This window comes from Salmonella sp. 2020_1459, assembly GCF_043847915.1.
In the GTDB taxonomy this organism is placed as follows: domain Bacteria; phylum Pseudomonadota; class Gammaproteobacteria; order Enterobacterales; family Enterobacteriaceae; genus Salmonella; species Salmonella enterica.
The window spans coordinates 288,358-346,028 of sequence record NZ_JBCMFA010000003.1 but is presented as its reverse complement, the minus strand read 5'-3'; the positions used below and the strand labels follow the sequence as shown (position 1 = coordinate 346,028).

Annotated in this window: 49 protein-coding genes, 1 tRNA gene and 1 pseudogene (2 of these 51 only partly in view); 38 read left to right on the top strand and 13 right to left on the bottom strand. The window is 52.9% G+C overall.

What is annotated here, in order from left to right; genetic code table 11:
- From recJ to lysS, 3 genes are all read left to right on the top strand, one after another.
- Window positions 1-226: the 3' portion of a single-stranded-DNA-specific exonuclease RecJ gene (gene recJ / locus ACH0VJ_RS10110; RefSeq protein ID WP_000813387.1), read on the top strand. It extends 1,508 nt beyond the left edge of the window; 226 of the gene's 1,734 nt are visible here — the last part of the coding sequence; its start codon lies off the left edge, out of view; its stop codon occupies window positions 224-226.
- 104 nt (window positions 227-330) lie between these two features.
- Window positions 331-1,429 (top strand): peptide chain release factor 2 gene (gene prfB / locus ACH0VJ_RS10105; protein WP_010989230.1). Its coding sequence is split into 2 segments (ribosomal slippage): window positions 331-405 and window positions 407-1,429, totalling 1,098 coding nucleotides; the frame shifts between segments, so codons are not numbered across the junction.
- A gap of 9 nt (window positions 1,430-1,438) precedes the next feature.
- Window positions 1,439-2,956: a lysine--tRNA ligase gene (gene lysS, locus ACH0VJ_RS10100; RefSeq protein WP_000003339.1), complete on the top strand. Its 1,518-nt coding sequence runs from the start codon at window positions 1,439-1,441 to the stop codon at window positions 2,954-2,956.
- Between the two features lie 75 nt (window positions 2,957-3,031).
- Here lysS and idi read toward each other — a convergent pair whose 3' ends face one another.
- Window positions 3,032-3,577 (bottom strand): isopentenyl-diphosphate Delta-isomerase, encoded by a 546-nt coding sequence (gene idi / locus ACH0VJ_RS10095; protein ID WP_000133995.1) that lies wholly within the window; start codon window positions 3,575-3,577, stop codon window positions 3,032-3,034.
- 264 nt (window positions 3,578-3,841) lie between these two features.
- Here idi and actS point away from each other — a divergent pair, with 264 nt between their 5' ends.
- Together actS and ACH0VJ_RS10085 are read left to right on the top strand one after the other, a co-directional pair.
- Window positions 3,842-4,600: an amidase activator ActS gene (actS, locus tag ACH0VJ_RS10090; protein ID WP_000244328.1), complete on the top strand. Its 759-nt coding sequence runs from the start codon at window positions 3,842-3,844 to the stop codon at window positions 4,598-4,600.
- Window positions 4,601-4,679: 79 nt separating this feature from the next.
- A tRNA-Gly gene (locus tag ACH0VJ_RS10085) sits at window positions 4,680-4,753 on the top strand.
- 92 nt (window positions 4,754-4,845) lie between these two features.
- On the opposite strand, the gene ACH0VJ_RS10080 is transcribed toward ACH0VJ_RS10085, so the two are convergent.
- Window positions 4,846-5,058, bottom strand: coding sequence for a hypothetical protein (locus tag ACH0VJ_RS10080; protein WP_024133381.1), 213 nt, complete (start codon window positions 5,056-5,058; stop codon window positions 4,846-4,848).
- Window positions 5,059-5,234: 176 nt separating this feature from the next.
- Here ACH0VJ_RS10080 and vapB point away from each other — a divergent pair, with 176 nt between their 5' ends.
- From vapB to ACH0VJ_RS10030, 10 genes are all read left to right on the top strand, one after another.
- Window positions 5,235-5,462: a toxin-antitoxin system antitoxin VapB gene (gene vapB, locus ACH0VJ_RS10075; protein WP_000557545.1), complete on the top strand. Its 228-nt coding sequence runs from the start codon at window positions 5,235-5,237 to the stop codon at window positions 5,460-5,462.
- Window positions 5,462-5,860, top strand: coding sequence for a tRNA(fMet)-specific endonuclease VapC (gene vapC / locus ACH0VJ_RS10070; protein ID WP_000911337.1), 399 nt, complete (start codon window positions 5,462-5,464; stop codon window positions 5,858-5,860). The genes vapB and vapC overlap by 1 nt, the downstream gene beginning before the upstream one ends.
- A gap of 809 nt (window positions 5,861-6,669) precedes the next feature.
- Window positions 6,670-7,206: an STM3031 family outer membrane protein gene (locus tag ACH0VJ_RS10065; RefSeq protein WP_001038507.1), complete on the top strand. Its 537-nt coding sequence runs from the start codon at window positions 6,670-6,672 to the stop codon at window positions 7,204-7,206.
- A 46-nt stretch (window positions 7,207-7,252) separates the two neighbouring features.
- Complete coding sequence (locus ACH0VJ_RS10060; RefSeq protein WP_000835265.1) at window positions 7,253-7,885, top strand: YfdX family protein; 633 nt, start codon at window positions 7,253-7,255, stop codon at window positions 7,883-7,885.
- Between the two features lie 717 nt (window positions 7,886-8,602).
- Window positions 8,603-9,184, top strand: coding sequence for a fimbrial protein (locus ACH0VJ_RS10055; RefSeq protein ID WP_001244644.1), 582 nt, complete (start codon window positions 8,603-8,605; stop codon window positions 9,182-9,184).
- A gap of 119 nt (window positions 9,185-9,303) precedes the next feature.
- Window positions 9,304-11,793, top strand: a complete 2,490-nt coding sequence (gene stdB, locus ACH0VJ_RS10050) for a fimbrial outer membrane usher protein StdB (protein ID WP_000705485.1) — start codon at window positions 9,304-9,306, stop codon at window positions 11,791-11,793.
- A 40-nt stretch (window positions 11,794-11,833) separates the two neighbouring features.
- Window positions 11,834-12,577, top strand: a complete 744-nt coding sequence (gene stdC / locus ACH0VJ_RS10045) for a fimbrial biogenesis chaperone StdC (protein WP_000798502.1) — start codon at window positions 11,834-11,836, stop codon at window positions 12,575-12,577.
- Entirely contained in the window at window positions 12,574-13,656 is a 1,083-nt protein-coding gene (locus ACH0VJ_RS10040; RefSeq protein ID WP_000147769.1) for a fimbrial protein, read from the top strand. Before stdC ends, ACH0VJ_RS10040 begins: the two co-directional genes overlap by 4 nt.
- A 108-nt stretch (window positions 13,657-13,764) precedes the next feature.
- The gene (locus ACH0VJ_RS10035) at window positions 13,765-14,271 is read left to right on the top strand and encodes a CaiF/GrlA family transcriptional regulator (protein WP_000093326.1); all 507 of its coding nucleotides are present in this window, start codon (window positions 13,765-13,767) and stop codon (window positions 14,269-14,271) included.
- Complete coding sequence (locus ACH0VJ_RS10030; RefSeq protein ID WP_000134800.1) at window positions 14,258-15,016, top strand: transcriptional regulator; 759 nt, start codon at window positions 14,258-14,260, stop codon at window positions 15,014-15,016. Before ACH0VJ_RS10035 ends, ACH0VJ_RS10030 begins: the two co-directional genes overlap by 14 nt.
- 209 nt (window positions 15,017-15,225) lie before the next feature.
- On the opposite strand, the gene ACH0VJ_RS10025 is transcribed toward ACH0VJ_RS10030, so the two are convergent.
- Window positions 15,226-16,068: a nickel/cobalt efflux protein RcnA gene (locus tag ACH0VJ_RS10025; protein ID WP_000503690.1), complete on the bottom strand. Its 843-nt coding sequence runs from the start codon at window positions 16,066-16,068 to the stop codon at window positions 15,226-15,228.
- A gap of 122 nt (window positions 16,069-16,190) precedes the next feature.
- Here ACH0VJ_RS10025 and rcnR point away from each other — a divergent pair, with 122 nt between their 5' ends.
- A complete protein-coding gene (rcnR, locus tag ACH0VJ_RS10020) occupies window positions 16,191-16,463 on the top strand; it encodes a Ni(II)/Co(II)-binding transcriptional repressor RcnR (RefSeq protein WP_000019953.1) in 273 nt (90 codons plus the stop codon).
- Window positions 16,464-16,493: 30 nt separating this feature from the next.
- Here the strand turns inward: rcnR and ACH0VJ_RS10015 are convergent, their stop codons facing one another.
- Together ACH0VJ_RS10015 and ACH0VJ_RS10010 are read right to left on the bottom strand one after the other, a co-directional pair.
- Window positions 16,494-17,723 (bottom strand): amino acid permease, encoded by a 1,230-nt coding sequence (locus ACH0VJ_RS10015; RefSeq protein WP_000036837.1) that lies wholly within the window; start codon window positions 17,721-17,723, stop codon window positions 16,494-16,496.
- 141 nt (window positions 17,724-17,864) lie between these two features.
- Window positions 17,865-18,320 (bottom strand): multidrug/biocide efflux PACE transporter, encoded by a 456-nt coding sequence (locus ACH0VJ_RS10010; RefSeq protein WP_001519547.1) that lies wholly within the window; start codon window positions 18,318-18,320, stop codon window positions 17,865-17,867.
- 103 nt (window positions 18,321-18,423) lie between these two features.
- Here ACH0VJ_RS10010 and ACH0VJ_RS10005 point away from each other — a divergent pair, with 103 nt between their 5' ends.
- From ACH0VJ_RS10005 to ACH0VJ_RS09980, 6 genes are all read left to right on the top strand, one after another.
- The gene (locus ACH0VJ_RS10005; RefSeq protein ID WP_001270769.1) at window positions 18,424-19,287 is read left to right on the top strand and encodes a LysR family transcriptional regulator; all 864 of its coding nucleotides are present in this window, start codon (window positions 18,424-18,426) and stop codon (window positions 19,285-19,287) included.
- Between the two features lie 122 nt (window positions 19,288-19,409).
- Window positions 19,410-20,588, top strand: a complete 1,179-nt coding sequence (locus tag ACH0VJ_RS10000; RefSeq protein WP_000665980.1) for an acetyl-CoA C-acetyltransferase — start codon at window positions 19,410-19,412, stop codon at window positions 20,586-20,588.
- A 430-nt stretch (window positions 20,589-21,018) separates the two neighbouring features.
- Window positions 21,019-21,855 carry a 5-dehydro-4-deoxy-D-glucuronate isomerase gene (kduI, locus tag ACH0VJ_RS09995; RefSeq protein ID WP_000383274.1) on the top strand — a complete coding sequence of 279 codons (837 nt, stop codon included), beginning with the start codon at window positions 21,019-21,021 and terminating at the stop codon, window positions 21,853-21,855.
- A gap of 56 nt (window positions 21,856-21,911) precedes the next feature.
- Window positions 21,912-22,673, top strand: a complete 762-nt coding sequence (gene kduD, locus ACH0VJ_RS09990; protein ID WP_000602479.1) for a 2-dehydro-3-deoxy-D-gluconate 5-dehydrogenase KduD — start codon at window positions 21,912-21,914, stop codon at window positions 22,671-22,673.
- A 352-nt stretch (window positions 22,674-23,025) separates the two neighbouring features.
- Window positions 23,026-24,444, top strand: a complete 1,419-nt coding sequence (gene araE, locus ACH0VJ_RS09985) for an arabinose-proton symporter AraE (protein WP_000253650.1) — start codon at window positions 23,026-23,028, stop codon at window positions 24,442-24,444.
- Between the two features lie 112 nt (window positions 24,445-24,556).
- Window positions 24,557-25,264: an aspartate/glutamate racemase gene (locus ACH0VJ_RS09980; RefSeq protein WP_000848631.1), complete on the top strand. Its 708-nt coding sequence runs from the start codon at window positions 24,557-24,559 to the stop codon at window positions 25,262-25,264.
- On the opposite strand, the gene ACH0VJ_RS09975 is transcribed toward ACH0VJ_RS09980, so the two are convergent.
- Window positions 25,236-26,171, bottom strand: coding sequence for a LysR family transcriptional regulator (locus ACH0VJ_RS09975; RefSeq protein ID WP_000741798.1), 936 nt, complete (start codon window positions 26,169-26,171; stop codon window positions 25,236-25,238). The genes ACH0VJ_RS09980 and ACH0VJ_RS09975 overlap by 29 nt on opposite strands.
- Window positions 26,172-26,288: 117 nt before the next feature.
- Between ACH0VJ_RS09975 and lysA the strand changes: the two genes are divergently transcribed.
- Window positions 26,289-27,551 (top strand): diaminopimelate decarboxylase, encoded by a 1,263-nt coding sequence (gene lysA, locus ACH0VJ_RS09970; RefSeq protein WP_000056599.1) that lies wholly within the window; start codon window positions 26,289-26,291, stop codon window positions 27,549-27,551.
- A 9-nt stretch (window positions 27,552-27,560) separates the two neighbouring features.
- On the opposite strand, the gene ACH0VJ_RS09965 is transcribed toward lysA, so the two are convergent.
- Window positions 27,561-28,583: a LacI family DNA-binding transcriptional regulator gene (locus ACH0VJ_RS09965; protein ID WP_000968353.1), complete on the bottom strand. Its 1,023-nt coding sequence runs from the start codon at window positions 28,581-28,583 to the stop codon at window positions 27,561-27,563.
- A 10-nt stretch (window positions 28,584-28,593) separates the two neighbouring features.
- Window positions 28,594-29,622 (bottom strand): HTH-type transcriptional regulator GalR, encoded by a 1,029-nt coding sequence (galR, locus tag ACH0VJ_RS09960; RefSeq protein WP_000201028.1) that lies wholly within the window; start codon window positions 29,620-29,622, stop codon window positions 28,594-28,596.
- A 592-nt stretch (window positions 29,623-30,214) separates the two neighbouring features.
- Between galR and aas the strand changes: the two genes are divergently transcribed.
- Window positions 30,215-32,374, top strand: a complete 2,160-nt coding sequence (gene aas, locus ACH0VJ_RS09955) for a bifunctional acyl-ACP--phospholipid O-acyltransferase/long-chain-fatty-acid--ACP ligase (RefSeq protein ID WP_000896096.1) — start codon at window positions 30,215-30,217, stop codon at window positions 32,372-32,374.
- Entirely contained in the window at window positions 32,367-33,569 is a 1,203-nt protein-coding gene (gene lplT, locus ACH0VJ_RS09950) for a lysophospholipid transporter LplT (protein WP_000004686.1), read from the top strand. The genes aas and lplT overlap by 8 nt, the downstream gene beginning before the upstream one ends.
- 86 nt (window positions 33,570-33,655) lie before the next feature.
- Here the strand turns inward: lplT and ACH0VJ_RS09945 are convergent, their stop codons facing one another.
- The 4 genes from ACH0VJ_RS09945 to mutH form a co-directional block, all read right to left on the bottom strand.
- Window positions 33,656-34,696 carry an NADP(H)-dependent aldo-keto reductase gene (locus tag ACH0VJ_RS09945; protein ID WP_000558960.1) on the bottom strand — a complete coding sequence of 347 codons (1,041 nt, stop codon included), beginning with the start codon at window positions 34,694-34,696 and terminating at the stop codon, window positions 33,656-33,658.
- A gap of 190 nt (window positions 34,697-34,886) precedes the next feature.
- Window positions 34,887-35,105 carry a YgdI/YgdR family lipoprotein gene (locus ACH0VJ_RS09940; RefSeq protein ID WP_000758662.1) on the bottom strand — a complete coding sequence of 73 codons (219 nt, stop codon included), beginning with the start codon at window positions 35,103-35,105 and terminating at the stop codon, window positions 34,887-34,889.
- Window positions 35,106-35,274: 169 nt separating this feature from the next.
- The gene (locus tag ACH0VJ_RS09935) at window positions 35,275-35,988 is read right to left on the bottom strand and encodes a TerC family protein (RefSeq protein ID WP_000895635.1); all 714 of its coding nucleotides are present in this window, start codon (window positions 35,986-35,988) and stop codon (window positions 35,275-35,277) included.
- Window positions 35,989-36,169: 181 nt separating this feature from the next.
- A complete protein-coding gene (gene mutH / locus ACH0VJ_RS09930; RefSeq protein ID WP_001274930.1) occupies window positions 36,170-36,865 on the bottom strand; it encodes a DNA mismatch repair endonuclease MutH in 696 nt (231 codons plus the stop codon).
- 682 nt (window positions 36,866-37,547) lie between these two features.
- On the opposite strand from mutH, the gene rppH reads away from it, so the two are divergent.
- The 12 genes and pseudogenes from rppH to recD all read left to right on the top strand — a co-directional run bounded on the left by rppH (window position 37,548) and on the right by recD (window position 55,971).
- Window positions 37,548-38,078: an RNA pyrophosphohydrolase gene (rppH, locus tag ACH0VJ_RS09925; protein WP_000564481.1), complete on the top strand. Its 531-nt coding sequence runs from the start codon at window positions 37,548-37,550 to the stop codon at window positions 38,076-38,078.
- Window positions 38,079-38,090: 12 nt separating this feature from the next.
- On the top strand, window positions 38,091-40,337 hold the full coding sequence (gene ptsP, locus ACH0VJ_RS09920) for a phosphoenolpyruvate--protein phosphotransferase (protein WP_000957887.1): 2,247 nt from the start codon (window positions 38,091-38,093) through the stop codon (window positions 40,335-40,337).
- Window positions 40,338-40,552: 215 nt separating this feature from the next.
- Complete coding sequence (gene lgt, locus ACH0VJ_RS09915; RefSeq protein WP_000204645.1) at window positions 40,553-41,428, top strand: prolipoprotein diacylglyceryl transferase; 876 nt, start codon at window positions 40,553-40,555, stop codon at window positions 41,426-41,428.
- 6 nt (window positions 41,429-41,434) lie between these two features.
- Window positions 41,435-42,229 carry a thymidylate synthase gene (thyA, locus tag ACH0VJ_RS09910; RefSeq protein WP_000816251.1) on the top strand — a complete coding sequence of 265 codons (795 nt, stop codon included), beginning with the start codon at window positions 41,435-41,437 and terminating at the stop codon, window positions 42,227-42,229.
- 185 nt (window positions 42,230-42,414) lie between these two features.
- Entirely contained in the window at window positions 42,415-42,885 is a 471-nt protein-coding gene (locus ACH0VJ_RS09905) for a prepilin peptidase-dependent protein (protein ID WP_000744668.1), read from the top strand.
- Entirely contained in the window at window positions 42,876-43,439 is a 564-nt protein-coding gene (locus tag ACH0VJ_RS09900; RefSeq protein ID WP_000029152.1) for a prepilin peptidase-dependent protein, read from the top strand. The genes ACH0VJ_RS09905 and ACH0VJ_RS09900 overlap by 10 nt, the downstream gene beginning before the upstream one ends.
- Window positions 43,436-43,843 carry a DUF2509 family protein gene (locus ACH0VJ_RS09895; RefSeq protein ID WP_001078536.1) on the top strand — a complete coding sequence of 136 codons (408 nt, stop codon included), beginning with the start codon at window positions 43,436-43,438 and terminating at the stop codon, window positions 43,841-43,843. Before ACH0VJ_RS09900 ends, ACH0VJ_RS09895 begins: the two co-directional genes overlap by 4 nt.
- Window positions 43,828-44,148 (top strand): prepilin-type N-terminal cleavage/methylation domain-containing protein, encoded by a 321-nt coding sequence (locus ACH0VJ_RS09890; RefSeq protein ID WP_000019286.1) that lies wholly within the window; start codon window positions 43,828-43,830, stop codon window positions 44,146-44,148. The genes ACH0VJ_RS09895 and ACH0VJ_RS09890 overlap by 16 nt, the downstream gene beginning before the upstream one ends.
- Window positions 44,149-44,163: 15 nt before the next feature.
- The gene (gene recC, locus ACH0VJ_RS09885; RefSeq protein WP_000946837.1) at window positions 44,164-47,535 is read left to right on the top strand and encodes an exodeoxyribonuclease V subunit gamma; all 3,372 of its coding nucleotides are present in this window, start codon (window positions 44,164-44,166) and stop codon (window positions 47,533-47,535) included.
- Between the two features lie 177 nt (window positions 47,536-47,712).
- Window positions 47,713-50,601, top strand: a pseudogene (ptrA, locus tag ACH0VJ_RS09880) (pitrilysin).
- Window positions 50,594-54,139: an exodeoxyribonuclease V subunit beta gene (recB, locus tag ACH0VJ_RS09875; protein WP_001000530.1), complete on the top strand. Its 3,546-nt coding sequence runs from the start codon at window positions 50,594-50,596 to the stop codon at window positions 54,137-54,139. Before ptrA ends, recB begins: the two are co-directional and overlap by 8 nt.
- The gene (gene recD / locus ACH0VJ_RS09870; protein ID WP_000155147.1) at window positions 54,136-55,971 is read left to right on the top strand and encodes an exodeoxyribonuclease V subunit alpha; all 1,836 of its coding nucleotides are present in this window, start codon (window positions 54,136-54,138) and stop codon (window positions 55,969-55,971) included. Before recB ends, recD begins: the two co-directional genes overlap by 4 nt.
- A 102-nt stretch (window positions 55,972-56,073) precedes the next feature.
- Here the strand turns inward: recD and argA are convergent, their stop codons facing one another.
- Complete coding sequence (gene argA / locus ACH0VJ_RS09865; protein WP_000588964.1) at window positions 56,074-57,405, bottom strand: amino-acid N-acetyltransferase; 1,332 nt, start codon at window positions 57,403-57,405, stop codon at window positions 56,074-56,076.
- Window positions 57,406-57,637: 232 nt separating this feature from the next.
- On the opposite strand from argA, the gene amiC reads away from it, so the two are divergent.
- Window positions 57,638-57,671, top strand: partial view of an N-acetylmuramoyl-L-alanine amidase AmiC gene (amiC, locus tag ACH0VJ_RS09860; RefSeq protein ID WP_000011919.1) — the 5' end (the start) only. The gene runs 1,220 nt beyond the window's last position; the window shows 34 of its 1,254 coding nt (coding positions 1-34); the start codon lies at window positions 57,638-57,640; its stop codon lies beyond the right edge, outside the window.

Genomic DNA, 57,671 nt, shown 5'->3' with positions numbered 1-57,671 from the left:
TTTCCGTCTGCTACAGCAGCGTCTGGTGGGCGAGCGTCACCTCAAGGTGATGGTGGAGCCTGTCGGCGGCGGCCCGCTGTTGGATGGCATCGCATTTAATATTGATACGACCTGTTGGCCGGATAACGGCGTGCGGGAGGTAGAACTGGCTTATAAACTGGACATTAACGAGTTTCGCGGCAACCGTAGTTTACAGATTATTATCGATGATATTTGGCCGCTATGATCGGGGCGATTTAACAACACTTTCGCTGTAATTAAGGGGCGAAATCCGCTAATATTTCGCCCTTATAACCGCATTTTGACAAGTCAAATAAAAGAAATCAGACCATGTTTGAAATTAACCCGGTGAATAACCGCATTCAGGACCTCACGGAACGCACCAACGTTCTTAGGGGGTATCTTTGACTACGATGCTAAGAAAGAGCGTCTGGAAGAAGTAAACGCCGAGCTGGAACAGCCGGATGTCTGGAACGAACCTGAGCGCGCGCAGGCGCTGGGAAAAGAGCGTTCATCGCTCGAAGCGATCGTCGATACGCTTGATCAAATGACTCAGGGGCTGGACGACGTTTCCGGGCTGCTGGAACTGGCGGTAGAAGCTGACGACGAAGAGACGTTTAACGAAGCCGTCGCGGAACTGAATACGCTGGAAGAGAAGCTGGCGCAGTTGGAATTCCGCCGGATGTTCTCCGGCGAGTACGATAGCGCCGATTGCTATCTCGATATTCAGGCCGGTTCCGGTGGTACTGAAGCACAGGACTGGGCCAGCATGTTGCTGCGTATGTATCTGCGTTGGGCGGAAGCGCGCGGCTTCAAGACGGAAGTCATTGAAGAGTCGGAAGGGGAAGTCGCCGGCATTAAGTCCGCGACTATCAAAATCTCCGGCGAATATGCCTATGGCTGGCTGCGCACTGAAACCGGCGTACATCGTCTGGTGCGTAAAAGCCCGTTCGACTCCGGCGGTCGCCGTCATACCTCGTTTAGCTCCGCGTTTGTGTATCCGGAAGTGGACGACGATATCGATATCGACATTAACCCGGCGGATCTGCGTATCGACGTCTATCGCGCGTCTGGCGCAGGCGGTCAGCACGTTAACCGTACGGAATCCGCCGTGCGTATCACCCATATTCCAACCGGAATCGTGACGCAGTGCCAGAACGACCGTTCGCAGCACAAAAACAAAGACCAGGCCATGAAGCAGATGAAAGCGAAGCTTTATGAACTGGAGATGCAGAAAAAGAACGCTGAAAAACAGGCGATGGAAGACACTAAGTCCGATATCGGCTGGGGAAGCCAGATTCGTTCCTATGTCCTGGACGATTCCCGCATTAAAGACCTGCGTACTGGGGTGGAAACCCGCAATACACAGGCGGTACTGGACGGTAGTCTGGATCAATTTATCGAAGCAAGTTTGAAAGCAGGGCTATGAGGAATCAACATGTCTGAACAAAACGCACAGGGCGCTGACGAGGTAGTCGATCTTAACAATGAAATGAAGGCACGTCGCGAGAAGCTGGCTGCACTGCGTGAGCAGGGTATCCCGTTCCCGAACGATTTCCGTCGTGACCGTACCTCAGACCAACTGCACGCAGAGTTTGACGCGAAAGAAGCTGAAGAACTGGAAGCGCTGAATATTGAAGTGTCCGTCGCGGGCCGTATGATGACTCGCCGTATTATGGGTAAAGCCTCTTTTGTTACCCTGCAAGACGTAGGCGGCCGCATTCAGCTGTATGTGGCGCGCGATGATCTGCCGGAAGGCGTTTACAACGAGCAGTTCAAGAAGTGGGATCTTGGCGATATCCTCGGCGCGAAAGGTAAGCTGTTCAAAACCAAAACCGGCGAGCTGTCTATCCACTGCACCGAACTGCGCCTGCTGACGAAAGCGCTGCGTCCGTTGCCGGATAAATTCCACGGCCTGCAGGACCAGGAAGCGCGCTATCGCCAGCGTTATCTGGATCTCATCTCTAACGATGAATCCCGTAACACCTTCAAAACCCGTTCGAAGATCCTGGCCGGTATTCGCCAGTTTATGGTTGCTCGCGGCTTTATGGAAGTCGAAACGCCGATGATGCAGGTGATCCCAGGCGGCGCGTCTGCCCGTCCGTTTATCACCCATCACAACGCGCTGGATCTGGACATGTACCTGCGTATCGCGCCGGAACTGTACCTCAAGCGTCTGGTGGTTGGCGGCTTCGAACGCGTATTCGAAATTAACCGTAACTTCCGTAACGAAGGCATCTCCGTGCGCCATAATCCTGAGTTCACCATGATGGAACTCTATATGGCGTATGCGGACTACAAAGACCTGATCGAGCTGACGGAGTCTCTGTTCCGTACGCTGGCGCAGGATGTTCTGGGCACCACCCAGGTTCCGTACGGTGATGAAGTGTTTGACTTCGGTAAGCCGTTCGAAAAACTGACCATGCGTGAAGCGATCAAGAAATATCGCCCGGAAACGGATATGGCTGATCTGGACAACTTCGATTCCGCGAAGGCGATTGCTGAAAGCATCGGCATTCACGTCGAGAAAAGCTGGGGTCTGGGCCGTATCGTCACCGAGATCTTTGACGAAGTCGCTGAAGCGCATCTGATTCAGCCGACCTTCATCACCGAATATCCGGCTGAAGTGTCTCCGCTGGCGCGTCGTAATGATGTGAACCCGGAAATCACTGACCGCTTCGAGTTCTTTATCGGCGGTCGTGAAATCGGTAATGGCTTTAGCGAGTTGAACGATGCGGAAGACCAGGCGCAGCGTTTCCTGGATCAGGTTAATGCAAAAGCGGCGGGCGACGACGAAGCCATGTTCTACGACGAAGACTACGTGACGGCGCTGGAACACGGTTTACCGCCGACAGCGGGTCTGGGAATTGGTATCGACCGTATGGTGATGCTGTTTACTAACAGCCACACGATTCGCGACGTTATTCTGTTCCCGGCGATGCGTCCGGTGAAATAAGATGTAAATTGCCGGATGGGGCATTAGCCGCCATCCGGCATCTCTTCGTTCTGACGTAGCGCCATCAGGCAATCTTTAACGCTGGCAGTAATTGAGCAGTCGTTCACGCGCTTGTTCGTCTGACGCTTGCATGACCATCCACGGGCTAAATGCCCACGGCGTAGAGAGAAGGCTTTTCCATACGCTTTTAAATTCGCTCCACTGATAGTCCATCACCTCTTCGCTGTTAACCTGTAACACACTGGTTGCCCGCGCGGCAAATACCGGACAGACTTCATTTTCCACAATACCGTTTGGATCTGTCGCCCGATAGCTGAAGTGCGGATAGACGGGGGTGAGATCGGTAATTTCCACGCCGAGTTCGAACCGACAACGGCGGATGATCGCCTCTTCGGTGGTTTCGCCTTGTTGCGGATGACCGCAAACCGAATTCGTCCACACGCCTGGCCAGGCTTTCTTGCTCAGCGACCGTCGTGTTACCAGCAACTGGCCATCTTCGTTAAATAGCCAGCAGGAGAAAGCCAGATGCAAAGGCGTATTAAGCGTATGAGCCGCATACTTTTCCAGTGTGCCGGAAGGCTTATCCTGCTCATCCAATAAAACGACATGTTCCTCAGTCATGAAAGCTCCTGAAAATTAAAATGACCCGGCAGCATGGCCAGGCCATATACTCAGACGATCAGCGTAGCGCATAACAGAAAGAAAGGCATTACCAAAACAGGCCCTGACAGAACGCAGACGAGCGCCATTGTGCCGTGATTCGATATTATGCTGGCATATCGGATATTCGCGGCATCATCATCCACACGGACCCTTTCCGGCGTCAATGGATTGGGCATACGGCATTTGGCTGCTATCATAAGGCGTCTGTCAATAGAGTGAGGAATGGTTTTGAGCGCAGGACGCCTGAACAAAAATAGCCTGGGTATTGCGGTGCTGTTATGCACAGGGCTGCTGCTGGCGGGGTGTTCCAGTAATTCCGGCTCAGGAACGTATTCCGGCTCCGTCTATACCGTTAAGCGCGGCGATACGTTGTATCGTATATCGCGCGCTACGGGAACCAGCGTGAAAGAACTGGCCCGACTGAATGGCATTTCTCCGCCTTATACTATTGAGGTGGGGCAGCGAATTAAAGTGCGCGGCAGCGCAAAGAGTAGCAGTTCAACACGCAAAACCAGCAATAAAACAGCAACAAAAACTGCTGCGGTCAGACCGTCATCTTCGGTGCCAAAATCCTCCTGGCCGCCGGTGGGGCAGCGTTGTTGGGTATGGCCTGCTAACGGTAAAGTGATTTTACCTTATTCCACCGCGGAGGGCGGAAATAAGGGGATCGATATTGCGGGCGCGCGCGGAACGCCTGTTTATGCGGCGGGAGCGGGTAAAGTTGTCTATGTCGGGAACCAGCTGCGCGGTTACGGCAATCTCATCATGATTAAGCACAATGAAGATTACATTACGGCTTACGCTCATAATGACACCATGCTGGTTAATAATGGACAAAGCGTTAAAGCGGGGCAAAAAATCGCTACGATGGGCAGCACGGATGCCGCATCCGTAAGACTACACTTCCAGATTCGCTACCGGGCGACGGCCATCGATCCGCTGCGTTATCTGCCGCCGCAGGGGAGTAAACCGAAGTGCTGACGGCGAATTAATCGCCAGTCAGCCAGTAAGTCTCTTGCCAACCAGAGCGTAAGGTTTATAATGCCTTACGTATCTCAAAGCGGGCGTAGTTCAATGGTAGAACGAGAGCTTCCCAAGCTCTATACGAGGGTTCGATTCCCTTCGCCCGCTCCAGACAAATACCTTCTAATGTCTACTAAATCCACGAATTTACAGCAATTTTGCCTGTCTGAACGTCTGCCGTTGCTTATGTAACCCCATTCTGGTTAACGATCCACCTCCCAAGAGGTGAAGGAATAGTCCATCAGACGGATTTCCTGTCGCGCGGTCTCAATTATCTTAAGAACAAGCTGGAGATCTGTACCTTCCGGATAAAATCCTGCCTCAATGATGGCTGCGTAAGTATGCGGTACTGGCGCACACCGAGCCAGACCGAGCAAACCGGGCAGAAGCCATGGGCACATATGTTTTTTATGCATTGTTTGCATGGTATTTCCTTCATTGGATGTATTCAGAAATGCCGGAGTCGGACAAGGATGCCCTGCGGAGTGCGCGTCATGTGACTGGATTATTTTTTCCTGTATATCTCTTTGACATATACATCGCCTCTACTCATAATGGATATACGCGTTGTATATCCAGAAAGGAGGCAGTTATGCACACAACACTTTTTTTTAGTAACCGGACCCAGGCAGTCAGATTGCCTAAATCGATATCCTTTCCGGATGATGTGAAACATGTCGAAATCATTGCGGTTGGTAGAAGCAGAATCATTACTCCAGTCGGAGAATCCTGGGACAGCTGGTTCGATGGCGAAGGCGCCAGTACTGATTTTATGAGTACCAGAGAACAACCCGCAGTACAGGAACGGGAAGGATTCTGATGCTGAAATTCATGCTTGATACCAATACCTGTATTTTCACCATCAAAAATAAGCCCGAACACATCAGAGAACGCTTCAACCTCAATACATCCCGAATGTGTATCAGCTCCATCACCTTAATGGAGCTGATTTACGGTGCTGAAAAAAGCCTGGCGCCGGAGCGTAATCTTGCCGTCGTGGAGGGATTTATCTCCCGCCTGGAGGTTCTGGATTACGATACACAGGCAGCGATACATACCGGTCAAATCCGTGCCGAACTGGCCCGCAAGGGAACACCTGTCGGGCCTTATGACCAGATGATTGCTGGCCATGCCCGTAGCCGCGGACTGGTCGTCGTCACAAACAATCTCCGCGAGTTTGAACGCATTCCGGGTATCCGAATCGAAGACTGGTGCTAATTTCTGCATCAGATGTTATCCCCGGATTCAAACTCTTTTCCGGATTGTAGTGGCACAGTCAATTTGGTTAGCTGCTTAATGGTGGTTTGCATCACATTTTTAGCTGGTGGTATTTTTTTATGTTGACTGGAGATATCTGCCAACAGCATAACTTTTACGGCCAGATAATAAATAAAAGAGTACCAAAATGTCGTATTCTGACATGTTTACGAAGGGAGTACCGCTCCCTTCTTTTTTTGTTTCCTGGATACTCACTGAACAATGCCGTTACTGCCCGATAACTGCCGCCCCCCCCCCCTCTCCATAGCCGTTTCCTGCAACTTAAATCACAGACGTTGATTTACCAGGCCGATATGCCTTCTTTCCCGTTATATACCCTTCATACTTCAAGTGGCTTATGTGTTAGCTACGGATTACTCGGTCCATCCATGGGCCTCGCCCTGACGGGCCGTCGCATGCGACGTTCAAGTCTGCTCCCGGCAGATTTGTTGCTCTCCCCGGTCACAGCGTTATCTATGCTCCCGGGGACTCACTCCCTTGCCGCCTTTCAGCAACTCAAATTATTTTTGGTATATATCAGTGAACTTCTATTTTTGTCAGTTTTTATTTTCCAGTTTATTTATTATTAAATACTGTTTCTGGCCTGGATATATTTTCGTGAATAGCCTCCCGACAGCCGGAGATAAAGTTATTTGCTGGCGTAACAGTGCTCATAATTTAAAAGATTTATTTATAGTTTGTTATCACGGAAAGATTTTAACTTAATACATGCCAGTAAGGCATCAGGTAAAATAACCGGAGAGAAGAAGATGAACAAAATGCTATTAGCCGGAAGTACCGGTATTGTTCTGCTGTCTGCTGCAGCCAGTCCGGTATGGGCAGACGATAATGCCAGTACATTTTCACTTGGATACGCCCAGTCCCATACTAATCACGCCGGGACGTTGCGTGGGGTTCGGCTGGCAAACAGCTATGAAATGTCACCGGACTGGGGGCTGACAACCTCATTTGCCTGGCTAAATGGAAGCCAGTGCTATTCCGATGAAAGCAGTAATGGTCGTGTAACAACCCGTTATTACTCCCTGCTTGCAGGCCCCTCATGGAAAATAAATAACCAGTTAAGTCTGTATAGTCAAGTGGGCCCCGTATTATTGCATCAGCGTGATCACGGGATAAATGAGTCTGACAGTAAGGTCGGATATGGTTATTCTGCTGGCGTGGCTTATACGCCGGTCAGTAATGTCGCTATAACTCTGGGTTATGAGGGCGCGGATTTTGATGCTACCCATAACAGCGGAAGCCTTAATAGCAATGGTTTTAATCTTGGCGTGGGTTACCGGTTCTGAATAGGATAATCCGATAAAAAATGTTACTTTGTGGAGATGATGGATTATGAAAAGCCATATTATGCCAGGCGTTGCGCTGATGGTTATCCTGTTTTCAGGAAATATTATGGCCGCAACAAACATGACTGATAACGTTACTCTGAATAATGACAAGATATCCGGACAGGCCTGGCAGGCCATGCGTGATATCGGAATGTCGCGATTCGAGTTGTTTAATGGTCGGACCCAAAAGGCGGAACAACTGGCTGCGCAAGCAGAAAAACTCCTGAACGATGACAGCACTGACTGGAATCTGTATGTCAAATCAGATAAAAAAGCCCCAGTTGAAGGAGACCACTATATTCGGATAAATTCATCGATTACGGTAGCAGAAGATTATCTCCCTGCGGGCCAGAAAAATGATGCTATTAATAAAGCAAACCAGAAAATGAAAGAAGGAGATAAAAAAGGGACTATAGAGGCCCTGAAACTAGCAGGCGTCAGTGTTATTGAAAATCAGGAACTCATTCCTCTTCAGCAAACCCGTAAGGATGTGACCACAGCGCTTTCCTTGATGAACGAAGGAAAATACTATCAGGCAGGTCTGTTACTGAAATCAGCTCAGGATGGCATAGTTGTAGACTCTCAGTCAGTTCAGGAATCACCCACGCACTCCGTGCAGCACGACGCCGCGCATTAATATCCCCCAGCCTGCTGTATACATTACAGCAGGCAGCATTATGTCTGACAGCTATTACCAGTTTGTTCTTTGCTGTCGGCATTGTTTTTAAATTTCATCCGCGAAGTTCAGAAATGTCAGGGTACCTGCATTTATATCTATTGTGATGCCCATCACAAATACAGAAGAATATCATTTCATTTATTATTTTTTATTCCTTCCACTTATGATGGTTCATAATGATTTATTAAGTTAATGTTTTGGAATTAAATGCCTTTTACTTGCGTTATATCTAGTTTTTATGCTACCAGTAATTTCATTGTTATATATGATTAGTATTATGTTTTGTAAATATCCAGTGTAATGGAAAAGCAAAACATACATTCCCGATAACATATTACAAAATATTTCATGTCCGCTGCGAATATCTGTCTGTTAGGTATTCACCCGCTTATAATTACATTAAAAAGTATTTCTTTGATGATTATTCTTAAATTACGATCATAATCATCGATCGTATCGATCTATTTTTATTGTTTTAATTTGAATAAGAATTTTCTTACAACTGATTAGGCATTAGCTGAAATCAATATTTTTCGATGGAAAGTTCAGGTGCTTCGTTTAACACCAGGCGTTTATTATTCATACGAATCTTTTCTGAACGCTTTCATTAATACCCTCAGAGTTGTTTTCAGCCTTTGCAAAATAATTCTCATTCACCCAAAGGACATATTATCTATGCGTAATAAAATAATACTTGCCATGGCGGCTGCCGGTATGATGTATGGCGCTTCTGTATATGCAGTCGATCCACCCACAGCAGGCCCGTTCGGCTCAGGTAAAATTCTTTTCACTGGTACCATCACCAACTCACCCTGTGATATCGCACCGGGCGACGATGCGATCACCGTTCCGTTTGGACAGATTTCTTACCGTAAACTGAATACCGCCGACGCAACTACGGAATCAAAACCGTTCACCATTCATCTACAGAACTGTGCTTTCGATCCGAATACCCCGGACACAGCTGGCTCCGCAGGGAAAATGTCCAAAGTAACCGTATCTTTCTCTGGCGCAGCGAATACCAGCAAAAAGGCTTACACCACCAGCGGTATCGCACAGCATGTTGGTGTCCAGCTACTGAAGAGTGACAACGCCACAATTATCGATCCCAACACCCCGATGCCGGATGGCGACGCTCAGCAACTGCAGGCCGGAAACAACGAACTCAACTTCTTTGCCCGACTAATAGCACTGGATAATGGCGTCACTCCCGGTGACTTCAACGCATCCGTCACCTACACCCTGAAATACCTGTGATTTCACGCGGTAAATAACGACAGGGAGAAGCCGTCCACGGAGGGGATCGGACGGCTTTTATATCTGACTGTGCCTGCGGGCTGTCTGTTACACGGACGACAACACGAAAGCGCCATGCCATGAAAATTACCCGGCTTGCCATTCTGATTACCCTGACATTTTCCGTCCTGAAGTCGCAGGCCACGGAGTTCAATGCCAGCCTGCTGGACAGCGGGAACCTGTCTAACGTGGACCTCACGGCCTTCAGCCGCGAGGGGTATGTGGCGCCCGGTAACTATATTCTCGATATCTGGCTCAATGACCAGCCGGTACGGGAACAGTATCCGGTCAGGGTTGTACCGGTTGCCGGACTCGACGCGGCCGTCATCTGTGTGACAACAGACATGGTGGCCATGCTGGGTCTTAAGGATAAGATTATTCATGGCCTGAAACCCGTTACCGGTATCCCGGACGGGCAATGCCTTGAGCTGCGCTCCGCTGACAGTCAGGTACGGTACAGCGCTGAAAATCAGCGTCTGACCTTCATTATTCCCCAGGCCTGGATGCGTTATCAGGACCCGGACTGGGTGCCCCCTTCACGCTGGAGCGACGGCGTCACCGCCGGCCTGCTTGATTACAGCCTGATGGTCAACCGCTATATGCCGCAGCAGGGGGAAACCTCTACCAGCTACAGCCTCTACGGCACCGCCGGGTTTAATCTCGGCGCCTGGCGATTGCGGAGCGATTACCAGTACAGCCGTTTTGACAGTGGGCAGGGCGCATCACAGTCCGATTTTTATCTGCCGCAGACGTATCTGTTCCGTGCCTTGCCAGCACTGCGCTCAAAACTGACGCTCGGACAGACGTACCTCAGCTCCGCTATTTTTGACTCCTTCCGCTTTGCCGGGCTCACTTTGGCCAGCGATGAGCGCATGCTGCCGCCCTCTCTTCAGGGGTATGCCCCGAAAATTAGCGGCATTGCGAACAGTAATGCACAGGTCACCGTCAGCCAGAATGGTCGCATTCTGTACCAGACTCGGGTGTCGCCGGGGCCTTTTGAGCTTCCCGACCTGAGCCAGAATATCAGCGGCAACCTGGATGTCAGCGTCCGGGAAAGCGACGGTAGCGTCCGGACCTGGCAGGTCAACACGGCCAGCGTCCCCTTTATGGCACGCCAGGGACAGGTTCGCTATAAGGTGGCCGCCGGACGTCCGCTGTACGGCGGGACGCATAACAACAGCACGGTCAGCCCTGACTTTCTGCTCGGGGAGGCCACCTGGGGAGCATTTAACAACACGTCGCTGTATGGCGGCCTCATTGCCTCCACCGGCGACTACCAGTCCGCGGCGCTCGGGATCGGCCAGAATATGGGGCTGTTGGGCGCTCTGTCTGCGGACGTCACCCGCTCAGATGCGCGGTTGCCGCATGGGCAGAAGCAGTCCGGTTACAGCTACCGTATCAACTATGCCAAAACGTTTGATAAAACCGGCAGTACCCTGGCGTTCGTCGGATACCGCTTCTCGGACCGCCATTTTCTGTCCATGCCGGAGTACCTGCAGCGTCGGACCACTGACGGCGGCGATGCATGGCATGAAAAACAGAGCTACACCGTGACTTATAGCCAGTCCGTTCCGGTACTCAACATGAGCGCGGCCCTCTCGGTAAGCCGGCTCAATTACTGGAACGCACAGTCCAACAATAACTACATGCTCAGCCTCAACAAGGTGTTCAGTCTCGGCGACCTTCAGGGACTCTCGGCCTCGGTGTCGTTTGCCCGTAACCAGTACACCGGCGGGGGTAGCCAGAACCAGGTCTACGCCACCATCAGTATCCCGTGGGGAGACAGTCGCCAGGTGAGTTACAGCGTACAGAAAGATAACCGGGGCGGCCTGCAGCAGACCGTGAATTACAGCGATTTCCATAACCCGGACACTACATGGAACATCAGCGCCGGTCATAACCGTTATGACACCGGCAGCAACAGCAGCTTCAGCGGCAGCGTGCAGAGCCGTCTGCCGTGGGGCCAGGCGGCAGCGGACGCCACCCTGCAGCCCGGACAGTACCGCAGCCTGGGCCTGAGCTGGTACGGCTCGGTGACTGCCACCGCCCACGGTGCCGCTTTCAGCCAGTCGATGGCCGGGAATGAGCCCCGCATGATGATAGATACCGGAGACGTGGCCGGTGTGCCGGTGAACGGCAACAGCGGGGTGACCAACCGCTTCGGGGTGGGCGTGGTGAGCGCCGGCAGCAGCTATCGCCGCAGCGATATTTCGGTTGATGTGGCCGCCCTGCCGGAGGACGTGGACGTCAGCAGCTCCGTCATCAGTCAGGTACTGACGGAGGGCGCGGTGGGCTACCGGAAGATTGACGCCAGCCAGGGGGAGCAGGTGCTCGGTCATATCCGGCTGGCTGATGGCGCCAGTCCACCGTTTGGCGCCCTGGTGGTGTCCGGGAAAACCGGCAGAACCGCGGGGATGGTCGGAGATGGCGGTCTGGCCTACCTGACAGGTCTCAGCGGGGAAGACCGCCGGACCCTGAATGTGTCCTGGGATGGCCGGGTGCAGTGCAGACTCACCCTGCCGGAAACGGTGACACTCAGCCGGGGGCCGCTGTTACTGCCCTGCAGATAAAAATATCCCTGTCACAGAGCAGGTCTAAAGGAGAAAACAGGTGAAAAACAGCAGAAGAAGCCGTGTGATTTTACTCGCACTGGCGGCAGCATGGAGCCAGTACAGCCCGGCGGCCGTCAATGTTGACCGGACCCGTATTATCATGGATGCGCCGCAGAAAACGGTGGCCATCACGCTGAATAACGATGACAAAACCACGCCGTTCCTGGCGCAGTCCTGGGTGACGGACGCTGACGGGGTGAGAACCGATGCGCTGATGGCGCTGCCGCCGCTGCAGCGTATTGATGCCGGACAGAAATCCCAGGTCCGCATTACCCAGGTTCGCGGGCTGACAGATAAGCTCCCTCAGGACAGGGAAACGCTGTTCTGGTTTAACGTGCGGGGCGTTCCCCCGAAGCCGGAAGACGACAACGTCCTGCAGCTGGCCATGCAGAGCCAGCTGAAACTGTTTTACCGTCCGAAAGCCATTATCAGAAGCAGCAATGACCAGCCGGAAAGAAAGCTGACCGCTGAGCGGAATGCGGGACACCTGACCCTCAGAAACCCGACGCCGTACTACATCACTGTGGCGTGGCTGGGAGCAGACCGTAGCCACAGGCTCAGCGGTTTCCGCGAGGGCGTGATGGTGCCGCCCCTGGGGAGCCTGCCTTTAAAGGCTGTTCTGCCGGCAGAAACCCGGACGCTGTGGGTGGGGTATATTGATGATTACGGTGGACTGCAGATGAACCGCTACGCCTGCGATGCCCTGAACTGCGCGTTTAAGGACGCAGGGGCGACATCATGACAGGACGATTATTCAATATGAAATCACTGATACTGTCAGGTGTGTTTCTTTTCTTTGCTGTCTGTGATTCTGCGAGGGCAAACTATGACTGGTCAAAATGTGATGCCAATGGAAATGTAAATATTCAGAATATCAGCCTGAAGGGAGGACAATATTTACAAGGGCAGGAACTGCAGAAGATTACTGTTCCCATAAGTTATACCTGTACTACAACATGGAGCAGTTTTAATTCACTTGTTTACTCTACAGCAGTTTCGCTTTCCGATATGAGACAGGTAGCCACTGCGCTAAAAGATCGCGGTCTTGGAATGGATATCGTTGTTCAGGAAGGGAGCTTGACTCCCGTGACATTTACGTGGAGGGATATACAGGCAGGGTTTTCAGGCTGGTCCAGTTCAAAAGCATTCGGGCAACGTATGGAAGCGCAAAAAACATATAACCGGAGCGGAACGATTACAGTACATATTTTTGTCGAACAGGTTTTCAATAATAGTTTTTTGGACATAAACATTCCGGGAAGTAAAATTAATATATATCCCTATAGCCCGTCACAACCCGGACTGTCTGTTGAACCACCGACTGTTCCATTCAGACCTTTAACTGTTTCTGCGTTTAATCTCAGGTTTATTCCTGACAACTCAGGCAAGGTTATTATCTCTCCTTCTAATACCATCAATATGGGGCGTTTTTATACGGAATATAAGGAAACCCTGGTGCCCAGGGAAGTACCTTTCACCGTTACAGCACAACAGAATGTCGGAACGCAGATCCCGTTCGACGCCCCGCTGGCTATAGAGTTCAGGACCAACGGTCTGACACTGGCAGATGCTGACAGCGCCGTGCTTCTTAAGAATGATAAACAAGAATACAATGGTTTCAGACTGTCGGTAATGGATGTGGATAATAACACACCAGTTAAATTTAATGTGAAAGCAGATATGGGACCTATCCATCTTGATAACGGTGCCAGTGGCAAAATTATAAAACAGTATAAAGCAAAGGTCGAAGCTATACCCGGTGAGGTAATTAAAACAGGTGCTTTTTCAGCCGCAATGACAGTGATTGTTACTTACAATTAGCAGAATTAAATACCATTTCCTGATAGTTAATTAAAAATAGATATAAATTTATCTTTATGATTATTTTTTTTCTTCTCGGTCTTTTTCACTAAAAAACGGAGAGTCTGCATGTCTTCTGATAAATCAAAAGAGAAGATAGTTTTTTCAGGTAACGATATTCATTATCCCGGACAGACCAACCATGATGCCTGTTTTATTCCGGCAAGTGTCCGCCAGTATGCCGGCGAGCCCCTGTATATCATCGTGGCACACTGGTGCCTGTTGCAGCAGAACTGGGTTCAGCGTAACCAGATAGCAGAGGCGTTTCACATCACGGCCAGACGGGCCAGCTACCTGATTGCCTATCTGCGAAGCAAAACATCGCGGGTGGTCAGCATCTGCCGTCACCAGACCCTGCCTAATAAAGCACGACGCTATGAGATTTATGTTATCCGGGTTCTTGACAGTCCCACCCCGTCCACGCGCCGTGAAAAAGCCGGACCGCCGCTGGTATCAAAACGCCGGGTCGGTAATGGTGACAGGTCGATGGCAAATGAACTGTGGAACCGGCTGTGCAGTAACAGAAATGCGGGGAAAATCCTGAAAAAGAAGGAGGATGAGGATGACGGAACATAACCGGATGCCGGCCCGGCAGATTATCGTTTACGGTGACTGCTGGCCGGTGACGATCGCCGTGGCACACCTGGTCCGGAGATTTCTGCCGGGCTGCAACTGTGAAACCGCATACAGTCTGCCTGTTCTGTTGCAGCAATTACGTCGGAAACCGGAGGCCATACTGATATTGTGTCTGCGTCCCCGTGAACATCTCTTTTTGTTCTATTCCCTGAGACAGATACTGCCGGACTACCCGGTTATGATTATCAGCGATGAGCTGTTTTTCAGCGACCGGGTGGTACTGAAGGTATACGGCGGCATCCCGGCGCTGCTGGAGCAGGAACTGGCGGAGATACTTATTCGGTGGCGGCGGGATGAACAGTGGGCCGGGGGCGCACGCCTGCGCAGGACAGGAGCGCTGGACGCCTTTTTGTTATCTCCGGATCCGGTGACGGGCTTTCTGGAAGTGCCACCGATATTTAACAATCCGAAGCGGTTGATGAACTATATGGATCAGTTGATGCACCGGGAGATACTGGCATGCGGAGTGAGCCTGGCCCAGTTACGCTTGCTTCAGGAAGTTTACCGTGGACGAGGAAGGTTGTCAGCGTTGTGTGGAAGGCTGAATACACAGGAGAAGCAAATCTGGCAGGACAAATACCGGTTACTGGTGAAGCTGGGAATGCGGAACCGATTACGGGAACTGCTGTTTGGTACCCGGTTTTGTAAATCACTGCAGCGAACTCCGTTTATCGCTCCGCAATAACCCGCCTCCGGCGACCCTATCCAGAAACACTGACACGCCGGCTAAACCCGGTGGCGGTGGGGTATGTTTTGCCTGTGATGTAGTGGAGTAAAATACAGAATTCAGGCGGGATGCTGAATGTATGGCCTTTCATACCGTTTGATAAGTAAAAACGCTTCTGGAATGAAACCCGAAGTGAATGATACGGCCTGAGCAGAAGCGTTACATATTTACTGCATGATCCCGGTATAGCCATGAATTCCCATATACACGCCGACCAGACCAATCAGAATGCTCGAAAAATAGGGCGCCCGCCGGGCAAGCGTCGAAAAACCACTCCAGCGCTTTGCTGCCTGTTGAACGCTTATCGCCGCGCCAACGCCTACCGTCACCAGTGTTAATGCCAGGCCAAGACTAAAGCTCAGCACCATCGTGGCGCCCAGCGTAAACGCTTTAAGCTGGATACAAATCAGTAAAACGGTGATCGCAGCCGGACAGGGGATAAGCCCTCCGGTCAGGCCGAACAGCAGAATCTGTCCATTAGTCACTGTTTGACCATCAAAACGGCGTTGAATATCGGCAGCATGGGCGCGTTCATGGGCATCCTGATACGCTTTTGACGTTGCGCCTTCCGGATGTATGTGACCATGATGGTCGTGGTCGTGGTCGTGGTCGTGGTCGTGGTCGTGGTCGTGGTCGTGGTCGTGATGATGGTTTCCCGCCAGCCACTGCTGCTCGCCTCGCCATGTCCGCCAGAACATCCAGCACGCGGTGCTCAGAATAATGATCGCAGAAATTAACTGCAGCCATGGTTCCACTGATTGTGCGGTGAATGCCCGGCTAAGATACATCCCACCCAGAGCGATTAACCAGACGATCGCGGTATGAGAAAGCGTTGCTGCCAGACCGAGCATGACAGCCTGTTTAACCGTACCTTTAATGGCAATGATAAAAGCCGCCATCATAGTTTTGGAGTGCCCTGGTTCAAGCCCGTGCAAAATACCTAATAAAATGGCGCTGGGAATGAAGAACCAGCCGTTTCCTTGCTGAAGAAGTGTCGAAAATTCACCCATGAGAATGATTCTTAGTTGTTTTATGTGGGGCGTCATTCTACTCCCCCCCAGTATGGAATACTACCCCCCAGTAGCATCGTAATGCTATAATTTGTATTCGTTAATGTTAGTGAGGTGTTGTAATGTCACATACCATCCGGGACAAACAAAAGCTTAAAGCCAGAACCAGCAAGATTCAGGGGCAGGTGATAGCGCTAAAAAAAATGCTGGATGAACCGCATGAATGCGCGGCCGTGTTACAACAGATCGCGGCGATTCGCGGCGCGGTAAATGGCTTAATGCGCGAGGTGATTAAAGGGCATCTGACCGAGCATATCGTTCATCAGAGTGATGAAGCCAGACGTGAAGAAGATCTGGACGTAATATTAAAGGTGCTGGATTCTTATATAAAATAGCCGGGAGTTATATCCCGGCTATCTTTTACTTTAGCCGAAAAACATCACCGATACGCAAAGTAAACCGACGACCAACGTAATGAAATTACCTACTGAACGGTAGGGTTTCAATGCCGGTATCAGGTACGTTGACAACGTGGGCATAATAAACAGAATCATCGCAATGAGCGGGCCGCTAATGGCATAAATCATAGAGATGGCATTCGGGTTAATACAGCAAATAATAAACGTAATCCCGGAAACCAGCATGATAGATAGTGCGCGATTGAACGCCCGGCTTTTTTTCACGCCAACCTGCTGTAGAGTGGTTCTTACCATTTCGGTTGCGCCCTCAATGACGCCGAAATAGGTGCCGAGGAAAGATTTCGACATGGCCACGACGGCAACGATAATACCGGAAATAGAGAGCCAGGCCGGCGCATTGGGCATCATCGAGAGCGCGGAAAGGATGGTAACGCCTTCGTTGCGCGCGTCTTCAATGTATGACGGCGGAATGGAGAGCAGGCAGCTAAAGACAAAGAACAGCACGCTCAGGCAGATAATCAGATAGGCGACCTTCATGATCTTTTTGCATTTATCCATGGCCTGATCGCCAAAATTTTCCCGTCTGTCGATGGCAAACGTCGAAATAATGGGCGTATGGCTAAAAGCAAAAACCATCACCGGAATAGAAATCCATACCTGGTGCAACGTGTGACTATCCAAAGACATCTGCCCGGTCAGTAACGAGGGTTGCCAGCTTCCGGTTAAGTAGAGCGAAAGGAACAAGAAGTAAGCGATAAGTGGAAAGACTAAAAAGCCCATTACGCGAAGAGTGGCATGTCTTCCCATTAAGAAAATCATATTCAGGATAAGTACTACGCCGAAGCTAACTGCCATCCGGATGCGAATATCTATCTGAATATGCTTCGCTAATTGCTCTGTCAGGGAATTGGTAATCGCCACAGCATAAATTAATACCACGACAAAAAACGCAATGAAATAAAGCGTAGTAATAATACTGCCGATTTTCTTGCCGTAATAATGGGTAACGGCGCCAGTAATTCCCTCACCTGCAGAAGTCTTTGAGGAAAGAATAAACTGACACAGCGCTTTATGCGGCCAGTATGTCAGAGGCCAGGCGACCAGCGCGGTAATAAATAGCACGATTGCGCCTGCCGATCCCAACTGGATGGGAAGGAAAAGAGTGCCTGCGCCTACAGCCGTTCCGTATAATGCAAAACTCCAGAGAGTCTCATCTTTTGACCAAATTTTAGACATTATTTGAATTTATCAACTATAAAACACACAAAAAGAAGCGCAATTTACCATAAATAGCGTCAGTTGGGGGCGTTTTAAGCAGATGGATGTCGTGGAGGAGGAGGGCCGGGAGCGTTGCGATCCCGGCAAAAAAGAGCAATATCATGCACTAACGCGCTGTTGGCGGCGGGTCACTATTCGTTGGCGTAAAACATCGTACGCCCAGTTGTACAGCATCGTGTACGGCAAAAAGAACAGGAAGAAACCAATTTCCAGGGTGAATGCTTGTAGCAGGCTGACATTCAGTACCCAGGCGACAATACTCACGCCAATGACAATAAACCCACTTTCAAATCCTAACGCATGGAGTGCGCGCACTTTGGCGGTTCGTCTCACCTGATGCGCGGGCCACAGTCGATCAAACAGAGCGTTATAAATGATATTCCAGATCATGGCCGTCGTTGCCAGCAATATCGTCAGGCCGCCCATCTCCAGCACCGAGCGCTGCATTAGCCAGGCGGTCGTTGGCGCCAGTATCGCAGTCGCAATACCTTCAAAACAGACAGCATGGAAAATACGCTCCGGCAGCGAGCGACGTTGTATGGCGTCATGTTGCATAAACGAAAAAACCTTACTCTTAATCAAGCTAAAGAAATTTCCGCTATTTTATCGTTTAATGTGATACCTAAAAGATAACATCCATCGATAAAGTAGATAGGTTATGCGTTACTCACCTGAAGCGTTAATGGCATTTGTTGAGACCGTTTCTTGCGGTTCATTTTCTGCGGCGGCGCGCCGCCTGCGTAAAAGCCAGTCCACCATTAGTACCGCCATTGCGCATCTGGAGGCGGATCTGGGATTTTCATTATTTGATCGATCTTCGCGCCAGCCCGTTCTGACCGAAGAAGGAAAACGGGTGCTTAGCTATGTTCAGGCTATTTTATCGGCGAGCGACCGTCTGGATGAGGTGGCGCTGACGTTATCCGGCGAGACGGAGGCAAGACTCACGTTCGTCCTCTCTGATACCCTGCACCCTGACAGCCTGGAAGAGTTAATGGCGCAGTTTGATCGTCAATTTCCGCATACCGAGTTTGAATGCTTGATCGGAGAAAATGATGATGTCATCGACCTGCTGCAAAAAGGGCGCGCCCAGATAGGCCTGATTGAAGCGCGTGATGACTATCCCACAGACATTGGCGCGACGCGTCTGCCTGTTCAAAGCTGGATGGGAGTTTATGTGGCGACCACGCATCCGTTGGCGTCGCAGACGAACCTGCAATGGGAACAACTGCATACCTGGCGCGAGCTGCGTCTGAATACCTACCTTGACTCTAACGCCAACATTACGCGCGGCCCGGCCTGGTCAGCGCCAAACTATTTATTACTGTTGAGCATGGCGGTTCAGGGATTTGGCTGGTGCGTATTGCCCTGCGCGCTGGTGGAAGAGTTTGCGGCGGAAAAACCGCTGGCGCAGCTGGATGTTCCTGGCTGGCCGAGGGCGATTGCTATTGATTTGCTGTGGAACAAGAAAACGCCGCCCGGAACGGCGGGGAACTGGCTTCGCTACCATTTGCAGCAGAAATAAGCTGTACCACCGTCAAATCAGCGTCATTTCCTTTGTGATAAAACTCACTTTTTTTAAACAATCAAGATAACTAATTTTAACAATGCTCTACTATGGCGGTGTCATTTTGCGCTGAGGTGGTAATGAAAGAGGTTGTGATAGTGGGGGCTTTACGGACACCCATCGGCTGTTTTCAGGGAACGCTGGCCCGTCATTCCGCCGTCGAGCTGGGGAGCATGGTCGTAAAAGCGTTAATTGAGCGCACCGGCGTGGACGCTAACGCTATCGATGAGGTCATCCTCGGTCAGGTGCTGACGGCTGGCGCCGGGCAGAATCCGGCGCGCCAGTCAGCCATCAAAGGAGGGCTGCCGACTACCGTTTCCGCCATTACTATTAATGACGTTTGTGGTTCCGGTTTAAAAGCGTTGCACCTGGCGACGCAGGCTATTCAGTGCGGCGAAGCGGACATTGTTATTGCGGGCGGGCAGGAGAATATGAGCCGTGCGCCGCATGTCCTCAATGACAGCCGTACCGGCGCGTTGCCTGATGCCGACAATCTGGTGGATAGTCTGGTACATGATGGCTTATGGGATGCCTTCAACGATTATCACATTGGCGTGACGGCAGAAAACCTGGCGCGGGAATATGGCATCAGCCGCGAGTTACAGGATGCTTATGCGCTCAGTTCGCAGCAAAAAGCCAGGGCCGCGATTGATACCGGGCGTTTTAAAGATGAGATTGTCCCCATCGTCACGCAACGTAATGGGCAGACCGCAATTGTCGATACGGATGAACAACCGCGGGCCGACGCCAGTGCGGAGGGGTTAGCCCTGCTGCATCCGGCGTTTGATAGTTTAGGTTCGGTGACGGCGGGTAATGCCTCCTCAATCAACGATGGCGCCGCCGCGGTGATGATGATGAGCGAGGCGAAAGCCCAGGCGCTGGGGCTGCCGGTGCTGGCGCGCATCCGCGCGTTTGCCAGCGTCGGCGTCGATCCTGCGCTAATGGGGATTGCGCCGGTATATGCTACCCGGCGCTGTCTGGAGCGTGCCGGCTGGCAACTGACGGAGGTCGACCTTATCGAAGCCAACGAAGCGTTTGCCGCCCAGGCGTTGTCGGTAGGAAAAATGCTGGAATGGGATGAGCGACGGGTAAACGTTAATGGCGGCGCGATTGCGCTGGGGCATCCCATTGGCGCTTCCGGTTGTCGAATTCTGGTTTCACTGGTGCACGAAATGGTTAAACGCGACGCGCGAAAAGGTCTGGCGACGCTGTGTATCGGTGGCGGCCAGGGCGTTGCTTTAACCATTGAACGCGACTGATCCTGCGCCAGCCATCCTTTTCCTGCTTCAGTATTCCGTTGTAAAAAGCCCTCTATCACGAGGGCAAAGCCAGTGACAGAACCCCCTTTTTCGTTATAGCGCAGAACGTCTTGCCGCGTCGGGCATTGCAGACGCATACCGCTTTTAATTCAATTCGCACATCAGACCCCGTTCCAAAACAAGCTCCAATTTTTATCTGGGTAACCGCATACAGCATCTGGCGCACATGTCTGAAAATCAGACATGTGCGTAAGTTTTAGCGCCGTTCGTGATCGCTACAGCAGTTTTAAAAATAACCAACCATATAAATGAAACGTTGTTTTATTTATTGTTGAAAACCTTTATCCAGGCGACTATGATGCCGTTAAATAAATCAAAACAGTGTTTTGAATTTTATGCCATTGCGATCGATTTATCATTGGAGGGAAAAGTGGACGTAAGGCAAAGCATCCATAGCGAGCACGCTAAAACGCTGGACACCCAGGCGCTGCGACGCGAGTTTTTAATAGAAAATATTTTTGTCGCTGATGAATATACGATGGTCTACAGCCATATCGACCGTATTATTGTCGGCGGCATTATGCCCGTCAGCCATTCTGTTGAAATCGGCGGAGAGGTGGGTAAACAGCTTGGCGTTTCCCGGTTACTGGACCGCCGCGAGCTGGGCGTCATTAATATTGGCGGCGCGGGCGCCATTATCGTTGACGGGCAGCGCCATGATATTGGTCATCGTGATGCTCTGTATATTGGTAAAGGGGCGAAAGAGCTGGTCTTCGTCAGCAATGAGGCGAGCAGACCGGCGAAGTTTTATTACAACTGCGCGCCAGCGCATACCGCTTATCCGACGAAAAAAGTGTCGCCTGCCGACGTTGCGCCCGTCACCTTAGGCGATAACCTCACCAGTAACCGTCGCACCATCAATAAATACTTCGTACCGGATGTACTGGAAACCTGTCAGCTCAGCATGGGACTCACCGAACTGGCGCCCGGCAATCTATGGAACACCATGCCATGCCATACCCATGAGCGCCGTATGGAAGTGTACCTCTATTTCAATATGGAAGAGGACAGTTGCGTTTTCCATATGATGGGGCAGCCTCAGGAAACCCGTCATATTGTGATGCGTAATGAACAGGCGGTTATTTCCCCAAGCTGGTCAATACATTCCGGCGTTGGCACCAAAGCCTATACGTTTATTTGGGGCATGGTGGGAGAAAATCAGGTCTTCGATGACATGGATCACGTTGCGGTACAAGATCTGCGCTAGTCGCGACCGGTGATAACGCCTGTGCGTGACAGGCATGACAAAAATAAGGATTAACAATGATTTTGAATGCATTTTCTCTTGAAGGTAAAGTCGCGGTTGTGACGGGGTGCGATACCGGATTGGGGCAGGGGATGGCGTTAGGGCTGGCGGAAGCGGGCTGTGACATTGTCGGTATTAACATTGTTGAACCGACGGACACTATTGCGCGCGTCACCGCTCTGGGACGTCGTTTTTTAAGCCTGACAGCCGATCTGCGTCAAATCGATAGCATTCCGGCGCTACTGGAACGGGCGGTGGCGGAATACGGTCATATTGATATTCTGGTGAATAACGCGGGTTTGATCCGTCGTGAAGATGCGATTGATTTCACGGAAAAAGACTGGGATGACGTCATGAACCTGAACATCAAGAGCGTGTTCTTTATGTCTCAGGCGGCGGCAAAACTTTTTATTGCCCAGGGCAACGGCGGCAAAATTATTAATATCGCGTCTATGCTCTCCTTCCAGGGCGGCATTCGCGTTCCGTCTTATACCGCGTCGAAAAGCGGCGTAATGGGAATAACGCGTCTGATGGCGAACGAGTGGGCGAAACACAATATCAATGTGAACGCCATCGCGCCGGGCTATATGTCCACGAATAATACCCAGCAATTGCGCGCTGATGCACAACGTAGCGCCGAAATTCTCGACCGTATTCCGGCTGGACGTTGGGGACTACCGGGCGATTTAATGGGGCCGGTAGTCTTCCTGGCATCCAGCGCTGCTGATTATATTAACGGCTATACCATAGCGGTAGATGGCGGTTGGCTGGCGCGTTAATCCGCTACTGACAAATGCGTTTCTGGGAAAATCGACGCTTTGGCCGAAAAACTGATAAAGCCCTGTCCTGGTACAGGGTTTTTTTATGATCTCATTAGCATAGTCCATATTGTGGGTTTAACTTAATCCATATATTGTTAAATAATAGCTATGATCAATGCTTTAACTTATTGAAATATTGGTGGTTTGAAAAAATACCCGGCAACGGCGTTAAATTTAAAAAGTGTAATATCCATCACATATCGCTATAGCGTAGCCATTTAATCCATATTTATGCCGTTTCCAGCCTGACACTTGAGGAAGAGTATCCCGTACTTTCAGGCTATGTCTTACTCTGTTGTGGCAGGAAAATATGGTCTCTATTAATCATGACTCTGCTTTAACGCCGCGTTCGCTTCGCGACACACGACGTATGAATATGTTTGTTTCGGTTTCTGCAGCGGTAGCGGGACTGTTATTTGGTCTGGATATCGGCGTTATCGCCGGGGCGCTGCCTTTTATTACCGACCATTTCGTGCTGACCAGCCGGCTGCAGGAATGGGTCGTCAGCAGTATGATGCTTGGCGCGGCAATTGGCGCATTATTTAACGGCTGGCTTTCATTCCGGCTGGGGCGTAAGTATAGCCTGATGGCTGGCGCGATTTTGTTCGTGCTCGGCTCGCTGGGGTCGGCGTTTGCTTCCAGCGTGGAAGTATTGATTGGCGCCCGCGTGATACTGGGCGTAGCAGTAGGGATTGCCTCCTATACCGCGCCGCTTTATCTCTCTGAAATGGCAAGTGAAAATGTTCGCGGCAAAATGATCAGTATGTATCAACTGATGGTGACGTTAGGCATTGTGCTGGCTTTTTTATCCGATACGGCATTCAGCTACAGCGGCAACTGGCGCGCGATGTTGGGCGTGCTGGCGCTGCCTGCGGTGTTGCTCATTATTCTCGTGGTATTCCTGCCGAATAGTCCGCGTTGGCTGGCGCAAAAAGGTCGCCATATTGAAGCGGAAGAGGTGCTGCGTATGCTGCGCGATACCTCGGAAAAAGCCCGTGATGAACTGAATGAGATTCGGGAAAGCCTCAAACTCAAGCAGGGCGGGTGGGCATTATTTAAAGCTAACCGCAATGTTCGCCGCGCCGTATTCCTCGGTATGCTGCTACAGGCAATGCAGCAGTTCACCGGCATGAACATCATTATGTACTATGCGCCGCGCATTTTTAAAATGGCCGGCTTTACCACCACGGAACAGCAAATGATCGCTACGCTGGTGGTCGGACTGACCTTTATGTTCGCGACGTTTATCGCCGTCTTTACGGTCGATAAGGCCGGGCGTAAACCGGCGTTAAAAATCGGTTTCAGCGTAATGGCGTTAGGGACATTGGTGTTGGGCTACTGCCTGATGCAGTTTGATAACGGTACGGCATCAAGCGGTCTCTCCTGGCTTTCCGTTGGGATGACGATGATGTGTATCGCCGGTTACGCGATGAGCGCCGCTCCGGTGGTGTGGATACTGTGTTCGGAAATCCAGCCGCTGAAATGCCGTGATTTTGGCATTACCTGTTCAACCACGACAAACTGGGTATCGAACATGATCATCGGCGCGACATTCCTGACACTGTTGGACAGCATTGGCGCGGCAGGTACATTCTGGCTCTACACCGCGCTGAATATCGCTTTTATCGGCATCACTTTCTGGCTGATTCCGGAAACCAAAAATGTCACCCTGGAGCACATCGAACGCAAGCTGATGGCGGGCGAGAAGCTAAGAAATATTGGCGTGTAATCCCCCCTCCCATGCCGGATGACGCCTGTTATCCGGCATGATGAAAAATAGACTGGAAACGGATGTGTAAGTTTGCTTCACTGCCATAATGCTTTAAAAAAAGGAGAGCGCAGTGAAAACGATCGGGCTGTTGGGGGGGATGAGCTGGGAATCGACTATCCCTTATTACCGTTTAATCAATGAAGGCATTAAACAGCAGCTGGGAGGCCTGCACTCGGCGAGCTTACTGCTGCATAGCGTAGATTTCCACGATATTGAAGTATGTCAACGCCGCGGCGAGTGGGATAAAGCGGGCGATATCCTGGCGCAGGCCGCGCAGGGGTTACAGCAGGCGGGCGCAGAAGGCATTGTGCTGTGTACCAACACCATGCATAAAATCGCGCACATTATTGAATCTCGTTGTTCTCTGCCTTTCCTACACATCGCGGATGCTACCGGGCGAGCTATCGCCCGTCAGGGGTTGCATCGCGTGGCGCTATTAGGGACTCGCTATACGATGGAACAGGATTTTTATCGCGGGCGGCTGGAACAGCAATTTGCGATTGAGACCATCGTGCCGGAGGCGGACGATCGGGCGCGTATCAATCAGGTCATTTTTGACGAGCTCTGTCAGGGGACATTCACTGACGCGTCGCGCCACTATTATTTACAGGTTATCGAACAACTGGCTGCGCAAGGCGCGCAGGGCGTTATTTTTGGCTGCACTGAAATAGGTTTGCTTGTTTCCCAGACGCAAAGCGCGCTACCGGTTTTCGATACCACGGCAATTCATGCCGCAGATGCCGTGAGCTTTATGCTTTCGTCATCGGCCCCAGAATAACCTCCAGCGGTTCGACCAGGCGCGAAAGGTGCGTTTGTAAATGCTTACTGAAGGCGTCAACCAGCGCGGAGGCGGGGCGGTGTAGCGGGCGAATCAGGCTGACGGTAAAGGGCACGTCAATGCTGAAGCGGCGAACGGTGACGCCGCTGGCGGCATAGTCCAGCGCGGTTAGCGGGTTAACTATCGAAACGCCCGCCCCGGCGCGCACCATCGCGCAGACGGAGGCCGCGCTATGCGTTTCCACCACCATTCTGCGCTTCACCTGATGTTCGGCAAATAACGTATCCAACAACTGTCGATAGCTGTCCAGGCGGGAGAGGCTGATAAAGTTTTCCCCCTGAAAATCGTCTGGCGTCAGTACCGTTTTGGCGGCAAGCGGATGGTCGCAGGGCAGTACGCACACTTCATTTAGCGTTAGTAACTCGGTACGGGTTGTTCCTGCCGGGGCATGAAGCGTCTCCGTCAGCCCTAAGTCGTGGCGCTGGGCGGAGAGCCACTCTTCCAGCAACGGCGACTCCTGCGGCACAATATTCAGGCTGACATCCGGATAACGCGCCAGAAAAGGCGGTAGTAACGGCGGCAAAAAGGATTGTGAAAACACCGGCAGGCAGGCGATAGAGAGTTCGCCCTGACGGAACTCGCGCAGACTTTCCGCCGCGCTGACGATGCGATCCAACCCATACCAGGAGCGTTGTACCTCTTCGAACAGGCGTAGCCCTTGCACCGTCGGATGTAAGCGCCCGCGTGTGCGCTCAAACAGCGTTAATCCCAGCACTTTCTCAAAACGCGCCAGCTCGCGACTGACGGTAGGCTGCGAGGTATGCAGCAGCCGCGCCGCTTCGGTGAGATTTCCGGCGGTCATTACGGCATGAAAAATTTCAATGTGACGTAAATTAACGGCAGCCATACGTTTCCCTGAATCATTTATCCCATATCATTTTTGCATAGACTGACAATAAAACGATATTTTTTATTCTTTCTAAGGTATGGCGTAATCGTTAAAAAGCCTGTTCCGGAGTTTGTTATGTCATTGCCGCATTATTACGCTGAAACCGACCTTAACGCTGAAAATTTGCTCAGATTGCCTGCTGAATTCGGCTGTCCGGTCTGGGTCTATGACGCGCACATTATTCGCCGTCAGATAGCCGCCCTGCAGCAGTTTGACGTTGTGCGTTTTGCGCAAAAAGCCTGTTCGAACATTCATATCCTGCGCTTAATGCGCGCGCAGGGTGTCAAGGTGGATTCTGTTTCATTGGGGGAGATCGAACGTGCGCTGGCGGCGGGCTACGATCCGCAAACGTGCCCTGATGATATCGTTTTTACCGCCGATGTGATTGACGCCGCCACGCTGGCGCGCGTCAGTGAACTGCATATTCCGGTCAATGCCGGCTCGGTAGATATGCTGACGCAGCTTGGTCAGGTTTCGCCTGGGCATCGCGTCTGGTTGCGCGTGAATCCTGGCTTTGGTCACGGCCACAGCCAGAAAACCAACACCGGGGGCGAAAACAGCAAACACGGCATCTGGCATAGCGATCTTCCGGCGGCGCTGGCGGTAATGCAGAAATACCGACTGAAACTTGTCGGTATCCATATGCACATTGGTTCCGGCGTCGATTATGGCCATCTGGAGCAGGTTTGCGGCGCGATGGTACGCCAGGTGCTGGAATGTGGTCAGGATGTGGAGGCGATTTCGGCAGGCGGCGGACTCTCGATACCTTATCGTGAGGGAGAAGAGCCCGTTGATACGCGCCATTACTATGGCCTGTGGAACGCGGCGCGCGAGCAAATCGCCCGCCATCTGGGACATGCGGTCAAACTTGAGATCGAACCCGGACGTTTTCTGGTGGCGCAATCGGGCGTGCTGGTAACGCAGGTGCGTAGCGTAAAACAGATGGGAAGCCGCCATTTCGTGCTGGTAGATGCGGGTTTTAACGATCTGATGCGCCCGGCGATGTACGGTAGCTATCACCGTATTTCGGCGCTGGCGGCGGATGGTCGCGCGCTTGAAAATGGCCCGTGGGTCGAGACGGTGGTCGCCGGGCCGCTATGCGAATCAGGCGATGTTTTTACGCAGCAGGAAGGGGGAATGGTTGAAACACGCGCCTTACCTGCGGTCATCCCCGGCGATTACCTCGTATTGCACGATACCGGCGCGTACGGCGCGTCTATGTCATCGAATTACAACAGCCGCCCGCTCCTGCCGGAAGTGCTGTTTGACAATGGACAGGCGCGGCTGATCCGCCGTCGTCAAACCATTGAAGAGCTGTTAGCGCTGGAGATGCTCTGAAGCGCATCATTAGGCCGGACGTTGAAAAAACGGGCCCGCGGCGACGGACTCGCGCAGAATCAGCGTGCCGGTAAAGGGCGGGATCGGGGCGACCGGCTCGCTGTTCGCCAGGCGAACGGCCTGATCGATCGCGGTGGCTATCATATCCTCGATGGGTAAATAGACTGTTGAAAGCCCCGGTTCAAGCCAGGTTGCGCCCGGCGCATCGTCAAAACCAAACAGCGACACATCCTGCGGGATGCGTAATCCGGCCTGGCGCAGCGCTTTTGCCGCGCCCAGCGCCGTGTCATCATTACAGGCGAATAGCGCGCTAAACGTGACGCCTTCCTCCAGTAATTCCCGGCAGGCGTCATAGCCGCGCGTCAGCGTGTAATCGCCGTATTTCACTTTTGCCGGTTGCCAGGGAATGCCATATTTTTCCAGCGCCTTTCGATAACCCGCTACGCGTGATGTGCCGGTGGGAGTATGAACAGGCAGCGTAATACAGGCGATATCGCGATGGCCCTGCGTAATCAGGTATTCCACCGCCTGGAATGCCGCCGTCTCCTGCTCGAAGAAAATAGCGCGATCGCGGGCCTGAGTGACGTTGCGATTAATAATCACCAGCGGCATTTCCGTGGCGTCAATCAACGACAAAATCGCCGGCTCATCCATATAGCGAGTGTAAAGAATAATAGCGTCGCACTGTCTGTCGGCCAACATTTGTACGGCTTTCTGCTCTCGTTCCGGCGTATCGTGACCATCGGTGACGATCAACTGCTTGTTATGAAACTCCGCCTGGCGCGACGCCCGGCGCAACAAACTGCCGAAATAGAAGCCGTCAAACGTAGAGACGACCAGACCGATGCTGTTGCTGGTGCGATTCGCCAGCGAGCGTGCCAGCAGGTTGGGGCGATAGCCCAGAGCCTGCATCGCCGTAAACACTTTCTGGCGCGTGCTTTCTTTTACCTGCCCCGTCCCATTCAGCACTCGTGAGACGGTGGCCTTTGATACGCCCGCATGGCGGGAAACATCCAGCATTGTCGCCATCATGCTACCCTGATTAATCGGTTGTCGACAGGTGCCCGGTATCCGTCGGCGTGGATACCGAATGTCGGCGTACCAGTGTCGGACTAAATACATGAGTTACTTCTGGCGTAGGGCATTTCCCCGCCAACGCTAACGCCAGCTCCGCCGCCTGTGTCGCCATGGTGACGATCGGATACCGAATGGTGGTCAGTCGGGGACGCACATAGCGTGAGACCAGTACATCATCAAAACCGATGAGCGATACTTCGCCCGGCACCCCCACGCCATTATCATTTAATACTCCCATCGCGCCGGCCGCCATCGAGTCGTTATAGCAGGCCACCGCGGTAAAATGTCTGCCGCGGCCTAATAACTCAGTCATCGCCTGCTCGCCGCCGCTTTCATCCGGTTCGCCGAACGTCACCAGCCGATCGTTAGCCGGGATATGGCTTTCCGCCAGCGCATCGTAATAGCCCCTCAGGCGATCTTCGGCATCAGAGATGGTGTGGTTGGAACAGATATACCCAATACGCGTATGACCTTGCTGGATCAGATGTCGGGTCGCCAGCCATGCCCCGTAACGGTCATCCAGCGCGACACAGCGGTGTTCTAACCCCGGTAAAATGCGGTTAATCAGCACCATGCCGGGGATTTGCTTCATTAATGAGGCCAGGTCCGCATCCGGAATCATTTTGGCGTGTACCACTAACGCTGCGCAACGATGACGAATCAACTGTTCAATAGCCTGACGCTCTTTTTGTTCGTTATGATACCCGTTGCCAATCAGTAAAAAATTGCCGGTGTGATACGCCACCTGTTCAACGGCTTTCACCATCGCGCCGAAAAAAGGATCGGAAACGTCGCCGACCACCAGACCGAGGGTTTCCGTTGCCTGCTGTGCCAGCGCGCGCGCGTTGGCGTTAGGGTGATAGCTCAGGGACTCCATTGCGCTGGTCACCGCCAGCCGGGACGCTTCGCTGGCTTTTGGCGAATCGTTAATAACGCGAGAAACGGTGGCGACTGAAACACCGGCCAGTCGGGCTACATCTTTTATGGTCGCCATGATAATACCTATAGTGGGTAAACGCTTACATTACGCCAGTTTTACGGAAAATGAACGTCTGTTCAAGCCTCTTGCCCCGCCGTGTCGGGCAAATGTGACCTGCACGGGAGAAATGCGTCTGTAAAGTGACAATACAAATCTTTCGTTACAGTTTGCGAAGCGCTGTTGCGATTGTCTGCTGGCAGGCCAGCGAGTCAGGCTGATAGAGTGGTGATCCCAGAGGTATTGATAGGTGGAATCAACGTCATTGTTGATCACACGAATTACACCAACCTGCGTAGAGATGCGCAGGTTTTTTTTTGTTTCGCCTGAACCTGTAACAGTAACGGATAATTTACACAACTCGTTGCATTTCCGTTTATTCCTTTGCGTTTTCGGACTGGCGATGCAGACGCGCGAAGCCCACAATCAAGATCCCAGAGGTATTGATTGGTGAGATTATTCGGTACGCTCTTCGTACCTGTCTCTTGCACCAACCTGCGCGGATGCGCAGGTTTTTTTTCGAACCTATTTTGCTATCGCTCCTGTTACGCAACTCGTGTAATCTGCCACAATTCATGTTTTAGCGAATTGTCGGCCAAAGGGAGTTGAAATGCTGTTTGGATTTTTCCGTAACCTGTTTCGCGTGCTTTATCGTGTGCGCGTCACTGGCGATGTCCGGGCGCTACAGGGGAACCGGGTCTTAATTACCCCCAATCACGTTTCATTTATCGATGGTATGCTACTGGCGCTGTTTTTGCCGGTACGGCCTGTCTTTGCGGTATATACCTCCATCAGCCAGCAATGGTATATGCGCTGGTTAACGCCGCTGATCGATTTTGTACCGCTCGATCCCACTAAACCCATGTCCATTAAACACCTGGTGCGTCTGGTGGAGCAGGGGCGTCCAGTGGTGATTTTCCCGGAAGGGCGGATTTCCGTGACCGGTTCGCTGATGAAAATTTATGACGGCGCAGGCTTTGTGGCGGCAAAATCGGGCGCAACCGTCATTCCGCTCCGCATTGACGGCGCGGAGCTTACCCCTTTCAGTCGCCTGAAAGGTCTGGTTAAACGGCGCTTATTCCCCCGCATTCAGCTTCATATTTTACCGCCGACGCAAATACCGATGCCGGAAGCGCCGCGCGCGCGCGACAGGCGTAAGATAGCGGGTGAGATGCTGCACCAGATCATGATGGAAGCGCGTATGGCGGTGCGCCCACGCGAGACGTTATACGAATCGTTGCTGGCGGCGCAATATCGTTACGGCGCGGGTAAAAACTGTATTGAGGACATTAACTTTACGCCGGATACGTATCGTAAGTTACTGACCAAGACGCTTTTTGTTGGCCGGATTCTGGAAAAGTACAGCGTTGAGGGCGAGAAAATCGGTTTAATGCTGCCGAATGCCGCTATCAGCGCGGCGGTGATTTTCGGCGCGGTTTCTCGTCGCCGCATTCCGGCCATGATGAACTACACAGCGGGGGTAAAAGGGCTGACCAGCGCGATTACCGCGGCGGAAATTAAAACGATTTTTACCTCCCGCCAGTTCCTCGATAAAGGTAAATTGTGGCACCTGCCGGAGCAGCTAACGCAGGTTCGCTGGGTTTACCTGGAAGATTTAAAAGCGGACGTCACACTCGCCGACAAGCTGTGGATTTTTGCCCACCTCCTGGCGCCGCGACTGGCGCAGGTAAAACAGCAGCCGGAAGACGAGGCGATTATTCTTTTTACTTCCGGCTCGGAAGGGCACCCGAAAGGGGTGGTGCACAGCCATAAAAGCATTCTGGCGAACGTCGAGCAGATAAAAACGATTGCGGATTTCACCGCCAATGACCGTTTTATGTCGGCGCTGCCGCTCTTTCACTCGTTCGGTTTGACGGTGGGCCTGTTTACGCCGTTGTTGACCGGCGCGGAAGTATTTCTTTATCCAAGTCCGCTGCACTACCGCATTGTGCCGGAACTGGTCTATGACCGTAACTGTACCGTGCTGTTTGGTACGTCAACCTTCCTCGGCAACTATGCGCGCTTTGCCAATCCGTATGATTTTTATCGCCTGCGCTATGTGGTGGCCGGTGCGGAAAAACTTCAGGAGAGCACCAAACAACTGTGGCAGGATAAATTCGGTCTGCGCATTCTTGAGGGCTACGGGGTAACGGAATGCGCGCCAGTAGTCTCGATTAACGTGCCGATGGCGGCTAAGCCGGGCACTGTTGGCCGCATTCTGCCTGGCATGGACGCGCGTCTGCTGGCGGTGCCCGGTATTGAAAACGGCGGTCGGCTACAGCTGAAAGGGCCGAATATCATGAATGGCTATCTGCGCGTGGAAAAACCGGGCGTGCTGGAGGTGCCGTCAGCGGAAAACGCCAGAGGCGAAACCGAGCGCGGCTGGTACGACACGGGCGACATTGTACGCTTCGATGAAAATGGTTTTGTGCAGATTCAGGGGCGCGCGAAACGCTTTGCGAAAATTGCTGGCGAAATGGTCTCGCTGGAGATGGTCGAGCAACTGGCGCTTGGCGTTTCGGCGGACAAAATGCACGCTACCGCCATTAAAAGTGATGCCAGCAAAGGTGAAGCGCTGGTACTGTTTACGACTGACAGCGAACTCACCCGAGAAAAGTTACAGCACTATGCTCGTGAACACGGTATTCCGGAACTTGCCGTCCCGCGTGATATCCGTTATCTGAAGCAGCTTCCCTTGCTTGGCAGCGGGAAACCCGATTTTGTGACGCTGAAAAGTTGGGTGGATGCGCCGGAACAACATCATGAGTGAGTCAGTACGTACTAACACCTCCATCTGGTCGAAAGGGATGCTGTCGGTGATTGTCGCGCAGTTTCTCTCGGCTTTTGGCGATAATGCGCTGCTGTTTGCGACGCTGGCACTGCTGAAAGCTCAGTTTTACCCGGACTGGAGCCAGCCTGTTTTGCAAATGGTGTTTGTGGGCGCTTACATTCTTTTTGCGCCGTTTGTCGGCCAGATAGCGGACAGCTTTGCCAAAGGCCGGGTGATGATGGTTGCCAATGGTCTTAAACTGGCGGGAGCGGCAGGTATCTGCCTCGGCGTAAATCCTTTTGTCGGTTATACGTTGGTCGGGATTGGCGCGGCGGCTTATTCTCCGGCGAAATACGGTATTCTGGGCGAACTGACGACGGGTGATAAGCTGGTGAAAGCCAATGGCCTGATGGAAGCCTCTACGATTGCGGCGATTTTGCTCGGTTCCGTCGCGGGCGGCGTATTGGCCGACTGGCATGTCATCGCCGCGCTGGTTGCCTGCGCGTTGGCCTACGCTGGCGCAGTGGCGGCTAACCTGTTTATCCCGAAGCTTGTGGCGGCGCGTCCAGGACAATCCTGGCGGTTGTCGGCGATGACGCGTAGTTTCTTCAGCGCTTGCGTTGTCCTTTGGCGTAACGGTGAAACGCGTTTTTCGCTGGTGGGGACCGGGCTATTCTGGGGCGCAGGCGTGACGCTGCGTTTTCTGCTGGTGCTGTGGGTGCCAGTGGCGCTGGGCATTACGGATAACGCCACGCCGACTTACCTGAACGCCATGGTGGCGGTAGGCATTGTGGTCGGCGCGGGCGCGGCGGCAAAACTGGTGACGCTGGAGACCGTATCGCGCTGTATGCCCGCCGGGATTTTGATTGGCGTTGTGGTTGCGATCTTCTCATTACAGCACGCATTGCTGCCTGCTTATGCCTTGTTGCTGTTGATAGGTATGCTGGGCGGCTTTTTTGTGGTGCCGCTCAACGCTTTGCTCCAGGAGCGCGGTAAGAAGAGCGTTGGCGCCGGGAATGCCATTGCCGTACAAAATCTGGGCGAGAATAGCGCCATGCTATTAATGCTGGGACTGTACTCGCTGGCGGTGCTGGTTGGCGTTCCGGCAGTGGCGATAGGTATCGGCTTTGGCGTGCTGTTCGCGCTGGCGATCGCGGCGCTGTGGATCTGGCAGCGCCGGCAGGCATCATACTGAGTGAATATGCCGGGCGGCGAGCGCGCGTTATCCGGCTTACATTGTCTCTGTAAGCCCGGAAGCGTAGCGCCACCGGGCACTGACCATCACGGCGCCGGATAGGTATAAACCTGATGCGCCGCCTCAATCTCCGCCAGAACCTCTTCGCTTAACGTCAGATGCAGACTTTCCACATTCGTCTTGAGCTGCGCCATCGTGGTTGCGCCCAGTAACGTACTGGCGACAAACGGCTGGCGGCGAACAAAGGCCAGCGCCATCTGCGCCGGATCAAGATTGTGACGCTTCGCGATATCGACGTAGGCGGCAACGGCTTTTTGCGCCTGTTCGCCGCTGTAACGTGTGAAGCGGCTGAACAAGGTATTCCGCGCGCCTGCGGGTTTGGCCCCGTTCAGGTATTTACCGGTTAATGTGCCAAACGCCAGACAGGAATAGGCGAGCAATTCAACACCTTCATACTGGCTGACTTCCGCCAGCCCGACCTCGTAGCTGCGGTTTAACAGGCTATAGGGGTTCTGGATCGTGACAATACGCGGCAGGTCATGTTTTTCCGCCAGATGCAGATAGCGCATAACGCCAAACGCTGTCTCATTTGAAACGCCAATATAACGAATCTTACCCGCTCGCTGAAACTCACTTAGCGCGTCTAACGTCTCCAGCAGACTTACTACTGGCGTGGAGTCCGTCCAGTTATAGCCGAGTTTACCGAAGCAGTTAGTGGGGCGCTGCGGCCAGTGCACCTGATACAAATCCAGATAGTCGGTCTGCAATCGGGTCAAACTGTCGTGTAGCGCTTCGCGAATATTTTTACGATCCAGCGCCTGATGAGGCCGGATGCCTTGATCATTATTACGTGCCGGTCCGCTAACTTTGCTGGCGATGATCAGTTTTTCACGGTTGCCGCGTTTGGCGAGCCAGTTACCGATATAGGACTCCGTCAGCCCTTGTGTTTCCGGGCGCGGCGGTACCGGATACATCTCGGCGGCATCGATAAGGTTAATGCCATTTGCGATGGCATAGTCGAGCTGTGCGTGAGCGTCGGCTTCGCTGTTTTGTTCACCAAATGTCATTGTGCCCAGCCCTAGCGTACTTACTTCGAGCGAGCTGTGGGGTATACGGTGATAGTGCATAGCCGTTTCCTTTTTATTATGAAGTCAGAAATTCCCGACAAAGGACAATAAAAATGGCAGAGGGAAGGCAAAAGGGAAAGTAAAATTGCAGGCTGCGCGGCGTAATTGTTACCGGGCGTGGTCGCCACGCACCGTTACGGGACGCAGCCTGAAGGCTTGCAGAACGCTGACCTCGATCACAGGCCACCGCTTAACGTTCGATGATTTGAGACACTTCGTCACGGTTGATTTGCATCTCGTTTCCCTGTGCATCGGTATAGCTGACCAGACCGGTATCATCGTCAACTTGCGGTTTTCCATCGGTCAGGATCATACGACCATCTTTCGTCGCCATTACATAATCGCTGCTGCATCCGGATACCGCAAAAGCCAACCCTACTGCGGAAATTACAACTGCCCACTTTTTCATCCGTTTGTCCTCACATAGCCTGCATCTGATAATAGTCTGTTAATCATATGTCTGATAATAGTCTAGTAATAACGCGCAGCTCTGCATGTCGGAAGCAGCAAAATCTTAATCTGTGAGAAGAAAGGAAATAAAGTGAGTATTCGCTCCCCGGCGGGGGAGCGAGACAGGATTACAGCGGATTCTTTTTATTACGCAACAGGTTCAGGCTCTCTACTGCGATAGAGAAGAACATGGCGAAATAGATATACCCTTTCGGAACGTGAACGTCGAAACTTTCCAGAATCAGGGTAAAGCCAACCAGGATCAGAAAGGAGAGCGCCAGCATTTTTACCGACGGATGACGATCGACAAACTCGCCGATGGGCCGTGCCGCAAACATCATGACGCCCACGGCAATAACGACTGCCGCCATCATAATAAACAGATGATCGGAGAGGCCAACCGCTGTGATAACTGAATCAAGGCTGAAAATAATATCCAGCAGCATAATCTGCACTATTGCGCCCAGGAAAGAAGAAACCCGGGTTTTTAACCCTTCTTCTTCGCCTTCGATGGACTCATGGATCTCCTTGCTGGCTTTCCAGATTAAAAATAACCCGCCCAGTAACAGAATGAGATCGCGGGCGGAAATCGCTTCGCCGAAAAGCTCAAACAGCGGATTAGTCAGCCGAGTGACCCAGGCGATTGACGCCAGCAGCGCCAGGCGCATAACCATCGCCGCCGCCAACCCAAGCCGCCGTGCGTGGTTTCGTTGCGCCGTAGGAAGTTTTGCTACCACCAGAGAAAGAAAAATAATGTTGTCGATCCCAAGTACAATCTCCAGCAGCGTCAGCGTACCGAGCGCCAGCCAGGCATTAGGATCGGTTATCCATGCAAATAACATCGAACAAAGTCCTGCCAAAAAAAGAAGCGGTAATTATAGGCCCGTCGAGTGACGGGCGAAAGCCCAGGCTGAATTTGCGCAACCAGGAACGGTGTAAAATAGCGGCGACAATACGCTTACGTTTATCGAGCGTCGGTCCGACGCGTAGCCATAGCGGAGGCGCATTTGCGTGTAATGGACGTTACGGATTTTGCAATAAAAAATGGCGAGCCAGCAGCGCCTGCGTAAAATTTTTTTTCAGATAAAATCCACGCGGTAGCGTCAAAATAGGTTCCCCGCGCGCGCCGATAGCCTCGGTGAGCGCCCTGGCATTGGCGGCTTTGGGTCGCAGTTGCAAGACTTCGCCATGACGGGCGGTAATGCGTTCCACCTGGCCCAGCACTATCATGTCCATCAGCTCTTCCCAGTCGAGGCGTAGCTGCCTGTCCTCTTCTTCACTCGGACTCCAGAGTAGCGGCGAACCTACGCGGCGTTCGGCTAACGGTATGCTGCGATCGCCTTCGACCGGCACCCATAGCACGCGCTTCAATTTATGCCGTACGTGACTTGTCTCCCAGGTCACGCCGCTGTTACCGGTTAACGGCGCCACGCAGACAAAGGTTGTTTCCAGAGGACGACCCAGACTATCCACCGGGATGGTTTTCAGTTCTACGCCTAATGCGGCGAAATCCTGCTCCGGCTTGCTCCCGGCGCTGGCGCCGAGCCAGATCTCCAGCAAGACGCCGATCCAGCCTTTGTCTCGCTTCAAATCTTTAGGCGTGGTAATGCCGGCCATCGCCGCCAGCTCGCCTAACGTATAGCCGGAAAGCTGCCGCGCCTGGGCTAACAGCAATGCTTCCGAAGCAGGCGGAGTCAGTAGCGGACAAAGAGCGGACATGACAATTACCTTAGGTCAAAAAATGAGCAGTGATTTTATACCGTATGGGCAGAGTTTATCTTTTTCTGTGTCTTATATTCAATAGACTGATTTTTATTGCCTTTTTTGTGTTGTTTCTTCGTGTTGCGCAACGCTGAAGCGGGTTTTCCAATTCTGGTCACTGACAATAAACAGGATCTTACACTATGTTATCCACAGAAAGTTGGGATAACTGTGTAAAACCACCACTACTGTTTCCATTTACAGCCTTGACGTGCGACGAAAATCGAAAATTCAGACAAATAGTGCGTAAGTTATTGGCACAATCTGTGGATAAAACCGACGCTGGTTGATCTTTCATCAGCATAAGGATCTTAGATGTGATGCTGGTCACGCTTTATGAAGGTAGCATGTAAGATTTGTCTATAACGCAATGAATATAAGGCACTATTTTTACTGTCTCCAGCATGAGGAATTCAGACTGTTCTGGGTTTTCCCGTGGTAATTCCATACTTCTTCACAACTATATCCACAGAAAAGGTGAATAAAATGGCGCAAGGGCGTCATCATCTGTTTATAACTCGGCTATTTACTGTGAGTTATTCAATTGTTATTAGGCTGTGTCACTATTACAGAGTGGTTTACCGCCTCACTGGAGTATGAAACAATCGTTCATATATAAGGTTTATGTTGAGGTAGTCCGGTGATTGATGACGATGGCTACCGCCCAAATGTAGGTATCGTAATTTGTAATCGTCAGGGGCAGGTGATGTGGGCCCGGCGATTTGGTCAGCACTCCTGGCAGTTCCCGCAGGGCGGGATAAATCCAGGGGAGTCGGCAGAACAGGCGATGTACCGGGAACTGTTTGAAGAAGTTGGGTTAAGCCGTAAAGATGTGCGGATCCTTGCTTCTACTCGCAACTGGTTGCGTTACAAGTTACCAAAACGTTTGGTGCGTTGGGACACAAAGCCGGTATGTATCGGCCAGAAACAAAAGTGGTTTCTTTTGCAGTTAATGAGCGCCGACGCCGAAATCAATATGCAAACCAGCAGTACGCCGGAGTTTGACGGCTGGCGCTGGGTAAGTTACTGGTATCCGGTTCGACAAGTGGTGTCATTTAAACGCGATGTCTACCGCAGGGTAATGAAAGAGTTTGCAAGTGTTGTCATGGCGCTTCAGGATAATCCCCCTAAGCTACAAAGCGCGCCTGCTTATCGACGTAAAAGAGGTTAAGCCACGCAAATTATGCTCACTCGCCTGCGCGAAATAGTCGAAAAAGTGGCCAGTGCGCCGCGTCTGAACGAGGCGCTGAATATTCTGGTCACGGATATCTGTCTTGCGATGGATACTGAGGTTTGCTCGGTTTACCTGGCCGATCATGACCGACGCTGTTATTACCTGATGGCGACGCGGGGGTTGAAAAAACCGCGTGGTCGAACCGTTGCGCTTGCGTTTGATGAGGGGATCGTCGGTCTGGTGGGCAGACTGGCGGAACCCATTAACCTTGCCGATGCGCAAAAACATCCCAGCTTTAAATACATTCCTTCGGTAAAAGAGGAGCGTTTTCGCGCGTTTCTCGGCGTGCCGATCATTCAGCGTCGCCAACTTCTCGGCGTGCTGGTCGTACAGCAGCGCGAATTGCGCCAGTACGATGAAAGCGAAGAGTCTTTCCTCGTCACGCTCGCTACGCAGATGGCGGCTATCCTGTCACAGTCGCAGGTCACAGCGCTGTTCGGGCAATACCGGCAGACGCGAATCCGCGCGCTTCCTGCGGCGCCGGGCGTGGCTATCGCAACGGGCTGGCAAGACGCGACCATGCCGCTGATGGAACAGGTTTACGAAGCGTCTACGCTGGATACCTCTCTTGAACGCGAACGACTGACCGGCGCTCTGGAAGAGGCGGCGAACGAATTCCGACGATACAGCAAACGCTTTGCCGCCGGCGCGCAAAAAGAGACGGCGGCCATTTTCGATCTGTACTCACACCTGCTTTCAGACGCCAGACTGCGTCGCGAACTCTTCGCCGAGGTCGACAAAGGCGCTGTTGCGGAGTGGGCCGTTAAAAAAATCATCGAAAAATTTGCCGAGCAATTTGCGGCGCTAACCGATAACTACCTCAAAGAACGTGCGGGAGACTTACGCACGTTGGGGCAGCGGCTGTTATTCCATCTTGATGATTCAGTTCAGGGGCCAAACGCCTGGCCGGAACGTTTTATTCTGGTCGCGGATGAGCTGTCGGCGACCACCCTGGCGGAGCTGCCGCAGGACAGGCTGGCGGGCGTTGTGGTGCGCGACGGCGCGGCAAACTCGCATGCGGCGATTATGGTGCGCGCGCTCGGTATCCCGACCGTCATGGGCGCGGATATCCAACCTTCGGTGCTACATCGCCGTACGTTGGTGGTGGATGGCTATCGCGGTGAATTACTGGTCGATCCTGAACCCGTGCTTATTCAGGAATATCAGCGGCTCATTAGTGAAGAGATAGAACTCAGTCGTCTGGCGGAGGACGACGTCAATCTTCCCGCCCAACTGAAAAGCGGCGAGCGAGTCAAAGTGATGCTGAATGCCGGGCTCAGTCCCGAGCATGAGGAAAAGTTAGGCAGTCGGATCGACGGTATCGGCCTGTACCGTACTGAAATTCCCTTTATGCTGCAAAGCGGGTTTCCCTCGGAAGAAGAGCAGGTGGCGCAGTATCAAGGGATGCTGCAAATGTTTAACGATAAACCGGTGACGCTGCGGACCCTGGATGTGGGAGCGGATAAGCAACTGCCCTATATGCCGATCAGCGAGGAGAACCCGTGTCTGGGCTGGCGCGGGATCCGCATTACGCTGGATCAGCCGGAGATCTTTTTGATCCAGGTCCGCGCGATGCTGCGCGCCAATGCGGCGACTGGCAACCTCAGCATTTTGCTGCCGATGGTCACCAGTATTGATGAAGTCGATGAAGCGCGGCGTCTGATCGAACGCGCCGGGCGCGAGGTCGAGGAGATGATCGGCTATGCGATCCCGAAACCGCGTATCGGCATTATGCTGGAAGTACCATCAATGGTATTTATGCTGCCGCATCTGGCTAACCGGATCGACTTTATCTCGGTCGGCACCAACGATTTAACGCAATATATCCTGGCGGTAGATCGCAACAATACCCGCGTGGCCAGTATTTACGACAGTCTGCATCCGGCTATGCTGCGCGCACTGTCCATGATCGCGCAGGAAGCCGAAAAACATGGCCTCGATCTTCGCTTGTGCGGCGAGATGGCGGGCGATCCGATGTGCGTGGCGATTCTTATCGGTCTGGGATATCGCCATCTTTCGATGAATGGCCGTTCGGTAGCGCGTGTGAAATATCTGCTGCGGCATATCGATTTTGAAGACGCGCAAACCCTTGCCAGACGCAGCCTTGAGGCGCAGATGGCGACCGAAGTGCGTCATCAGGTGGCGGCGTTTATGGAGCGCCGCGGGATGGGGGGATTGATTCGAGGAGGGTTGTAACGACTGGAGCGGGAAAAGAGAGTGACTGTGGATTCACGGCGCAGACAACACGCCTGCAAGATGAAAGACAATGCGTATACATATCTTTTAACGGTAATCGGCATCTCGCTTTTAACCCTTGTGCTATTATTCGCACCTTTGGAGCGTCTGCAACGCGCAGGCGCGCTTATCAATCGCTATCTCTTCAGCGAAATAACAAGAAATTGTGGTGACAGATGACCAGTAGCTATCTGCATTTTCCGGACTTTGATCCGGTCATTTTCTCAATTGGGCCCGTCGCGCTTCACTGGTATGGCTTGATGTATCTGGTGGGGTTCGTTTTCGCGATGTGGTTGGCGGTGCGTCGCGCTAACCGTCCGGGAAGCGGTTGGACCAAAAACGAAGTTGAAAATTTACTCTATGCAGGTTTCCTGGGGGTCTTCCTGGGGGGACGTATTGGCTATGTCCTGTTTTATAACTTCCCTCTGTTTCTGGATAACCCGCTCTATTTATTCCGCGTCTGGGACGGCGGCATGTCCTTCCACGGCGGGCTTATCGGCGTGATACTGGTGATGATTATCTTCGCCAGGCGCACGAAGCGCTCGTTCTTTCAGGTGTCTGATTTTATTGCGCCGTTAATTCCGTTCGGCCTGGGCGCCGGGCGTCTGGGCAACTTTATCAACGGTGAATTGTGGGGGCGCGTCGATCCTGACTTCCGGTTTGCCATGCTCTTTCCTGGCTCACGCGCGGAAGATATTGCGCTGCTGCCGTCACATCCGCAATGGCAGCCTATTTTTGATACCTACGGCGTATTGCCGCGCCACCCTTCCCAGTTGTATGAGCTGGCATTAGAAGGCGTGGTGCTGTTTATCATCCTTAATCTCTTTATTCGCAAACCGCGTCCGATGGGCGCAGTCTCCGGATTATTCCTGATTGGCTATGGCGCGTTTCGTATCATTGTTGAATTCTTCCGCCAGCCGGACGCGCAATTTACCGGCGCGTGGGTACAGTACATCAGCATGGGGCAGATTCTCTCTATCCCGATGATTATCGCTGGCGCGATCATGATGGTTTGGGCATATCGCCGCCGCCCGCAGCAACACGTTTCCTGAGGAACCATGAAACAGTATTTAGAACTGATGCAAAAAGTGCTGGATGAAGGCACACAGAAAAACGACCGTACCGGCACCGGCACGCTTTCCATTTTTGGCCATCAGATGCGTTTTAACCTGCAGGAAGGCTTTCCTCTGGTGACGACAAAACGCTGCCATTTACGTTCAATTATTCACGAACTGCTATGGTTTTTGCAGGGCGATACCAACATCGCTTACCTGCACGAAAATAATGTCACCATCTGGGACGAATGGGCCGATGAGAACGGCGATTTAGGCCCGGTTTATGGTAAGCAGTGGCGTGCATGGTCAACACCGGATGGCCGCCATATCGATCAGATCGCCACGGTCTTAAGCCAGCTTAAAAACGACCCGGACTCTCGTCGTATTATCGTTTCTGCGTGGAACGTCGGCGAGCTGGATAAGATGGCGCTGGCGCCGTGTCACGCCTTTTTCCAGTTTTATGTCGCAGATGGAAAACTCTCCTGTCAGCTTTATCAGCGCTCCTGCGATGTGTTCCTCGGTCTGCCGTTCAACATTGCCAGCTACGCGTTACTGGTGCATATGATGGCGCAACAGTGCGACCTGGATGTCGGCGATTTTGTCTGGACCGGCGGCGACACGCACCTGTACAGCAACCATATGGAGCAGACGCACCTGCAATTAAGCCGTGAACCGCGCGCGCTGCCGAAGTTGGTCATTAAGCGTAAACCCGATTCGCTTTTTGACTACCGGTTCGATGATTTCGAAATTGAAGGCTATGATCCGCACCCCGGTATTAAAGCGCCGGTCGCTATCTAAGCGCTGACGATCCTGCCATAACCGACGTCATTGCGCGTCGGTTTTTTTTTACCCTTCGTCTCAATCTTCGGCGCGGATTCCTGAAATTTTGCAACGCGCTGCAAGACATGAACTTTTTTCCGTAACGCGCCGAACAATCTGTATTTGGCGCTCGTTATTTTTCTTCCGCCCGCCATACTGCCGACATGAAAAAACAACAGGGCTATACGCTCATTGAAACGGTGGTCGCGATGTCGCTCATTATCATTCTCAGCGCCACAGGACTTTATGGCTGGCAACGCTGGCAGCAGCAACAGCGCCTGTGGCAAACCGCATGTCAGGTGCGGGATTACCTGCTGCAACTTCGTGAGGACGCTCACTGGCATAACCGCGATCACATTCTTCGCGTGGTCAGCGAAGGCGGTTCATGGTGCTTTGTCAGCTCTGTTGCTACGCAAACATCGTGTACGCCATCTTCCCCCTTTGTGTTTACGCCCGACTGGCGTGATGTCGTCCTTGCCGATATCACGCCGTCGTTAGCCTTCTTTGGCCTGCGCAATACGGCATGGGCAGGGCACATCGTACTGAAAAACGCTGCCGGAGAGTGGCGTCTGGTCGTCTCCTCCTGGGGGCGAATCAGGCTATGCGAGCGTAACGAGGCCGCCACGTGTCAATAACCACGCGGGGGTTCTCGCTACTGGAAGTTGTGCTGGCGATGGCGATAGGTTCCATTTTACTGCTTGGGTCCGCACGATTTTTACCGGCGTTACAGCGTGAGATCTGGCACAACACGCGACAGTTATCGCTGGAAGATGAAATCTGGCAGCGAACCTATACCGTAGCGAAGCATCTTCAACGTGCGGGTTACTGTCATGGCCACTGTATTGGCGAAGGGTTACATCTTGCCGAACAGGGGCAATGCGTCATCGTTCAGTGGGACGGGAATAATAACGGTGTCTGGGATACCATACCGGCGAAAGAGGCCGACCAGACCGGGTTTCGTGTGAAGGATAACGTTCTGGAGACATTACGCGGAGCAACATCTTGCCAGGGTAAGGGATGGGAAAAAATGACCGATCCCAATACGGTACTCATCACGGCGTTTACCGTTGAGCGCCGGGATATAACGGGATTCTCGCCAGTGCTCATGCTGCATCTGCGCGGCGCCAGCAAAGCCGAGCCTCAGACGGCTATTGACGCGCAATACAGCGTAACGGGATTTAATCTGTGAATCGGGAACGTGGCGCTTCTTCGCTAATACTGGCGCTTTTAATACTGATTCTGGGTAGTCTGCTACTGCAAGGCGTAAATCAGCAGCAGGCCAGCTATGCCGCCCGCGTGACGACGCAGAGCATGGCGATACAACGCCAGGCGCTCGTACAGTCGGCGCTGGAATGGGGGCGGGGGCAGCTATGGTCAGGCGTAACCGAAATGGAATGTCGGCGCTATTCCTCTTCAGGAGCAAGAGTCTGTTTGCGGAGATTATCGGGGGATGAGGTGGTGATGGCGGCGCAAGATGACGGCATGACGTTATGGCGTTTGGGCAACGTCATTCAGGGAAGCATTGTCTTTTCTCCCCACGGCTGGAGCGATTTTTGTCCGTTAAAAGAGGTGGCGTTATGTCGCATCCCCTGAATTTACAACGCGGGTTTAGCCTCCCGGAAGTTTTAGTGGCGATGGTTCTAATGGTAATGATCGTCACCGCGCTGTCAGGCTATCAGCGGGTATTAATGCACAGTTTTGCATTACGACACCAGTATCTCCAGATCTGGCGGCAGGCGTGGCAGCAAACGGCGCTGTATCCATTTTCGCCTGCTGACGACTGGAAGGCCAACCGGATGCAGACAACGCAATCGGGATGTGTCAGCATCAGCGTCACGATGGTTTCACCCTCTGGCAGGCAGGGGCAGATGACGCGCTTGCATTGTCCAAATCGTTAATCGTCAGGAGTAATTATGTTAAGGGTCTACCACTCCAATCGTCTGGATGTGCTGGAAGCGTTGATGGAATTCATCGTCGAACGCGAGCGGCTGGATGATCCCTTTGAACCAGAAATGATTCTGGTACAAAGCACGGGTATGGCGCAGTGGCTGCAGATGACCCTTTCACAAAAGTTTGGTATTGCGGCGAATATCGCTTTTCCGTTACCGGCGAGTTTTATCTGGGAGATGTTTGTCCGCGTGTTGCCGGATATCCCCAAAGAAAGCGCTTTCAGCAAACAAAGCATGAGCTGGAAACTGATGACCTTGCTGCCGCAGTTGCTGGATAAGGATGAGTTTGTACTGCTGCGCCATTATCTGACCGACGACACCGATAAACGCAAACTCTTTCAGCTTTCCGCGCGCGCCGCCGACCTGTTCGATCAGTATCTGGTTTATCGGCCTGACTGGCTTACGCAGTGGGAAGCGGGAAAAACCGTGGAAGGTCTGGGGGAGGCGCAAAACTGGCAGGCGCCGCTGTGGAAAGCATTGGTGGAATATACCGCCGCGCTGGGGCAGCCGCGCTGGCATCGCGCCAATCTCTACCAACGCTTTATTCAAACGCTGGAGAGCGCGACCGCCTGCCCGCCAGGGTTGCCGTCCCGCGTTTTTATTTGCGGCATTTCCGCGTTACCGCCAGTGTATCTCAGAGCATTGCAGGCGCTGGGTAAACATATTGAAATCCATCTCCTTTTTACTAATCCGTGTCGGTATTACTGGGGGGATATTAAAGACCCAGCCTGGCTGGCAAAACTCATGGCTCGCCAGCGTCGTCACACTTTTGAAGACCGTCATTTACCGCTGTTCCGTGAAAATCAGAATCCGGAAGCCTTATTTAACAGCGACGGTGAACAGGATATCGGTAATCCGCTACTGGCCTCATGGGGAAAACTGGGGCGGGATTATATCTACCTGCTATCTGAACTGGAAAACAGCCAGGAGCTGGATGCGTTTGTTGATATTACGCCAGATAATCTTTTGCATCGGATTCAGGCGGATATCCTTGAACTGGAAAGCCATGCGGTGGCGGGCGTAAATCTTGAGGAGTATTCGCGCAGCGACAATAAGCGTCTGCTCGATCCCGAGGATAACAGCCTCTCTTTTCACGTTTGTCACAGCCCGCAGCGCGAGGTGGAAATACTGCACGATCGCCTGCTGGCGATGCTGGAAGCCGATCCGACACTAACGCCGCGCGACATTATCGTTATGGTGGCTGATATTGACAGCTATAGCCCGTTTATCCAGGCGGTGTTTGGTAGCGCGCCAACGGAGCGCTATCTGCCTTATGCTATTTCCGATCGGCGGGCGCGTCAGTCACATCCGGTGTTACAGGCATTTATCAGCCTGCTTTCGTTACCGGACAGCCGCTTCGTCTCCGAGGATGTTCTGGCGTTGTTAGACGTACCGGTATTGGCTGCCCGCTTTACGATCAACGAAGAAGGGCTGCGTTATTTGCGCTTGTGGGTCAATGAGTCAGGCATTCGCTGGGGAATTGACGATGACAACGTACGCGAGCTGGAACTTCCTGCCACAGGGCAGCATACATGGCAATTTGGCCTGACGCGTATGCTGCTGGGGTATGCGATGGAAAGCGCCCAGGGCGAGTGGCAGTCGGTTCTGCCTTATGACGAATCCAGCGGTCTGATTGCCGAGCTGGTCGGGCATCTGGCTTCGCTGCTGATGCAGCTTAATATCTGGCGGCGCGGTCTGGCGCAGGAGCGACCGCTGGAAGAGTGGCTGCCCGTTTGTCGCGACATGCTCAATGATTTCTTCCTGCCCGATGCGGACACGGAAGCGGCAATGACATTGATTGAACAGCAGTGGCAGGCCATTATCGCCGAAGGCGTCGCGGCGGAATATGGCGACGCGGTACCGATTTCGCTACTGCGGGATGAACTGGCGCAGCGTCTGGATCAGGAACGTATTAGCCAGCGCTTCCTGGCGGGCCCCATCAATATTTGTACGCTGATGCCGATGCGTTCCATTCCGTTCAGAGTCGTTTGCCTGCTGGGAATGAACGACGGCGTATACCCGCGCCAGCTTGCGCCGTTGGGCTTTGACCTGATGAGCCAAAAACCCATGCGCGGGGATCGTAGCCGTCGCGACGATGACCGCTACCTGTTTCTGGAAGCGTTAATCTCGGCGCAGCAGACGCTGTATATCAGCTACATCGGTCGCTCCATCCAGGATAATAGCGAACGCTTTCCCTCTGTACTGGTGCAAGAATTGGTGGATTACATCGGGCAAAGCTACTATTTGCCGGGCGACGAAACGCTGACCTGTGATGAGAGCGAAGCACGAGTCAAAGCGCATATTACGCGTCTGCATACCCGTATGCCTTTTGATGCGCAAAATTACCAACCCGGCGAACAGCAAAGTTATGCCAGAGAGTGGTTGCCCGCGGCGAGTCAGTCGGGAAAAGCGCATTCTGACTTTGTGCAGCCGCTTCCTTTTACGATGCCGGAAACATTGACTCTGGAAAGTCTGCAGCGTTTTTGGGCCCATCCGGTACGCGCATTTTTTCAGATGCGGCTTCAGGTTAATTTCCGCTCGGAAGAGAGTGAGATTCCTGATGCGGAACCGTTTGAATTAGAGGGATTGACGCGATATCAACTTAACCAACAGTTGCTCAATACGCTGGTTGAAGAGGACGACGCCGAACGCTTGTTCCGCCGTTTCCGGGCTGCGGGAGAGTTGCCTTACGGCGCGTTTGGCGAAATATTCTGGGATGCGCAATGTCAGGAGATGCAGCAACTGGCAAGCCGGGTTATCGCCTGTCGTAAGCCGAGCCAAAGCCTGGAAGTGGATCTGCTTTGCAATGGCGTTCAGCTAACCGGCTGGCTGCCGCAGGTACAGGAGGATGGATTATTGCGCTGGCGTCCCGCTTTAATCAGCGTGGCGCAAGGTGTGCAACTTTGGCTGGAACACCTTGTCTATTGTGCCAGCGGCGGGAGTGGCGAAAGTCGCCTGTTTTTGCGCAAAGAGGGAGAGTGGCGATTTCCGCCTCTTGATAAAACGCAGGCAATGGCTTACCTGGCGCAACTGATTGAAGGCTACCGGGAAGGCATGTCTTCTCCGCTATTGGTACTGCCGGAAAGCGGCGGCGCATGGATAAAAGCCTGTTATGACGCTGAAAATGATGTCATGTTAGACGACGATGACACCTTACAGAAGGCCAGAACAAAGTTTCTACAGGCTTATGAAGGCAACATGATGGTGAGCGGCGAAGGCGAAGATATCTGGTATCAACGTCTTTGGCGTCAGCTGGAATCTGAAACGTTGCAGGCTATCATTGCGCAGTCCCGACATTACCTGTTACCGCTGTTTCGTTTTAATCAGTCTCGTTGATTGTATGAAAATCGCGCAATTAAAAGGCTTCGACTATGATGCGCTCTTCGTCACGGACTGATTACTGATAAAAAGATGCTGCCTGGTTCAGCACAATAATATCCCGTTCCGCTCAGGTCGATGGTTTACGTGACCATACAGATGAGTGGGAATGAAAGTTAATGATGAGGTCCGTGAATGCCCCGCAGCACCTGGTTCAAAGCGTTATTGTTATTGGTCGCCCTCTGGGGGCCTGCAGTTCAGGCGGATATCGGTTGGCAACCGCTGCAAGAAACTATCCGTAAAAGCGATAAAGATACCCGGCAGTATCAGGCGATACGTCTTGATAATGACATGGTGGTGTTGCTGGTATCCGATCCGCAGGCTGTAAAGTCGCTTTCAGCGTTAGTGGTACCCGTTGGATCGCTTGAAGATCCTGAGGCTCATCAGGGGCTTGCTCATTATCTTGAGCATATGTGCCTGATGGGGTCAAAAAAATATCCGCAGGCGGATAGCCTTGCCGAATACCTTAAAAGACATGGCGGTAGCCACAACGCCAGCACCGCGCCTTATCGAACAGCCTTCTACCTGGAGGTTGAAAACGACGCGCTACCAGGCGCCGTAGATCGCCTGGCCGACGCCATTGCCGCGCCATTGCTCGATAAAAAGTATGCCGAACGCGAACGAAACGCGGTGAATGCCGAGCTGACGATGGCGCGCACCCGCGACGGTATGCGTATGGCGCAGGTAAGCGCCGAAACCATTAACCCGGCGCATCCAGGCTCGCACTTTTCTGGCGGCAATCTGGAAACGCTAAGCGATAAGCCGGGCAATCCGGTGCAACAGGCGTTGAGCGCTTTTCATGAAAAATACTATTCATCTAATCTGATGAAGGCGGTGATTTACAGTAATAAACCCTTGCCGGAGCTGGCGCGTATTGCCGCCGCAACCTATGGCCGCGTGCCGAATAAACAGATTAAAAAACCGGAAATTACCGTACCTGTCATCACCGAGGCGCAGAAGGGCATCATTATTCATTACGTGCCGGCGCTACCGCGTAAAGTGCTGCGCGTGGAGTTTCGTATTGATAACAATAGCGCGCAGTTCCGTAGCAAGACCGATGAACTGGTCTCTTATCTGATTGGCAATCGTAGCCCGGGGACGCTCTCTGACTGGCTGCAAAAACAAGGACTGGTCGAAGGTATTAGCGCGGATTCCGATCCGATTGTTAATGGTAACAGCGGCGTATTTGCCATTTCGGCAACGCTGACCGATAAAGGTTTGGCCAATCGTGATGAAGTCGTCGCAGCTATCTTTAGCTATCTCAATACGTTACGTGAAAAAGGGATAGATAAACGTTACTTTGACGAGCTGGCGCATGTGCTGGATCTCGACTTCCGCTATCCGTAGATTACCCGCGATATGGACTATGTCGAATGGCTGGCGGACACTATGATCCGCGTCCCGGTAGCGCATACGCTGGATGCGGCGAATATCGCCGATCGTTACGATCCTGCCGCTATCAAAAATCGCCTGGCGATGATGACGCCGCAGAATGCGCGCATCTGGTACATCAGTCCCCAGGAACCCCATAATAAGACGGCGTATTTTGTGGATGCGCCTTATCAGGTCGATAAGATTAGCGAACAGACGTTTAAAAACTGGCAGCAAAAAGCACAGGGCATTGCGTTGTCGCTGCCGGAGTTAAACCCCTATATTCCTGATGATTTTACGCTTGTTAAGAATGACAAAAACTACGTGCGGCCAGAACTGATTGTCGATAAAGCGGATTTGCGCGTGGTTTATGCGCCGAGTCGTTATTTCGCCAGCGAGCCAAAAGCTGACGTGAGCGTGGTATTGCGTAACCCGCAGGCGATGGACAGCGCCCGCAATCAGGTACTGTTCGCCCTTAATGATTATCTGGCGGGAATGGCGCTCGATCAGCTCAGCAACCAGGCGGCAGTGGGCGGCATTAGCTTTTCTACTAACGCCAACAATGGTCTGATGGTCACTGCGAACGGTTATACCCAGCGTTTGCCGCAGCTTTTCCTGGCGTTGCTGGAAGGATATTTTAGCTACGACGCCACGGAGGAACAGCTGGCGCAGGCGAAATCCTGGTATACGCAGATGATGGATTCTGCGGAGAAGGGAAAAGCCTACGAGCAGGCGATTATGCCGGTGCAGATGATTTCGCAGGTGCCTTATTTTTCCCGTGATGAACGTCGCGCTTTGCTGCCGTCCATTACGTTGAAAGAGGTAATGGCCTATCGTAATGCGTTAAAAACGGGCGCTCGTCCGGAATTTCTGGTTATAGGGAATATGAGCGAAGCCCAGGCGACCTCTCTGGCGCAAGATGTTCAAAAACAGCTCGCGGCGAACGGATCGGCGTGGTGTCGCAACAAAGACGTGGTGGTTGAGAAAAAGCAGTCCGTAATATTTGAAAAAGCGGGCAGTAGCACCGACTCCGCGTTAGCCGCGGTCTTTGTTCCGGTCGGCTACGACGAGTACGTCAGCGCTGCCTACAGCGCGATGTTAGGTCAGATTGTTCAACCGTGGTTTTACAATCAGCTACGAACCGAAGAGCAACTGGGATACGCCGTTTTCGCCTTTCCGATGAGCGTTGGCCGTCAGTGGGGAATGGGGTTCCTGCTACAGAGCAACGATAAACAGCCCTCTTACCTGTGGCAACGCTATCAGGCATTTTTCCCTGACGCCGAGGCGAAGCTGAGGGCGATGAAGCCGGAAGAGTTCGCCCAAATTCAGCAGGCGATCATTACGCAAATGCGCCAGGCGCCGCAAACGTTGGGCGAAGAAGCATCCCGTTTAAGCAAGGATTTCGATCGGGGTAATATGCGCTTTGACTCGCGTGATAAAATCATCGCTCAGATAAAATTGCTGACGCCACAAAAGCTTGCCGATTTCTTCCACCAGGCGGTGGTGGAACCACAAGGTATGGCAATATTGTCACAGATTGCCGGTAGCCAGAATGGAAAAGCAGAATACGTGCATCCGACAGGCTGGAAAGTGTGGGATAACGTCAGCGCTTTGCAGCAAACGTTACCTCTAATGAGCGAAAAGAATGAATGATGTCGCCGAGACTCTTGATCCTCTGCGCTTGCCCCTGACAGGCGAGCGTTTGATTGAAGCATCAGCGGGCACAGGCAAAACGTTTACTATCGCGGCGCTGTATCTGCGGCTACTGCTCGGTTTAGGCGGCAGCGCCGCATTTCCCCGTCCGTTGACCGTTGAAGAACTGCTGGTGGTAACCTTTACGGAGGCCGCCACTGAAGAGCTGCGTGGGCGAATCCGCAGTAATATCCATGAGTTGCGCATCGCCTGTCTGCGGGAAAGCACGGATAATCCGCTTTATGCCCGCTTGCTGGAAGAAATTAGCGACAAAAAGCAGGCCGCACAGTGGTTATTACTGGCGGAACGACAAATGGACGAGGCCGCGGTTTTTACCATCCACGGTTTTTGCCAGCGTATGCTCAGCCTGAACGCTTTCGAATCCGGTATGTTGTTTGAGCAACAGCTTATTGAAGACGAATCTTTGTTGCGTTATCAGGCCTGCGCCGATTTCTGGCGGCGTCATTGCTATCCGCTGCCGCGCGACATCGCGCAGGTGGTGTTTGACGTGTGGAAGGGACCGAAGGCGCTCTTAAAGGATATCGATCGTTATCTGCAGGGCGAAGCGCCGGTCATTAAAGCGCCGCCATCGCAGGAGGAGACGCTGGCATCGCGCCATGAACAGATCCTGGCGCGCATCAACCAGGTGAAGCAGCAGTGGTGTGAGGCGGTTAGCGAGCTGGACGCGCTGATCGAATCATCCGGCATCGATCGCAGAAAATTCAACCGCGGCAATCAGGCGAAATGGATCGAAAAGATCACCGCGTGGGCGCAAGAAGAGACGAAAAACTATCAATTACCCGAGGCGTTGGGAAAATTTTCACAGCGTTTTTTAGCTGAGCGCACCAAAGCTGGCGGCGTGACGCCCCAGCACCCATTGTTTGTCGCCATTGATAACCTGTTGGGCGAACCGCTATCGATTAAAGATCTGGTTCTTACCCGAGCGCTATCAGAGATCCGTGAAACGGTGGCTCAGGAAAAACGCCGGCGCGGCGAGCTGGGGTTTGACGATATGCTCAGCCGTTTAGATACCGCGCTGCGTAGTGAAAGCGGCGAGGCGCTGGCTGCGGCGATTCGTACCCGTTTTCCGGTGGCGATGATCGATGAATTTCAGGATACCGACCCACAACAGTACCGTATTTTTCGCCGTATCTGGCGACATCAACCCGATACGGCGCTATTGCTGATTGGCGATCCTAAACAGGCGATTTATGCGTTTCGTGGCGCGGATATCTTTACCTACATGAAGGCTCGCAGCGAAGTGAGCGCGCACTATACCCTTGACACTAACTGGCGCTCCGCGCCGGGGATGGTGAATAGCGTTAACAAGCTGTTCAGTCAGATGAATGACGCCTTTATGTTCCGCGATATTCCCTTCAGTCCGGTAAAGTTTGCGCCCAGAAACCAGTCGCTGCAATTTAAAGTGAATGACGCGCCTCAACCGGCGATGACCCTGTGGCTAATGGAGGGGGAAAGCTGCGGTTCGGGCGATTATCAAAGTTATATGGCGCAGGTGTGCGCCACGCAAATTCGCGACTGGCTGCGCGCCGGGCAAACGGGCGACGCGCTGCTGACGAACGGCGATTCGTCGCGGCCCGTTCGCGCCTCGGATATCAGCGTGTTGGTGCGCAGCAGGCGGGAAGCCGCGCTGATACGGGATGCGCTGACCTTACTGGCGATCCCTTCCGTCTATCTTTCAAACCGCGACAGCGTATTCGAAACGCTCGAAGCGCAGGAAATGCTGTGGGTGTTGCAGGCGGTGATGGCGCCCGAACGTGAGAATACGCTGCGTAGCGCTCTGGCGACATCAATGATGGGCCTTACCGCGCTGGATATCGAAACGCTTAACAATGATGAAAATGCGTGGGATGCGGTTGTCGAAGAGTTTGATGGCTACCGACAGATTTGGCATAAACGCGGCGTGATGCCTATGCTGCGCGCGCTAATGTCGGCGCGCAATATTGCTGAAAACCTGCTGGCGACGGCGGGAGGTGAACGTCGGCTGACGGATATTCTGCATATTAGCGAACTGTTACAGGAAGCCGGTTCGCAGCTGGAAAGCGAACATGCGCTGGTGCGTTGGCTGGCGCAACATATCCTTGAACCCGATAGCAATGCTTCCAGCCAGCAACTACGTCTGGAAAGCGATAAGCATCTGGTGCAAATCGTCACCATTCATAAATCGAAAGGTCTGGAATACCCGCTGGTCTGGTTACCTTTTATCACCCATTTCCGCGTGCAGGACCAGGCTTTTTATCACGACAGGCACTCCTACGAGGCGGTGCTGGACCTTAGTCACGCCGAAGAGAGCATAGCACTGGCGGAAGCCGAACGCCTGGCGGAAGACCTGCGCCTACTTTATGTCGCGCTGACCCGTGCAGTGTGGCATTGCAGCCTCGGCGTCGCGCCGCTGGTACGGCGTCGCAGCGATAAGAAAGGCGAGACGGATGTGCACCAAAGCGCGCTTGGGCGACTCCTGCAAAAAGGCGAACCGATGGATGCCGCAGGCCTTCGCGCCTGTATTGAGGCGCTATGCGACGAGGATATCGTGTGTCGAACGCCAGGCAATACGGATAACGACCGCTGGCAAATTGCCGCTGCCTCGCACGCGGAACTCAGTGCCAGAACGCTGCAACGCCTGCTTTATGATAGCTGGCGCGTCACCAGTTATTCCGGTTTGCAGCAGCGGGGACATAGCGTGGCGCAAGATCTTATTCCTCGTCTCGACATTGACGCCGCAGGCGTTGGCGAAGCGGCGGAAGCGCCGGCAATGACGCCGCATCACTTTCCTCGCGGGGCATCGCCGGGAACATTTTTGCACAACCTGTTTGAAGAGCTTGATTTTACTCAACCGATAAACCCCCAATGGGTACAGGAAAAACTGGAGCTGAGTGGTTTTGAGACGCGATGGGAGCCCGTACTTACCCGCTGGCTGGACACCGTGTTGCACGTTCCCCTTAACGAGACGGGCGTTAGTCTGAGCGTGCTGACCGAGCGTGAAAAACAGGTCGAAATGGAGTTTTATCTGCCGATTGCCCAGCCGCTTACCGCCGGAGAGCTGGATGCGTTGATTCGTCGATACGACCCGCTTTCAGCAGGTTGCCCTGCGCTGGATTTCATGCAGGTTCGCGGCATGTTAAAGGGCTTTATCGACCTGGTTTTTCGTTATGAGGGGCGCTATTACCTGCTCGACTATAAATCTAACTGGCTGGGCGAGGATAGCGCCGCTTATACCCAGACGGCGATGGCTGCGGCGATGCAGGCGCATCGCTATGATTTGCAGTACCAGCTTTATACGCTGGCATTGCACCGTTACCTTCGTCATCGCATGGCGAATTACGACTATGAACGCCATTTCGGCGGCGTCATCTATCTCTTTTTACGCGGGGTGGATAGCGAACGTCCGCAGCAGGGTATTTTTACCACTCGTCCTGCGGCGGCGTTAATTAACCAACTGGATGATATGTTTGCAGGTGAAATGAGTGAGGAGGCGCAATGACAATCCAGGAGCGGTTGCTGGAGGCCGTTGAACAAAAACTCTTACGGCCCATTGATGCCCAGTTTGCTTTAACCGTCGCCGGTAACGACGATCCCGCCGTGACGCTGGCGGCAGCGCTGCTTAGTCATGACGCAGGTGAAGGTCACGTGTGTCTGCCGTTGTCGCGTTTAACGTTAACGGAGGAGGCGCATCCCTTACTGGTCGCCTGGATAAGCGAAACGCCTACGCCAATCGACTGGAAAAAGCGGTTACTGGCGTCTGCGGCGGTTAGCTGCGGCGATAGCCCCGCGCCGTTAATTCTGTGCGGCGATCGTCTCTACCTGAATCGCATGTGGTGCAACGAACGTACGGTTGCGCGCTTTTTTAACGAGGTTAACCAGGCCATCGCCGTAGATGAAGATCAGTTATCCCGTATTCTGGACGCGCTATTCCCTCCGACAGAGGAGGTGAACTGGCAAAAGGTGGCCGCCGCCGTAGCGCTAACTCGCCGTATCTCCGTGATTTCAGGCGGTCCCGGTACCGGTAAAACCACCACCGTCGCGAAGCTGCTGGCGGCATTAATTCAAATGGCGGATGGCGAACGTTGCCGTATCCGGCTGGCGGCGCCGACCGGGAAAGCGGCCGCACGCCTGACGGAGTCGCTCGGCGCGGCGTTGCGTCAGCTTCCTCTTACCGATGCGCAGAAAAAGCGTATACCGGAGGACGCCAGTACGCTGCACCGACTGCTGGGCGCACAGCCCGGCAGCCAGCGATTACGCCATCATGCGGGCAACCCGCTGCATCTGGACGTGCTGGTGGTCGATGAAGCATCAATGATTGATTTGCCGATGATGTCACGTTTGATTGACGCTCTGCCGCCGCACGGGCGGGTCATTTTTCTTGGCGATCGCGATCAGTTGGCATCCGTTGAGGCGGGCGCTGTGTTGGGCGATATTTGCGCCTATGTCAACGCAGGGTTTACGGCGGAACGCGCCCGACAGCTAAGTCGACTCACAGGGAGCGCCATTCCGGCGGGGGCCGGAATGCAAGCCGCGTCTTTACGCGATAGCCTCTGTTTATTGCAAAAGAGCTACCGTTTCGGCAGCGATTCTGGCATCGGCAAGCTGGCGGCGGCGATTAACTGCGGCGACAGGTCGGCAATCCAGGCTGTTTTTCAGCAGGGGTTTAGCGATATAGAGAAGCGTACATTGCAAAGCAGCGACGATTATGCCAGGATGCTGGATGAAGCGCTGGCGGGCTATGGTCGCTACCTGCGGTTGCTGCATGAAAAAGCGGCGCCGGAGGCAATCCTTCAGGCTTTCAATGAGTATCAACTGCTTTGTGCGCTGCGCGAAGGCCCATTTGGCGTGAGGGGACTGAATGACCGCATTGAGCAGGCGATGGTGCAGCAACGAAAAATTCAGCGGCATCCGCACTCTCGCTGGTATGAAGGGCGTCCGGTAATGATTGCGCGCAACGATAGCGCGCTGGGGTTATTTAACGGCGATATTGGTATTGCGCTCGATCGCGGGCAGGGGTTACGCGTCTGGTTTGTGATGCCGGACGGCACGATCAAGTCCGTTCAGCCCAGCCGTCTGCCGGAACATGATACAACCTGGGCGATGACGGTACATAAATCACAGGGGTCTGAATTTGATCACGCCGCGCTGATTTTACCCAGCCAGCGTTCGCCGGTCGTGACGCGGGAGCTGGTGTATACCGCTGTTACGCGGGCGCGGCGGCGGTTATCGCTGTATGCCGATGAACGGATCCTGGCAGGCGCGATTGTGACGCGTACGGAACGGCGCAGCGGGTTAGCCACCTTATTTGATGAAGTCAGTCGTACCGGATAAGACGAGTTCTCGCCGGATGGCGACGCGTAGCGTCTTATCCGGCCTCCAAATGATGCTTTCGAGCGTAGGCCTGATAAGCGCAGCGCCATCAGGCCCACCTTGTTATCCTAAATCCGCCATCAGCACCTTTGAACGTCGCTGATAGTTATACATTTTTTTCTTGCTCTCAGGCAGTAACTCAATATCGACAGGCGTAAAACCGCGCTCCTGAAACCAGTGAATACTGCGCGTCGTCAGCACAAACAATTTACGCAGCCCCATTTGCCGCGCCTGGGCGGCAACCCGCTCCAGAAGCACTTCTCCACGCGATGAGCTGCGGTAATCCGGATGTACCGCTACGCAGGCCATTTCGCCTATTTTCTCTTCCACAAAAGGATACAGCGCCGCGCAGGCGATAGTCATATTATCGCGCTGAATAATGGTAAATTTATCGATCTCCATCTCCAGTTGTTCACGGGAACGGCGTACCAGAATGCCCTGCTGTTCCAGTGGGCGGATAAGCTCCAGAATACCGCCAATATCGTTGATGGTGGCGCGGCGGATCTGCTCGGCGCTCTCCATGACGATCTGCGTACCGATACCGTCACGCGAGAACAGTTCCTGTAATAGCGAGCCATCTTCCTGATAGCTGATCAGATGGCAACGACGAACGCCGCTACGACAGGCTTTTACCGCGCCGCGCAAAAAACGTACGGTTCCGGAGTTGTAGTCGCCCTGCGCTTCCAACTCTTCCACCCGCGCCTGTGCTTCATTCGGGAAGAGTTCAGAAATGATGCCGCCCTCGCTATTGGTAACGCCCTGAGAAGAACAGAAACCGATCATTTTTTCCGCTTTCAGTTTAACGGCGAGTTGAGTGGCAATCTCTTCTGAGGTCAGATTAAAACTTTCGCCGGTCACTGAGACGGCGACCGGCCCCATCAGAACGATCGCGCCGTTATCCAGCTGGCGGTTGATCGCATCTTCATCAATGCGCCGGATACGGCCGCTATGACAGTAGTCCACGCCATCATCAACGCCCAGCGGCTGCGCAATGGTGAAATTGCCGCTGACGACATTAATGTGCGCGCCCTGCAACGGCGTATTGTTCAGACTCATCGACAGACGGGCGGTAATATCAAGCTGGAGTAAACCGGCGGCCTGTTTCACCAGCTCCAGTGCTTTGGCGTCCGTCACCCGCGTGTTTTTGTGGTAAATCGGTTCATGATGATGCGCGGCCAGATTGGCGTCGATTTGCGGTCGCGCGCCATACACCACGACAAGGCGAATACCGAGGCTATGCAGTAGCCCGATATCGCTAACGATGCTGGAAAAATTGTCATGCTCAATGGCTTCTCCGCCGAGCATAATGACAAAGGTTTTTCCGCGATGGGTGTTGATATAGGGAACTGAATGGCGAAACCCTTCTACCAGTTCGGTTTTACGTTCCTTTATCATTGCGCGCCCCACTAGTGAATTATTATTCGAAATTGGTGTATTTTTATTCTGTTTTTGCCCTCTGTGCAAGCGTAAATTTTATGCGGTCCGATCGCTTTTCTTAGTAATGCCGTGAATATAAAAAGAATGTTTACCCTTTTATAGATGACAGATTATGCGTCATTCGCTAAAGTTTCCGGTCAATTTGGATGAACTTTGTATGATCTCTATTTAGTTTTTGCTCGGGAGAAGCATGTCGGGAGCCAATTCAGCAATCAGCCGTCGCC

Excerpts from the sequence above, each read along its gene's own strand:
- lysS (WP_000003339.1), top strand. The coding sequence starts at position 1,439 with ATGTCTGAACAAAACGCACAGGGCGCTGACGAGGTAGTCGATCTTAAC.
- idi (WP_000133995.1), bottom strand. The coding sequence starts at position 3,577 with ATGACTGAGGAACATGTCGTTTTATTGGATGAGCAGGATAAGCCTTCC.
- actS (WP_000244328.1), top strand. The coding sequence starts at position 3,842 with ATGGTTTTGAGCGCAGGACGCCTGAACAAAAATAGCCTGGGTATTGCG.
- ACH0VJ_RS10080 (WP_024133381.1), bottom strand. The coding sequence starts at position 5,058 with ATGCATAAAAAACATATGTGCCCATGGCTTCTGCCCGGTTTGCTCGGT.
- vapB (WP_000557545.1), top strand. The coding sequence starts at position 5,235 with ATGCACACAACACTTTTTTTTAGTAACCGGACCCAGGCAGTCAGATTG.
- vapC (WP_000911337.1), top strand. The coding sequence starts at position 5,462 with ATGCTGAAATTCATGCTTGATACCAATACCTGTATTTTCACCATCAAA.
- ACH0VJ_RS10065 (WP_001038507.1), top strand. The coding sequence starts at position 6,670 with ATGAACAAAATGCTATTAGCCGGAAGTACCGGTATTGTTCTGCTGTCT.
- ACH0VJ_RS10060 (WP_000835265.1), top strand. The coding sequence starts at position 7,253 with ATGAAAAGCCATATTATGCCAGGCGTTGCGCTGATGGTTATCCTGTTT.
- ACH0VJ_RS10055 (WP_001244644.1), top strand. The coding sequence starts at position 8,603 with ATGCGTAATAAAATAATACTTGCCATGGCGGCTGCCGGTATGATGTAT.
- stdB (WP_000705485.1), top strand. The coding sequence starts at position 9,304 with ATGAAAATTACCCGGCTTGCCATTCTGATTACCCTGACATTTTCCGTC.
- ACH0VJ_RS10040 (WP_000147769.1), top strand. The coding sequence starts at position 12,574 with ATGACAGGACGATTATTCAATATGAAATCACTGATACTGTCAGGTGTG.
- ACH0VJ_RS10035 (WP_000093326.1), top strand. The coding sequence starts at position 13,765 with ATGTCTTCTGATAAATCAAAAGAGAAGATAGTTTTTTCAGGTAACGAT.
- ACH0VJ_RS10030 (WP_000134800.1), top strand. The coding sequence starts at position 14,258 with ATGACGGAACATAACCGGATGCCGGCCCGGCAGATTATCGTTTACGGT.
- ACH0VJ_RS10025 (WP_000503690.1), bottom strand. The coding sequence starts at position 16,068 with ATGGGTGAATTTTCGACACTTCTTCAGCAAGGAAACGGCTGGTTCTTC.
- rcnR (WP_000019953.1), top strand. The coding sequence starts at position 16,191 with ATGTCACATACCATCCGGGACAAACAAAAGCTTAAAGCCAGAACCAGC.
- ACH0VJ_RS10015 (WP_000036837.1), bottom strand. The coding sequence starts at position 17,723 with ATGTCTAAAATTTGGTCAAAAGATGAGACTCTCTGGAGTTTTGCATTA.
- ACH0VJ_RS10010 (WP_001519547.1), bottom strand. The coding sequence starts at position 18,320 with ATGCAACATGACGCCATACAACGTCGCTCGCTGCCGGAGCGTATTTTC.
- ACH0VJ_RS10005 (WP_001270769.1), top strand. The coding sequence starts at position 18,424 with ATGCGTTACTCACCTGAAGCGTTAATGGCATTTGTTGAGACCGTTTCT.
- ACH0VJ_RS10000 (WP_000665980.1), top strand. The coding sequence starts at position 19,410 with ATGAAAGAGGTTGTGATAGTGGGGGCTTTACGGACACCCATCGGCTGT.
- kduD (WP_000602479.1), top strand. The coding sequence starts at position 21,912 with ATGATTTTGAATGCATTTTCTCTTGAAGGTAAAGTCGCGGTTGTGACG.
- araE (WP_000253650.1), top strand. The coding sequence starts at position 23,026 with ATGGTCTCTATTAATCATGACTCTGCTTTAACGCCGCGTTCGCTTCGC.
- ACH0VJ_RS09975 (WP_000741798.1), bottom strand. The coding sequence starts at position 26,171 with ATGGCTGCCGTTAATTTACGTCACATTGAAATTTTTCATGCCGTAATG.
- lysA (WP_000056599.1), top strand. The coding sequence starts at position 26,289 with ATGTCATTGCCGCATTATTACGCTGAAACCGACCTTAACGCTGAAAAT.
- ACH0VJ_RS09965 (WP_000968353.1), bottom strand. The coding sequence starts at position 28,583 with ATGATGGCGACAATGCTGGATGTTTCCCGCCATGCGGGCGTATCAAAG.
- galR (WP_000201028.1), bottom strand. The coding sequence starts at position 29,622 with ATGGCGACCATAAAAGATGTAGCCCGACTGGCCGGTGTTTCAGTCGCC.
- aas (WP_000896096.1), top strand. The coding sequence starts at position 30,215 with ATGCTGTTTGGATTTTTCCGTAACCTGTTTCGCGTGCTTTATCGTGTG.
- lplT (WP_000004686.1), top strand. The coding sequence starts at position 32,367 with ATGAGTGAGTCAGTACGTACTAACACCTCCATCTGGTCGAAAGGGATG.
- ACH0VJ_RS09945 (WP_000558960.1), bottom strand. The coding sequence starts at position 34,696 with ATGCACTATCACCGTATACCCCACAGCTCGCTCGAAGTAAGTACGCTA.
- ACH0VJ_RS09940 (WP_000758662.1), bottom strand. The coding sequence starts at position 35,105 with ATGAAAAAGTGGGCAGTTGTAATTTCCGCAGTAGGGTTGGCTTTTGCG.
- ACH0VJ_RS09935 (WP_000895635.1), bottom strand. The coding sequence starts at position 35,988 with ATGTTATTTGCATGGATAACCGATCCTAATGCCTGGCTGGCGCTCGGT.
- mutH (WP_001274930.1), bottom strand. The coding sequence starts at position 36,865 with ATGTCCGCTCTTTGTCCGCTACTGACTCCGCCTGCTTCGGAAGCATTG.
- ptsP (WP_000957887.1), top strand. The coding sequence starts at position 38,091 with ATGCTCACTCGCCTGCGCGAAATAGTCGAAAAAGTGGCCAGTGCGCCG.
- lgt (WP_000204645.1), top strand. The coding sequence starts at position 40,553 with ATGACCAGTAGCTATCTGCATTTTCCGGACTTTGATCCGGTCATTTTC.
- thyA (WP_000816251.1), top strand. The coding sequence starts at position 41,435 with ATGAAACAGTATTTAGAACTGATGCAAAAAGTGCTGGATGAAGGCACA.
- ACH0VJ_RS09905 (WP_000744668.1), top strand. The coding sequence starts at position 42,415 with ATGAAAAAACAACAGGGCTATACGCTCATTGAAACGGTGGTCGCGATG.
- ACH0VJ_RS09890 (WP_000019286.1), top strand. The coding sequence starts at position 43,828 with ATGTCGCATCCCCTGAATTTACAACGCGGGTTTAGCCTCCCGGAAGTT.
- recC (WP_000946837.1), top strand. The coding sequence starts at position 44,164 with ATGTTAAGGGTCTACCACTCCAATCGTCTGGATGTGCTGGAAGCGTTG.
- recB (WP_001000530.1), top strand. The coding sequence starts at position 50,594 with ATGAATGATGTCGCCGAGACTCTTGATCCTCTGCGCTTGCCCCTGACA.
- recD (WP_000155147.1), top strand. The coding sequence starts at position 54,136 with ATGACAATCCAGGAGCGGTTGCTGGAGGCCGTTGAACAAAAACTCTTA.
- argA (WP_000588964.1), bottom strand. The coding sequence starts at position 57,405 with ATGATAAAGGAACGTAAAACCGAACTGGTAGAAGGGTTTCGCCATTCA.